General features: G+C 41.2%; 64 protein-coding genes, 1 riboswitch and 1 other annotated feature (2 of these 66 only partly in view). Of the genes, 16 read left to right on the plus strand and 48 right to left on the minus strand.

Translation table 11 applies throughout. The features are described from left to right. Positions 1 to 1726, plus strand: the 3' portion of a protein-coding gene (locus AC20OE_RS10875; RefSeq protein ID WP_487268846.1) for a UvrD-helicase domain-containing protein. Its footprint begins 587 nt before the window's first position; 1726 of the gene's 2313 nt are visible here — the last part of the coding sequence; the start codon falls outside the window, past its left edge; the stop codon is at positions 1724 to 1726. Positions 1727 to 1742: 16 nt separating this feature from the next. Here AC20OE_RS10875 and spoVIF read toward each other — a convergent pair whose 3' ends face one another. From spoVIF to AC20OE_RS10900, 5 genes are all read right to left on the minus strand, one after another. Beyond that, positions 1743 to 2000 carry a sporulation-specific transcription regulator SpoVIF gene (gene spoVIF, locus AC20OE_RS10880; protein ID WP_008348417.1) on the minus strand — a complete coding sequence of 86 codons (258 nt, stop codon included), beginning with the start codon at positions 1998 to 2000 and terminating at the stop codon, positions 1743 to 1745. Between the two features lie 138 nt (positions 2001 to 2138). Then, a complete protein-coding gene (locus AC20OE_RS10885) occupies positions 2139 to 2276 on the minus strand; it encodes a YjcZ family sporulation protein (RefSeq protein ID WP_024426457.1) in 138 nt (45 codons plus the stop codon). A gap of 84 nt (positions 2277 to 2360) precedes the next feature. Beyond that, positions 2361 to 2582, minus strand: coding sequence for a hypothetical protein (locus AC20OE_RS10890; RefSeq protein ID WP_059374960.1), 222 nt, complete (start codon positions 2580 to 2582; stop codon positions 2361 to 2363). Positions 2583 to 2672: 90 nt separating this feature from the next. Beyond that, positions 2673 to 2801, minus strand: a complete 129-nt coding sequence (locus tag AC20OE_RS10895; RefSeq protein ID WP_254967544.1) for a hypothetical protein — start codon at positions 2799 to 2801, stop codon at positions 2673 to 2675. 71 nt (positions 2802 to 2872) lie between these two features. Next, positions 2873 to 3223: a DUF1360 domain-containing protein gene (locus AC20OE_RS10900; protein ID WP_039177852.1), complete on the minus strand. Its 351-nt coding sequence runs from the start codon at positions 3221 to 3223 to the stop codon at positions 2873 to 2875. Positions 3224 to 3390: 167 nt separating this feature from the next. Between AC20OE_RS10900 and AC20OE_RS10905 the strand changes: the two genes are divergently transcribed. From AC20OE_RS10905 to AC20OE_RS10925, 5 genes are all read left to right on the plus strand, one after another. Further along, entirely contained in the window at positions 3391 to 3786 is a 396-nt protein-coding gene (locus AC20OE_RS10905) for a spore coat protein (RefSeq protein WP_228279989.1), read from the plus strand. Between the two features lie 44 nt (positions 3787 to 3830). Further along, positions 3831 to 4166: a hypothetical protein gene (locus tag AC20OE_RS10910; RefSeq protein ID WP_024425013.1), complete on the plus strand. Its 336-nt coding sequence runs from the start codon at positions 3831 to 3833 to the stop codon at positions 4164 to 4166. An 88-nt stretch (positions 4167 to 4254) separates the two neighbouring features. After that, entirely contained in the window at positions 4255 to 4758 is a 504-nt protein-coding gene (locus AC20OE_RS10915; RefSeq protein WP_039177849.1) for a spore coat protein, read from the plus strand. Positions 4759 to 4904: 146 nt separating this feature from the next. Then, positions 4905 to 5396 (plus strand): CotY/CotZ family spore coat protein, encoded by a 492-nt coding sequence (locus tag AC20OE_RS10920; protein ID WP_003211658.1) that lies wholly within the window; start codon positions 4905 to 4907, stop codon positions 5394 to 5396. A 203-nt stretch (positions 5397 to 5599) separates the two neighbouring features. Next, positions 5600 to 6043 (plus strand): CotY/CotZ family spore coat protein, encoded by a 444-nt coding sequence (locus tag AC20OE_RS10925; protein ID WP_047201813.1) that lies wholly within the window; start codon positions 5600 to 5602, stop codon positions 6041 to 6043. A 34-nt stretch (positions 6044 to 6077) separates the two neighbouring features. On the opposite strand, the gene AC20OE_RS10930 is transcribed toward AC20OE_RS10925, so the two are convergent. The 10 genes from AC20OE_RS10930 to AC20OE_RS10975 form a co-directional block, all read right to left on the minus strand. After that, positions 6078 to 6752, minus strand: a complete 675-nt coding sequence (locus AC20OE_RS10930; RefSeq protein ID WP_487268847.1) for a CotO family spore coat protein — start codon at positions 6750 to 6752, stop codon at positions 6078 to 6080. 114 nt (positions 6753 to 6866) lie between these two features. Beyond that, a complete protein-coding gene (fabI, locus tag AC20OE_RS10935) occupies positions 6867 to 7643 on the minus strand; it encodes an enoyl-ACP reductase FabI (protein ID WP_039177844.1) in 777 nt (258 codons plus the stop codon). A gap of 149 nt (positions 7644 to 7792) precedes the next feature. Beyond that, positions 7793 to 8599 carry a bifunctional hydroxymethylpyrimidine kinase/phosphomethylpyrimidine kinase gene (gene thiD, locus AC20OE_RS10940; protein ID WP_487268848.1) on the minus strand — a complete coding sequence of 269 codons (807 nt, stop codon included), beginning with the start codon at positions 8597 to 8599 and terminating at the stop codon, positions 7793 to 7795. A 16-nt stretch (positions 8600 to 8615) separates the two neighbouring features. Further along, positions 8616 to 9629: a thiazole biosynthesis adenylyltransferase ThiF gene (locus AC20OE_RS10945; RefSeq protein ID WP_487268849.1), complete on the minus strand. Its 1014-nt coding sequence runs from the start codon at positions 9627 to 9629 to the stop codon at positions 8616 to 8618. After that, complete coding sequence (locus AC20OE_RS10950) at positions 9626 to 10393, minus strand: thiazole synthase (protein ID WP_487268850.1); 768 nt, start codon at positions 10391 to 10393, stop codon at positions 9626 to 9628. Before AC20OE_RS10950 ends, AC20OE_RS10945 begins: the two co-directional genes overlap by 4 nt. Positions 10394 to 10397: 4 nt before the next feature. Further along, a complete protein-coding gene (thiS, locus tag AC20OE_RS10955; protein ID WP_039177840.1) occupies positions 10398 to 10601 on the minus strand; it encodes a sulfur carrier protein ThiS in 204 nt (67 codons plus the stop codon). Then, the gene (gene thiO / locus AC20OE_RS10960; protein WP_487268851.1) at positions 10598 to 11710 is read right to left on the minus strand and encodes a glycine oxidase ThiO; all 1113 of its coding nucleotides are present in this window, start codon (positions 11708 to 11710) and stop codon (positions 10598 to 10600) included. The genes thiS and thiO overlap by 4 nt, the downstream gene beginning before the upstream one ends. Continuing rightward, positions 11694 to 12311 (minus strand): thiazole tautomerase TenI, encoded by a 618-nt coding sequence (tenI, locus tag AC20OE_RS10965; RefSeq protein ID WP_039183061.1) that lies wholly within the window; start codon positions 12309 to 12311, stop codon positions 11694 to 11696. The genes thiO and tenI overlap by 17 nt, the downstream gene beginning before the upstream one ends. Beyond that, positions 12286 to 12996, minus strand: coding sequence for a thiaminase II (tenA, locus tag AC20OE_RS10970; RefSeq protein WP_039177838.1), 711 nt, complete (start codon positions 12994 to 12996; stop codon positions 12286 to 12288). The genes tenI and tenA overlap by 26 nt, the downstream gene beginning before the upstream one ends. A gap of 78 nt (positions 12997 to 13074) precedes the next feature. Next, a riboswitch (TPP riboswitch) is annotated at positions 13075 to 13184 on the minus strand. A 59-nt stretch (positions 13185 to 13243) separates the two neighbouring features. After that, positions 13244 to 15085: a monovalent cation:proton antiporter family protein gene (locus AC20OE_RS10975; protein WP_039177837.1), complete on the minus strand. Its 1842-nt coding sequence runs from the start codon at positions 15083 to 15085 to the stop codon at positions 13244 to 13246. 162 nt (positions 15086 to 15247) lie between these two features. Between AC20OE_RS10975 and prpE the strand changes: the two genes are divergently transcribed. Next, positions 15248 to 15991, plus strand: a complete 744-nt coding sequence (gene prpE, locus AC20OE_RS10980) for a bis(5'-nucleosyl)-tetraphosphatase PrpE (protein WP_039177836.1) — start codon at positions 15248 to 15250, stop codon at positions 15989 to 15991. A gap of 37 nt (positions 15992 to 16028) precedes the next feature. Here prpE and AC20OE_RS10985 read toward each other — a convergent pair whose 3' ends face one another. From AC20OE_RS10985 to AC20OE_RS11000, 4 genes are all read right to left on the minus strand, one after another. Next, positions 16029 to 16925 (minus strand): RluA family pseudouridine synthase, encoded by an 897-nt coding sequence (locus AC20OE_RS10985; protein WP_186315147.1) that lies wholly within the window; start codon positions 16923 to 16925, stop codon positions 16029 to 16031. Positions 16926 to 16942: 17 nt separating this feature from the next. Further along, entirely contained in the window at positions 16943 to 17743 is an 801-nt protein-coding gene (locus AC20OE_RS10990) for an NAD kinase (protein ID WP_041089854.1), read from the minus strand. 63 nt (positions 17744 to 17806) lie between these two features. Beyond that, positions 17807 to 18436, minus strand: a complete 630-nt coding sequence (gene yjbM, locus AC20OE_RS10995; protein ID WP_039177834.1) for a GTP diphosphokinase — start codon at positions 18434 to 18436, stop codon at positions 17807 to 17809. 33 nt (positions 18437 to 18469) lie between these two features. Further along, positions 18470 to 18835: a UPF0738 family protein gene (locus AC20OE_RS11000; RefSeq protein WP_126682009.1), complete on the minus strand. Its 366-nt coding sequence runs from the start codon at positions 18833 to 18835 to the stop codon at positions 18470 to 18472. Between the two features lie 235 nt (positions 18836 to 19070). On the opposite strand from AC20OE_RS11000, the gene AC20OE_RS11005 reads away from it, so the two are divergent. The 5 genes from AC20OE_RS11005 (at position 19071) to AC20OE_RS11025 (ending at position 22490) form a co-directional block, all read left to right on the plus strand. Beyond that, positions 19071 to 19649, plus strand: a complete 579-nt coding sequence (locus AC20OE_RS11005) for a CYTH domain-containing protein (protein ID WP_144491081.1) — start codon at positions 19071 to 19073, stop codon at positions 19647 to 19649. Positions 19650 to 19670: 21 nt separating this feature from the next. Next, a complete protein-coding gene (locus AC20OE_RS11010) occupies positions 19671 to 20438 on the plus strand; it encodes a lytic transglycosylase domain-containing protein (RefSeq protein ID WP_039177832.1) in 768 nt (255 codons plus the stop codon). A gap of 275 nt (positions 20439 to 20713) precedes the next feature. Next, positions 20714 to 21112, plus strand: a complete 399-nt coding sequence (locus AC20OE_RS11015; protein WP_487268852.1) for a globin domain-containing protein — start codon at positions 20714 to 20716, stop codon at positions 21110 to 21112. Then, complete coding sequence (locus tag AC20OE_RS11020; protein WP_039177830.1) at positions 21109 to 22020, plus strand: ClpXP adapter SpxH family protein; 912 nt, start codon at positions 21109 to 21111, stop codon at positions 22018 to 22020. Before AC20OE_RS11015 ends, AC20OE_RS11020 begins: the two co-directional genes overlap by 4 nt. Positions 22021 to 22316: 296 nt before the next feature. After that, a complete protein-coding gene (locus AC20OE_RS11025) occupies positions 22317 to 22490 on the plus strand; it encodes a hypothetical protein (RefSeq protein ID WP_039177829.1) in 174 nt (57 codons plus the stop codon). Between the two features lie 106 nt (positions 22491 to 22596). Here the strand turns inward: AC20OE_RS11025 and pepF are convergent, their stop codons facing one another. The 4 genes from pepF to mecA form a co-directional block, all read right to left on the minus strand. Then, the gene (gene pepF / locus AC20OE_RS11030) at positions 22597 to 24423 is read right to left on the minus strand and encodes an oligoendopeptidase F (RefSeq protein WP_282960901.1); all 1827 of its coding nucleotides are present in this window, start codon (positions 24421 to 24423) and stop codon (positions 22597 to 22599) included. 214 nt (positions 24424 to 24637) lie between these two features. Further along, entirely contained in the window at positions 24638 to 25798 is a 1161-nt protein-coding gene (locus AC20OE_RS11035) for a competence protein CoiA (protein WP_487268853.1), read from the minus strand. 162 nt (positions 25799 to 25960) lie between these two features. Further along, positions 25961 to 27481, minus strand: a complete 1521-nt coding sequence (cls, locus tag AC20OE_RS11040) for a cardiolipin synthase (RefSeq protein WP_059374949.1) — start codon at positions 27479 to 27481, stop codon at positions 25961 to 25963. Positions 27482 to 27567: 86 nt separating this feature from the next. Further along, complete coding sequence (gene mecA / locus AC20OE_RS11045; protein ID WP_024425038.1) at positions 27568 to 28233, minus strand: adaptor protein MecA; 666 nt, start codon at positions 28231 to 28233, stop codon at positions 27568 to 27570. 264 nt (positions 28234 to 28497) lie between these two features. On the opposite strand from mecA, the gene AC20OE_RS11050 reads away from it, so the two are divergent. Continuing rightward, positions 28498 to 29163, plus strand: a complete 666-nt coding sequence (locus AC20OE_RS11050) for a TerC family protein (protein ID WP_059374948.1) — start codon at positions 28498 to 28500, stop codon at positions 29161 to 29163. Between the two features lie 39 nt (positions 29164 to 29202). On the opposite strand, the gene spxA is transcribed toward AC20OE_RS11050, so the two are convergent. The 8 genes from spxA to AC20OE_RS11090 form a co-directional block, all read right to left on the minus strand. Further along, positions 29203 to 29598: a transcriptional regulator SpxA gene (gene spxA / locus AC20OE_RS11055; protein WP_003211421.1), complete on the minus strand. Its 396-nt coding sequence runs from the start codon at positions 29596 to 29598 to the stop codon at positions 29203 to 29205. Positions 29599 to 29791: 193 nt separating this feature from the next. Beyond that, a complete protein-coding gene (locus tag AC20OE_RS11060; protein WP_024425040.1) occupies positions 29792 to 30370 on the minus strand; it encodes a GNAT family N-acetyltransferase in 579 nt (192 codons plus the stop codon). A gap of 137 nt (positions 30371 to 30507) precedes the next feature. Continuing rightward, positions 30508 to 30795, minus strand: a complete 288-nt coding sequence (locus AC20OE_RS11065; RefSeq protein WP_059374947.1) for a hypothetical protein — start codon at positions 30793 to 30795, stop codon at positions 30508 to 30510. A gap of 101 nt (positions 30796 to 30896) precedes the next feature. Continuing rightward, a complete protein-coding gene (locus tag AC20OE_RS11070; RefSeq protein WP_059374939.1) occupies positions 30897 to 31817 on the minus strand; it encodes an ABC transporter ATP-binding protein in 921 nt (306 codons plus the stop codon). 1 nt (position 31818) lies between these two features. Then, complete coding sequence (locus AC20OE_RS11075) at positions 31819 to 32898, minus strand: ABC transporter ATP-binding protein (RefSeq protein ID WP_064498299.1); 1080 nt, start codon at positions 32896 to 32898, stop codon at positions 31819 to 31821. 12 nt (positions 32899 to 32910) lie between these two features. Next, positions 32911 to 33828: an ABC transporter permease gene (locus AC20OE_RS11080; RefSeq protein ID WP_047201796.1), complete on the minus strand. Its 918-nt coding sequence runs from the start codon at positions 33826 to 33828 to the stop codon at positions 32911 to 32913. Between the two features lie 3 nt (positions 33829 to 33831). Then, positions 33832 to 34776, minus strand: coding sequence for an ABC transporter permease (locus tag AC20OE_RS11085; protein ID WP_047201795.1), 945 nt, complete (start codon positions 34774 to 34776; stop codon positions 33832 to 33834). Between the two features lie 116 nt (positions 34777 to 34892). After that, positions 34893 to 36530: a peptide ABC transporter substrate-binding protein gene (locus AC20OE_RS11090; RefSeq protein WP_048238481.1), complete on the minus strand. Its 1638-nt coding sequence runs from the start codon at positions 36528 to 36530 to the stop codon at positions 34893 to 34895. A 482-nt stretch (positions 36531 to 37012) separates the two neighbouring features. Further along, positions 37013 to 37233 (plus strand) — a binding site (T-box leader). Positions 37234 to 37286: 53 nt separating this feature from the next. On the opposite strand from AC20OE_RS11090, the gene trpS reads away from it, so the two are divergent. Further along, the gene (gene trpS / locus AC20OE_RS11095; RefSeq protein ID WP_024425046.1) at positions 37287 to 38282 is read left to right on the plus strand and encodes a tryptophan--tRNA ligase; all 996 of its coding nucleotides are present in this window, start codon (positions 37287 to 37289) and stop codon (positions 38280 to 38282) included. Positions 38283 to 38317: 35 nt separating this feature from the next. Here trpS and AC20OE_RS11100 read toward each other — a convergent pair whose 3' ends face one another. From AC20OE_RS11100 to AC20OE_RS11140, 9 genes are all read right to left on the minus strand, one after another. After that, positions 38318 to 39070, minus strand: coding sequence for a YjbA family protein (locus tag AC20OE_RS11100; RefSeq protein ID WP_039177811.1), 753 nt, complete (start codon positions 39068 to 39070; stop codon positions 38318 to 38320). A gap of 157 nt (positions 39071 to 39227) precedes the next feature. Further along, entirely contained in the window at positions 39228 to 40127 is a 900-nt protein-coding gene (opp4C, locus tag AC20OE_RS11105; RefSeq protein ID WP_080772319.1) for an oligopeptide ABC transporter permease, read from the minus strand. A gap of 33 nt (positions 40128 to 40160) precedes the next feature. Next, positions 40161 to 41111 (minus strand): ABC transporter permease, encoded by a 951-nt coding sequence (locus AC20OE_RS11110; RefSeq protein WP_034621771.1) that lies wholly within the window; start codon positions 41109 to 41111, stop codon positions 40161 to 40163. A 215-nt stretch (positions 41112 to 41326) separates the two neighbouring features. Continuing rightward, the gene (locus AC20OE_RS11115) at positions 41327 to 42961 is read right to left on the minus strand and encodes a peptide-binding protein (protein WP_039177804.1); all 1635 of its coding nucleotides are present in this window, start codon (positions 42959 to 42961) and stop codon (positions 41327 to 41329) included. An 85-nt stretch (positions 42962 to 43046) separates the two neighbouring features. Continuing rightward, positions 43047 to 44069 (minus strand): ABC transporter ATP-binding protein, encoded by a 1023-nt coding sequence (locus tag AC20OE_RS11120; RefSeq protein ID WP_487268854.1) that lies wholly within the window; start codon positions 44067 to 44069, stop codon positions 43047 to 43049. Then, the gene (locus AC20OE_RS11125; protein ID WP_039177799.1) at positions 44066 to 45046 is read right to left on the minus strand and encodes an ABC transporter ATP-binding protein; all 981 of its coding nucleotides are present in this window, start codon (positions 45044 to 45046) and stop codon (positions 44066 to 44068) included. Before AC20OE_RS11125 ends, AC20OE_RS11120 begins: the two co-directional genes overlap by 4 nt. Before the next feature lie 149 nt (positions 45047 to 45195). Next, on the minus strand, positions 45196 to 45999 hold the full coding sequence (locus AC20OE_RS11130) for a DUF2268 domain-containing putative Zn-dependent protease (RefSeq protein WP_039177797.1): 804 nt from the start codon (positions 45997 to 45999) through the stop codon (positions 45196 to 45198). 79 nt (positions 46000 to 46078) lie between these two features. Further along, positions 46079 to 47320: a beta-ketoacyl-ACP synthase II gene (gene fabF / locus AC20OE_RS11135; protein WP_039177794.1), complete on the minus strand. Its 1242-nt coding sequence runs from the start codon at positions 47318 to 47320 to the stop codon at positions 46079 to 46081. Between the two features lie 21 nt (positions 47321 to 47341). Next, positions 47342 to 48280 (minus strand): beta-ketoacyl-ACP synthase III, encoded by a 939-nt coding sequence (locus AC20OE_RS11140; RefSeq protein WP_024425052.1) that lies wholly within the window; start codon positions 48278 to 48280, stop codon positions 47342 to 47344. Between the two features lie 171 nt (positions 48281 to 48451). Here AC20OE_RS11140 and AC20OE_RS11145 point away from each other — a divergent pair, with 171 nt between their 5' ends. Further along, on the plus strand, positions 48452 to 48685 hold the full coding sequence (locus AC20OE_RS11145) for a hypothetical protein (protein ID WP_058838841.1): 234 nt from the start codon (positions 48452 to 48454) through the stop codon (positions 48683 to 48685). Between the two features lie 10 nt (positions 48686 to 48695). Here the strand turns inward: AC20OE_RS11145 and AC20OE_RS11150 are convergent, their stop codons facing one another. The 4 genes from AC20OE_RS11150 to AC20OE_RS11165 all read right to left on the minus strand — a co-directional run bounded on the left by AC20OE_RS11150 (position 48696) and on the right by AC20OE_RS11165 (position 51350). Next, complete coding sequence (locus tag AC20OE_RS11150; RefSeq protein ID WP_487268855.1) at positions 48696 to 48893, minus strand: ComZ family protein; 198 nt, start codon at positions 48891 to 48893, stop codon at positions 48696 to 48698. A gap of 13 nt (positions 48894 to 48906) precedes the next feature. Then, a complete protein-coding gene (locus AC20OE_RS11155) occupies positions 48907 to 49869 on the minus strand; it encodes a BMP family ABC transporter substrate-binding protein (RefSeq protein ID WP_058838840.1) in 963 nt (320 codons plus the stop codon). A 91-nt stretch (positions 49870 to 49960) separates the two neighbouring features. Continuing rightward, the gene (locus tag AC20OE_RS11160) at positions 49961 to 50536 is read right to left on the minus strand and encodes a nad binding enzyme (RefSeq protein ID WP_487268856.1); all 576 of its coding nucleotides are present in this window, start codon (positions 50534 to 50536) and stop codon (positions 49961 to 49963) included. A gap of 73 nt (positions 50537 to 50609) precedes the next feature. Beyond that, the gene (locus tag AC20OE_RS11165; protein WP_144495199.1) at positions 50610 to 51350 is read right to left on the minus strand and encodes a hypothetical protein; all 741 of its coding nucleotides are present in this window, start codon (positions 51348 to 51350) and stop codon (positions 50610 to 50612) included. A gap of 212 nt (positions 51351 to 51562) precedes the next feature. Between AC20OE_RS11165 and AC20OE_RS11170 the strand changes: the two genes are divergently transcribed. Further along, positions 51563 to 51757: a YjzD family protein gene (locus tag AC20OE_RS11170; protein ID WP_003211779.1), complete on the plus strand. Its 195-nt coding sequence runs from the start codon at positions 51563 to 51565 to the stop codon at positions 51755 to 51757. Between the two features lie 126 nt (positions 51758 to 51883). Here AC20OE_RS11170 and AC20OE_RS11175 read toward each other — a convergent pair whose 3' ends face one another. The 4 genes from AC20OE_RS11175 to carB all read right to left on the minus strand — a co-directional run. Next, positions 51884 to 53149, minus strand: a complete 1266-nt coding sequence (locus AC20OE_RS11175) for an MFS transporter (RefSeq protein ID WP_024426491.1) — start codon at positions 53147 to 53149, stop codon at positions 51884 to 51886. Between the two features lie 163 nt (positions 53150 to 53312). Then, entirely contained in the window at positions 53313 to 53492 is a 180-nt protein-coding gene (locus AC20OE_RS11180; RefSeq protein WP_008348517.1) for a YjzC family protein, read from the minus strand. A 102-nt stretch (positions 53493 to 53594) separates the two neighbouring features. After that, entirely contained in the window at positions 53595 to 54545 is a 951-nt protein-coding gene (gene argF / locus AC20OE_RS11185) for an ornithine carbamoyltransferase (protein WP_144490910.1), read from the minus strand. Further along, positions 54542 to 56727, minus strand: the 3' portion of a protein-coding gene (gene carB, locus AC20OE_RS11190; protein WP_268503016.1) for a carbamoyl-phosphate synthase (glutamine-hydrolyzing) large subunit. It continues 895 nt past the right edge of the window; 2186 of the gene's 3081 nt are visible here — the last part of the coding sequence; the start codon falls outside the window, past its right edge — the gene reads right to left on this strand; the stop codon is at positions 54542 to 54544. The genes argF and carB overlap by 4 nt, the downstream gene beginning before the upstream one ends.

Here is a 56727-nt window from a genome sequence, read left to right on the forward strand (position 1 = left end):
AGCGAGCAGTGAGATGAAAGAAAGACTGCGCAAGCAATACCAGCTTCATCCTTCACAAGCCAGCCAAGTGGTGACAGGCACCTTCCACAGTCTTTTTTATAAAATGCTGCTTCACGATGACGCAAATAAATGGAACGGCCAGCATCTGATAAAGTTTGACTGGCAAAAGGAGCAATACATTCGAAAAGCCATAATGAATGAAGGACTTGATGAGAAAGACTACCCTACTGATCAAGTGCTGCAATCCATCGGCTATTGGAAAAATGCCTTTTTACCAGGTGAACTTCCTGATTTGAAGGATGAAAAGGAAAAACACATGTGGACGATCTATCAATCATATGAACAACAAAAACGAGATCATCAGCAATTTGACTTTGATGATATGGCGATTGCCTGCTTACATATGCTGACAGAACAGCCTGAACTGTTAAAACGGTATCAAGAACGATTCCAGTATATTTTAGTTGATGAATTTCAGGATATTAATCCAGTGCAATATCGCTTGATTCAACTTTTAGCCGGAGAATCAGAGCAGTTATTTTGTGTAGGCGACGATGATCAAGCCATTTACGCATTTAGGGGTAGCAATCCTGCTTTCATCCTTGAGTTCAAACAGGATTATCCTTCGGCTCAGATCGTCCATTTACATGCGAATTACCGCTCTCATCATACAATTGTCGCAAGTGCAGATGCGATTATTAAGAAAAATCAGCATCGTTATGAGAAGACGTTAAAAGCCGTTCGGGCGGAGAAAATTCCGCCGACGCTCTTTTATCCATATGATGAAGAAGAGGAAGCGACGATAATTGTCGCAGATATTCAGGAGAAAATTAAAAACGGCGCAAAGCCGAATGACTTCTGCGTGCTGTTTCGTACGAATACAGGCGGCCGTGCGATTTATGAACGGCTGCATCAATCGGCCATTCCGTATGAAACGGATGCTGGCGTCAAAGCCTTCTACAGCAGACGAATTGTTCGGGTACTCCTCGCCTTTCTTTCCTTAAGTCAGGATGCAGATGATGTGACCGCCATGAAACAGCTGCTGCCGGTTTTCTTTTTAAAGCAGCAAACGCTGAATACACTAAAGGCACTGACCATCACAGAGGATTGTTCAATGGTAGATGCGCTCGGTAAGCTGACAGATATACAGCCGTTTCAACGGAAAAAGCTGCAATCAATCGTTCCTTTGTTCCGAACGTTACGAACATTAAAGCCATCGGACGCGGTGACATTTATTGAACAAAAGATGGGACTCGGTGATTACTTAAAAAAACGGGTGAACGATACGAATGTACTTGAAAAAGGGACAGATGATGTACGTGATGTGAAAACAGCTGCCAAACGCTTTGAAACGATTGAAGCCTTTCTCGCACATGCCGAACATATGAAATCTGCCGAAAAGGAAAAAACAGATGAACCCGGTGTTCAGCTCATGACGATCCACCGTGCAAAGGGACTTGAATTCCAGACAGTATACATCACTTGTGTGGTCGACGGAGCACTGCCTCATGATTTCTCACTGGATGAACTCAGAAACGGTGATGAAGAAGCGCTGGAAGAAGAGCGCCGTTTATTATACGTGGCCATGACAAGAGCTGAACAATCTCTTTATCTGTCTGTTCCTTCATTTAGACGAGGCAAAACGGCTCATCGTTCTCGCTTTTTGTATCCTCTTCTAAAGAAAAACCGTGAATTATTTACGCAAAAACAACAGGCCCCCCTTTAAACGGAGAGCCTGTTGTTTATTTTTTGTTATTCATCATTTTAGCGATTGTATTGAAATCAAGCTTTTCTTTTCCACTTGTAATCGATTGAACGATTTTGTCTTCCATTTCTTTAGGTACACGTTTGTTCGCAAGCTGCGCTACTTTTTTAATGACACCTCGAACGGTATTCTCATCTTTAAAGTTGGCATTTTGCAAAGAACCTGCAAGTTTAAACACATCATTCATATTCACACCGGTTTTGTTTTCTACGCTTTTAAAGAATTTATTATCCATTCATTTGCCTCCTCTTTGTGGAGTAATCACCTTACTATATGAAAATAGGCGGGATATGTGCCTATCCTAAAACCTTGTTTGACCAAAGAGAAAGGAAAGCAAAAGGCTTCCCCCTTGCTTCCCTCACCTTCTTACTTTTTAGTAGTTAAAGAAAGAAGCACCAACGATGATTAGAAGGATGAAAAGCACGACAACAAGAACAAATGTTGATCCATATCCGCCGCCGTAGCCACCACCGTAGCCGCCGCAAGAACCGCCACCGTAACCGTAACTCATATTTAAGCACCTCCTCTTCTCCCTTACAAAGTATGAAAAATGCAAGAAATGGTTTGGACGATCACATAAAAAAGTGCGGAATTTTTATTTCTGCTGTTTAAAGACGTAATCTGCCTCTGTATGACGCATCATGAATGTTTCTGTTTCTTTTGCAAAAGCCTCCATCTTCACGCCAAATGCTTTTAAGTGCTCCTCAAGATCATGCGCTTTATCCGCTAGATCCATTTCAGCCTTTTCGTGCGCTTGTTCTTTCCCATCATGGGGTTTAGTGAACAAGGAACCGATTAATTGTTCGAATGCATCCATTCTGGTCACCCCTTCTCTCTTACATATGCACCACTCAAAAAAAGGGCAACAAAAAAACCGGATAAATCCGGCTTTTGTTTTTCTCTTCTATTATTGAGGTTTCTTTTTGTTTCCACAGCCGCAGCCTGTTTTCTTGATTTTTTTCGTATATACAGATTGTTGATTTGACTGCGCTGGATAACCTTGAAGCATATGTGACGGCGTTTCAGTTGGTTTCATCGCAACCCTTCCTTTCCTATTCCTTGATAGTATATGCATTTATTGAAAGCGTGTCTGATCAGAATGCCTGTTTATTTCACAAGCTTCGAGACGACCGCTTCAATGATGCCTGCTGCTGCGGCAATCGCTAATAGTAAATTAAGCCACATGCTGATGACAGGAAAAAGTATGTATATCAGAAGTAAGGCAGCAGTGCACCACATGCCAGTACACCAATAACAGCTTAACAGTTCTCCAACCCAGGACCGCAGCCCTTCACCTTTAATGATGATATATGTTTCGACTTCACCTTGTTCATTTACCTCTTCCTGTTCTTCATGAAATAGACGGCGGAAAGGGGCAGTAATGGTATCAAACACAATCAGTCTCGTCAGTCTAAAGGATGCGAGGGCAAACACGACAAATGACAAAGCACCGCTCAGAAGCCTCCACCTCCTTCTTTCTTCTTTTTCCGTCCTTTCTTTATATATGCAAGAAAAAAGACTGTCATGATGAATCGAGTGGAAATAAAATTGGGTTGTACTTTTTCACACTTTCCGATTCCAACTTGAGTCGTTGCTGCATTAAATAATGTATAGATAAGAAAGGAGTGAAAGTATTGTCTATTGAAGAAAGTGCTGAAATATTATATACACAACTGTTAAACGAATTAATCAGCAATTATGATGATTTCATTGAGATCAAAGATTCGGAAAATGTCACAATTCATAAAACAGATGTAACAGCTGCACTCTCCCTTCAAGCGACCGTAACGACAATCATTACTCTTTTAATCCAAATTCTTGTACCAGACGATGAAGTGGCTGCTGACATCACAGATCAGCTTTTAGCTGTGCAACAAGTGGAAGTCCAAAAGAAAACTGTGATTCAAATCATCAACTGCTATAACATTACAATTACATTATCAGATGCATCCATTATGAACTCCGTCCAAATTCTCACTCAAACATTGAATGTGCTCTTAGTTGAAGCCGGCATTCTTTGACCCTTTCTTTTTCTAACATGACGTATGAAAGAGGTGAAATCATCGTGGCTGAAGAGAACGAAAAAAAGGAATTTCAAATCAATACGGATATTGATCCATTAACAAGTCTTCTTGTCAGTGATGTGTTAAACAAAAACAATATCACTGATGATCAGAAAGCAAAAATTTCAGATGATCAAAGAAGAATGATTTTGAAATTAGTCGAGGACTTACAAAAGAAAGCAAATGATTTCGTAGAACAGCAGCAGGAGAAAAAAAGGCAGGCTGAGGCAGCAAAACAGCCAGAAGAAGTAGTGCCTGAACCAAAAGTACGTCCAAATCGAAATTCACTTCGAAATCGTATTCAGCAGCGTCGTAATGCTCAGCGTAATAACGATTAAATAAAAATGGGTTGCCTGCTAGGGTAAATGCCCGAGACAAAACAACGCATTCCAGCATTTAATAAAGTAAACGGAAGGAGGAATAGAAATGGATTCTAAACCATATTCTTGGGTCGCTCTAGATCGTAACTGTTCACACCACGGACACCACAGATACCACGAACACCACGACGATTGCAACTATGAAAGAAAAGCACTTTGTGACGATTATTATGATGACGAAGATGTCTTACAAGATTTGGATCAAGTAAGCTTCACAAAGCAGACATCTGAAGAGGTCATTATCGTTAGGGACTCTTGTGACATTAACGTATCTTCTGTCGATGCACAGGTTGCAGCATCTATCCAAGTAGCGATTCAAACAGCGATCATCACGATTACAAACATCTCAATCGCAGACGGTGATTTGGCAGACCGCGTCACACAGGATCTCTTACAAGCTGCTACTCACAAACAAACAAACCGCCAAAAACTTGTCATCGAAAATTCAAGAAACGTTACAGTATCTACAATCGATGCGGACATCTCTATCGCAATCCAAACACTTACACAAACTCTTGTTGCGACAATCGTTGCAATCGGTATCCTCTAATGTCCAAAAGCAGAGCGAAAAGCTCTGCTTTTCCTTTTATAAAAATACAGCAAATATAAATGGTCATTTACCCACACCAACTAGAGGGCGCATACATATGTTGTTAAGGACTAAAGTCAAATACCTTGTTAAAGGAGCTGAAATCCATGAGCTGCGGAAAACACCATGGCCGACATGATGAAAACTGTGTATGCGATGCGGTTGATAAGATTTTAGCAGAGCAGGAAGCTGTAGAAGATAAATGTCCTACGAGCTGCTACAGTAATTTATTAAGCCCAACAGTTTCTGGAAAAGATACGATTCCGTTTTTACTTTTTGATAAAAAGGGCGGGTTGTTCTCTACTTTCGGAAACATTGGAGGATTCGTTGACGATTGCCAATGCTTCGAATCTATTTTCTTCCGGGTTGAAAAATTACACGACTGCTGTGCTACGTTATCTGTATTAAGACCTGTTGATGTACACGGACATACGCTAAGCGTGTGTCACCCTTGTGACCCTGACTTCTTTGGTCTAGAAAAAACGGACTTTTGTATTGAGGTTGATTTAAACTGCTTCTGCGCAATCCAATGCTTAAACCCAGAGCTTGTCGACAGAGTCATGCCATCGAAAGATAAAAAGCATCATCACCACGGCTAAATCAACAGGCCGCTCATCTAACTTGTCATGAGTCAAAGCATCCCCTTCCTTACGAATGACAGCCAATTATGCGGAGCAGTCGGCATAAGTAGCGACCGCTTCCGCATTGGTTAAAAGTAGATGCACGAACCGGCAAAGATAGCTTGTAGATGATAACAGTGCTCAAACACTCAAACAAATTTCCTAGTATAGGAGGGTTGAATATGAGCCGCAAACATTCATGGAACTGTGTAACAGAGGCTGTTGAAAACATTAGCGACTTACAAAATGCTGTCAAAGAAGATTGCCCGACCAGCTGTTACAGCAATCTCCTTTCTCCATCACATTCATTAGGTGACACTGTCCCGTTTGTTCTCTTTACATCCAAATCAAAACCATTCGTCGCATTCGGAAATGTCGGAGAAGTAGATCCAGGCCCTTGCTTCAGCACTGCATTTTTCAGAGTCGAACATATCTGTGATCACTGTGCAACACTCAGCTTGCTTATCGCATTTGACAAAGACCGTCATATTTTAGATTTTACAGATAAAGATTCCTTATGTGATGTGTTCCGATTAGAAAAATCGAAGTATTGCGTTGAAGTAGACCTTGACTGCTTCTGCGCTATCGAGTGCCTAAACCCAAGACTCATCAACCGTAACTGCTAACAAAAAAAGTCCCTATATGGGACTTTTTTCTTTGTTAAAAACCAAGCGGGTGGATGGAAGAAATCTCAGCAATCGCTAATTCGACTGGATTTCCCCCGCCTGCTGTACGAATGATCACAGTATCATCTTTTCGATCCATGATGATTCCTCTATATGTTTTACCATCAGCTTCAATCAGACAAAGAGCTCTTGGCATATTATGAGGCAGCCTTGTGAGAAAATCGACTTTTTCATCAATACTCATCTGACTTAAAGGCTTTTTCACTCGTTTTCTTCTTGGTTCTTCTTTTGTTTCATGAAAGACACCTTCTGGCTGGTTCCCCTCTTCTTGCTTTTGTATGAGCTCTGGTTCCTGTATGATCTCTTGTTCCTGTGTAAGCTCGGTTTCTTGTGTATTCTGTTGTTCCTGTGCATGCTCAGCCTCTTGTGCGATATCTCGTTCTTCTGTAAATTCGGCTTCTTGTTTTATATCTCGATCTTGCTGAAGTGCAGACGGCTCGGCTTCTTGTTTCTGCTCTATTTCTTGAACCGCAGGTCCCTGCTGCGTGCTTTCTTCGATCTCGCCTTTTGCATTGTGATCACTTTCTGGCTGTTTCTCTGATTTCTTTCGCTTTCTCACAATATTTTGCATGGCCGGCTTTGATTCTTGATAGCTCGGCTGAACAATATACATCAGCGGCTTTTGATTCTCATCACCTTTATTTGACATACTAATCCCTCCCGAATGATTCATTCCTTATATATATGAACAGAGGCCTCAAATCAGAAGAAAAATAAAAAAACAGCATACCCTTCATCGGTATGCTGCAAGTCATGTATTCGTTTAGCGGGCAATGATATGGAAGCCAGAATCAACATGCAGATTCTCACCTGTCATGCCGCGAGATAGATCACTGAATAAGAATAGAGCTGTATCGCCAACTTCTTCAGGAGTTGTTGTACGACGAAGCGGTGCACGCTCTTCAATATCCTTCAGAATGGTATTAAAGCCGCTGATGCCTTTTGCAGATAACGTACGAATTGGACCAGCCGAAATACTGTTCACACGGATGCCTTCTGCGCCTAAATCAGCTGCTAAATATTTCACGCTTGCTTCAAGTGATGCTTTCGCTACACCCATTACGTTGTAGTTAGATACAACACGCTCTCCGCCTAGGTATGTAAGCGTCACAATGCTTCCACCCTCTGTCATTAATGGACGTGCTGCTTTTGCTACAGCAGTTAATGAGTATGCACTAATGTTGTGCGCCAAAAGGAAACCTTCACGATTCGTGTTCAAGTATTCGCCAACAAGCTCTTCCTTATTTGCAAATGCAATGGCATGCGCAACGCCATGAATGACTTGTACTTTTTCTTTAATTTCAGCAAAACATTTTTCGATTTCTTCATCACTTGTCACATCACACGGAAGAATAATTGAATCATCACGCTCAAGTGTGCTTGCAAGCTCTTTTACCGATTCAGCAAGGCGATCTCCAACATAAGTAAAAATCAAACGAGCTCCAGCTTCATGAAGTGAGCGGGCAATTCCCCATGCGATGCTTCGTTTATTGGCAACACCCATCACCACGATATTACGGCCTTCTAAAGAAAAGTTCATATGTAATAAAGCCTCCTATTTTTTCAAGACATAGTATTAGTACCTGATCATAATATTATCACAGATCATAAGAGAATGACAATTTCCTCTGAAAGAAAGTTTCATTTTCGCAAAAAAACCGCCCTCACAAGGAAGGCGGTTCGATTCCCTTAACGTTTGATTCTGTTTTGCTGATAAGCAAAATGGTTCGTAGGCCCGTGTCCAGATCCAATTCGTAAAGGGAATTTGATCGCTTCATGGACAAAGCTTTCTGCTGTTTCAAAGGCTTCCTTTATCGAATAACCTTTCGCAATTTCAGCTGTTAATGCTGCTGCAAACGTGCAGCCTGTGCCATGTGTATGTGGTGTATCGATATGTTCATTTGTGATTTCAATAAAGCCTTTTCCATCATACAGCAGGTCGGTAATCATCCCATCAGATGGACCATGGCCGCCTTTGATCACAACATGTTTCGTACCGAGCTCATAAAGGCGCTCTGCTGCCAGATAGCGATCCTCTTTCCTCTGAATACGTATACCTGACAGTACTTCTGCCTCAGGAAGATTCGGCGTTACAGCATAGCTCACAGGCAGCAAGTGTGTTTTCATCGCAGAGACCGCATCTTCATTTAATAAAGAGGCTCCTCCTTTTGCAATCATGACTGGATCTACAATCAGCTTCATATCATATTGAACCGTTTTTTCAGCTACGATCTTGATCATGTCTGCACTCCACAGCATCCCTGTTTTGACGGCATCTGGCAGTATATCTTCTGCCACTGCATTTATTTGACGCTCTAACGCCTCAATTGAAAGCGGATATATCCCATGAACACCTAGTGTGTTTTGCGCAGTTATCGCTGTGATTGCAGACATTCCATACACACCGAGCTCCTGAAAAGTTTTCAAATCTGCCTGAATGCCTGCTCCGCCGCCAGAATCAGAACCCGCGATTGTGAATGCTTTTTTGATCGTCATTTCTTCACACCTCTCATTAGCCAATCCATTGATGATAAATAGTTCTTGCTTTGGCAATATCATTGGTTCCATGAACAAGCGCTCTGCCATCTTTAAATAAGACAAGCTTAAATTCATCCTTTTGACATGAAAGCAAATATGGATTTTCAAGCACATCCATCCCTGCTTTCTTTAACCGAAGAGCCACTTCATGTAAAGGCGGCGGTGTTTCTGCTGCACTGCGGATTTGTACCGTATTGCGGCCGCATAGTACATCTGCCTTCGCTCTCTTGTCATATGAAAGAAATGGATACGTCTTCAGTCCACAGCTTGGACATTGCTTCTTCTTTAAAGATGTAGCCGACCGAATGTCAGATCGTTCATTTTTCCATAAATCGAAGGATTTTAATATTGGCGTCACTTGATGTCCTGTTAAATATTTAAGTGCATCTGCCACTTGATATGCGGCCACCTGCTGCACAACTGGACTAATGATACCTGCTGTATCACAAGTCATACCTTGTGCAGGTAAATGTTCAAGCAGACAGTGTAAACATGGCGTCTCACCAGGAATCACAGTAAATTGAATACCATAACTGGCTACACAGGCCCCATAAAGGAACGGAATTTGATGTTTGACAGCAGCATCATTTGCAATCATTCTTACCTCAAAATTATCCGCTGCATCGACAATGATCGAAGCTCCGCTGACCAGTTCGTCAATATTGTGAGCAGTCACATCAATCACGATTCCTTTGACGTAAACGTCACTGTTTACTTGCTTGAGTCTTTTTTCAGCCGCCACAGCTTTTGGCAGCCGATCCTTCACGTCTTGCTCCGTGTAAAGCTGCTGGCGCTGAAGGTTGCTCCATTCAATATAATCTCGGTCCAAAATGGTGACAGATCCAACGCCGGCACGAACGAGCATTTCTGCACTAGCCGTTCCAAGTGCCCCCGCTCCAATAATGACCGCCTTTGAGTCATTTAGCCGCTTTTGTCCCTCTATTCCAATTGGCTGAAAAAGCTCTTGGCGTGAATAACGAGTGCTCAAAATGAAGGCATTCCTTCCTGTGGACTGCTCGCTGTCCCATAGTTTTTCAGGGGAATACGTCCTGCCTCATAGCCTAGTCTTCCTGATTCAATCGCCAGTTTCATTGCTTTTGCCATTTTCACAGGATCCTTTGCACCAGAGACTGCGGTATTTAGTAATACTGCGTCAGCTCCAAGCTCCATCGCATAAGCTGCATCTTTGGGAGAACCTACGCCAGCATCAATAATGACCGGCACCTTCGCCTGCTCGATAATAAATGAGAGATTCAGAGGGTTTAGTAAGCCTTGGCCTGAACCAATCGGAGAAGCACCTGGCATGATGGCGTGGACACCGAGTTCTTCTAATTTTCTTGCGAGCACCACATCATCAGAAGTATATGGCAGCACAATAAATCCTTCTTCGAGCAGCATTTCAGATGCTTTTAATGTTTCAACTGGATCTGGCAAAAGAGACCTTGAACAGCCAATGACTTCTACCTTGATCATGTCACACAGACCAGAAGCCTTTGCTAAACGGGCAATACGCACTGCCTCTTCTGCTGTACTTGCACCAGCTGTATTCGGAAGCAGTGTATATCTTGATAAATCAAGCTGCTCCAGAAAATTAGGCTGAGATGCTTCGAATATGTTCATTCTTCTGACAGCAAAGGTTAAAATTTCGGCTTCCGATACGTTCACCGCTTCTTTTTGAACCTCAAATGATGGGTACTTCCCTGTTCCGAGTAATAGTCTTGATGTGAATGTTTTTCCGCCAATGTACAGCATTGGATCATCCTCCTCCTACAAAATGAACGATTTCAATCGTGTCATTTGGTTGAATTACTACTTGTTGAAACGCTTCTTTATCAATGATTTCTTGGTTCTTTTCAACGATCACCACACGGTTTTCAAGCTGATAGGCTGATAGAAGATCATAGATCGTTCCATTCTCTTGATCGAAGTCAACGATTCTGCCATTCAATTGAATCTTCATACGAATAGTGCCTCCTTTCGTCCAATACGAAATGCGTGAAGCCATTCTTCTTTGACCGGTTTGTCTAATATGAGATCACGAATGATTTCTCCAGTAATCGGCGCAAGTAAAATGCCATTCCTGTAATGCCCTGCAGCAAAAAGAATACGTTTGTCTTCGGGATGTCTTCCGATATAGGGGTGCCGATCGTTTGTCGCCGGACGAAGGCCTGCCCAGCACTCTTCAATCGGCATCTCTTTAATAGAAGGCATAAGCTGAGACGCCTTTTGAATCACAGCTTCCATGCCACCAAGCGTTGGAACAGCCTGCCACTCGTTTGGCTTCATCGTTGCACCGATAACAAGCTTTCCACTATCTCGCTGAACGATATAACAATGATCATGATAAATGGTGTGTGCGAGCGCCTGACCATTATTCCATACAGACACACATTCTCCTTTTACTGGATAAAGAGAATGCGATAATCCGAGCTCTTCAAAAAAACGGCCAGACCATACACCACTTGCAACTGTCAGGTCATCACATGCGAATGTGCCCTTCGTTGTTCTGACAGTTAACACTTCTTTGTCCCGCTTCACTTCGATCACAGGTGTACACTCTTTCACATCTGCTCCGTACCGGACCGCCGCCTGCCACAAAGCCCTGCATACAGCATAAGGCTCAACATGCACATCCTCTTCAATCAAACCTGCTCCCAGCATGTGATCTGTGACTTGAGGCATGCATTTTTTTACGCTGCTTGCATCAAGCCACTTAAACGTAGACAAATGCTGCATCCGGCAAAGGGCCTGCTTCTCTTCTTCAGTAAAGGCGACCTTCATGATGCCGCCTGCTGAAGTCCGAATATCAATACCTGATTCATGCAAAAGATCGACCTTTAATTTTTCGTATAATGCCTGGCTTGCTCTGCCTGCCTGAAAGAAAATATCCTCATGCCCCTCTCCTTCAGCATGTGCACCGAGCATCCCGGCAGCCGCACTTGTCGTTTGCTTCCCTATCTCATTTGCTTCAAATAAGATCACCTGTTTTCCTGCTTTTGCAAGGTGATAGGCGATTGACATCCCTATGATTCCACCACCAATGATTGCAACGTCATAATGCTTTTTCATAAGGATTCTCCTTTACCTTTTCAGAAAATGCTTGTGCCATCATACGCGGCTGATGATGAGTAAAAATCCCAGACATGACAGCGATTCCTTTCACATGAGCGTGTTTCAATTCTGGAACTCGTTCTGGGGTCATCCCGCCGATGGCCACCACTGGAATTGTTAGTGCAGAAGTCAGTTCTTTCACAAGCTGTACACCTCTTGCCTGAAGTCCTGGTTTACAAGAGGTGTCATATACGTGCCCAAACATGACATACTCTGCTCCATTTTTCTCTGCTGCTTTCGCTTCTTCTATCGAATGGACAGACACCCCTGCATGAAGGTGAGGGAATTTTCTTCGCAGCTCTTTCGGCGAAAAGCTATGGCCCGGAAGATGCACCCTGTGAATATTGGTTAGCAGCGCCACGTCTACTCGGTCATTGATCACGAGCTTTTCTTTCGGTACACCTTCTAAAAGGAGATTCTTCACGAGATCAACAAGCTCACCTGCTGTTTTAGACCGTTCCCGAATATGAATAAAATCCACTTCAGACGCAATGGCTTTTATTTGTTTGATCAGTTCACCCGCAGGAAGCGAATCATTTGTCACTGCGTGGAGTTCCATTTGCACCAACCCCATCTAAGCATGCTGTTTGCCACAATTCTTTTTGATACGCCATCTCCCAAAAGTGATATTCGTAATAGCTTGAAATCACAAAATTTTCTTTCATATTGGCGCGTACATGTTCTGGTGCTTTTTCTGCTAGTTCATCAAAGCGGTTCACCTGTTCGAAAACGAGTTCCTTAAACCAATCGCCTCCATATGTCAAAATCCATTCTTGATAAATTGGATGGTCAGGTGTTGTTTGTTTTAGCTTTTCACCTACCTCATAATAAAGCCAGTAACACGGTAATAACGCGGCTAAAATCTCTTCAAACCGTCCGCTTTTTACAGACCGGTACATATGAGAGGTATACGCATAAGCAGTCGGGGAAGGCTTAAAGTTCTCAATGGCTTCATCAGAAATTTGCAGAAGCTCTGTAAATTTCCTATGCAGCGACAGCTCTGCTTCGTACGTGCCCTGGGCATGATACGCCATTCTGCCCGTCGTATGTAAGTCCTCACTAATCGCCGCTCCATATGCCTGCACCTTTGCAAAATGAGTTAAATAATACGAATCCTGCATCACGTAATAGGTGAAACGATCGAGTGAAAGTGTGCCATCCCCAATCCCTTTGACAAAAGGATGCGTAAAGCTTCCATTCCACCACGTTGCTGCAGCCTCTTTACATTCTGTTGAAAACGTCATGTTCCTCTCCTCCTGTTTTTCCATATAAAAAAGCCACTTTCCGCGTGGAAAGTGGCTTGGAATTTGTAAAAAGCATAGTCAAAAACCGCACCACTTCCCTACGCAGGTATGAACCTGTTCAGGTAATGAGGGTCTAAAAGTCGACACTTTTATCTCAGCCCTTTTAAAGGACTCCCCTAGTGGATCAAATATATGATGTTATACCTCTATCTTAATCAGGAATTGTTCATTGGTCAAGGGTTCATTGTCATTCTAATTGGGCTCTTAGTCCTGCTACATACTCCCGGGAGCCCGATACAAGCACACGGTCGCCGCTTCTAAGTGTCGTATCTCCATGCGGTACTAAGCTGTCTACCCCTCTGAAAATCCGGACAAATACCAAATCACCGGTGAAAGGAAATTCTCTCAGCATGACATTATGATAACGATGATTGTTCATTTGAATTTGATACAAAGAAGAATCCTCATTTGTTAGCAATCGAATCGCATCAGGTGCTTCAATCAAAGCTCTTAGCACCGTTTTAGATGAAAGGAAAGTAGAAAACGTATCAATGCCCGCTTCCTTCAATGTCAGCTCTGCCTCAGCTTTGTTGACACTTGCAATGACTTGTTTTGAACCTTCTTCTTTTGCAAATAAAGCAATTTCCTTATTTTTTGTCTCACTGCCTGTTGCGACGACAAGGACATCCTCTTGGCCGACGCCTGCCTTTCTCAGCGTCTCATCGTCGTATTGTTCAATTGATTCGACTTCAAAGATAGAGTCTGCCAGCAGTGCTTCCTTATTTTCTTGAAACACATGCAAAATCCGAATGTCATATTCATCATGATGCAAATCAAGTGTGACAGGTAAGGTCAGCTGATTTGCACCAATAAAGGTCACACGCTTCTTATGGCTCGCCGCTTGTTCTTTTTTAAAGAGCGCTTTAAACCAAACAGGTGTTAAAATACTCGTTAGCACAGCAACTAAAATCAGCGCTCCAGACATTTTATGATCAATGACACCGAGCCGCTCACCAATCGTCGCAGCTGCAATGACGAGAGATAATGTTGAAGTTAATAAAAAGCCTGAGCCGATGACCTTATTCATGTCATACCATTTTTTCAAATAAAGAATTGGGATAAGCTTACTTATAAGCAACGCAATAAACAGCAGCGGAATCATGATCATAATCGTCGGGTCCTTAAACAGTGCCCATATATTTAGATCCACTCCGACCATCACAAAAAAGATCGGGATTAAAAATCCGTAGCCAAATGAGTCCAGCTGCTGAACGAGCTCTTTATTTGGCGAAAGAAGGGACACAAGCACGCCAGCTAAAAACGCCCCAAGAATATTTTCAGCCCCGAGTGATTCAGATAAGGCAACTAAGACTATAATGAGAGTAAAGATTGCCCTTGTCCCAATTTGCACGGTTCCTTTTGACATCGACTGAAAAATTGACTTTGTCTTAAATACGCGGCCAAATAAATAAAGAAGAATGCCTGCAGCAAATAATAAGAGCAGAAGCCACATGTTCCCTGTTCCATCTCCATAAATTGAGGAAAACACAGCAAGTAAAATCATCGTGACCAAATCAGCAATGACAGCTACAAGCAGAATGATTTGACCGATATTCGTCTGCATCAACTTTTCCTCTTTTAAGGTTGGCACCACTACGCCTAATGAGATGGTAGAGATAATGAGCGTCATTAAAAAGGCGTTTTGGATAAACCCTGCGAGTACAAACGCATAGGACAGGATAAAAGAAATACAAAATACCCCAAGAAAAATAATGGTGGCTGCTTTAAATGTATTTGGTTCTTTTAAACCATTTGGAAGTTCTCGTGCTTTCTTCTTTGACTCAAAAGAAGAAAAATCTATTTCAAGTCCACTTAAAAACATCAGAAAAATAAAACCGAGCATGGATAATGTATCTAACCACGCATCATGTTCGACAACCAGTTGAAGACCGCTTTTCCCAATGATGAGCCCCATAATGATTTCAGCTACAACGACCGGAATGGTCAGCTTAAATCGGTGCAATAAAATAGGGGTGAAAAAGGCGACAATAATAACGACAACGAGTGATGAAACAGATGTATGCTCCATTGGCTAAAGCCTCCTAACATTCATGTTTAATTTTATAAGTCTTACGTTAAAGGATTGATTCTAACAATTGCCTAAATGAAATGAAAGCCATTCGTTATATTTTCTAAAATTCAAACTTCTTTATATCCGACGAATGGATGAAAAAAATCAGGAGGAAACCTTATGAAATTCGATATCATTGGCGATATCCACGGCTGCTACGAAGAGCTGCTTACCCTCATACACAAACTAGGATACGAACTCAAACATGGATTACCCGTCCATCCTGATAAGAGAACGCTGGCCCTTGTTGGCGATTTAACAGATCGAGGGCCTCAGTCAGTAGACGTCATGCGATTTGTCATTCATGCCTATTCACAAGGCGCAATCCGATATGTACCTGGCAACCATTGCTTTAAGCTTTATCGTTATTTAAAAGGAAATCCCGTCAAATTGCTTCATGGCATCGAAACGACAGTGAACGAAATAAAAAAACTGCCAACTCATGAACAAAACAAATTGTCACATGAATTTAAGCAGTTATTTGAGAAGGCTCCGCTTTATGATGTACTCATTCCTGATGAGCTGATCATTGCACACGCAGCGATGAAGGAAAAGGATATTGGAAAAAAGCCGAATAAACAGATGCGGTCCTACTTATTATTTGGTGCCGTCACAGGAGAAACATGGCCAGATGGACGGCCTGTTCGCAAGGACTGGGCAAAGGAATATCACGGAAAACCGTGGATTGTGTACGGCCATACACCTGTGAAAGAACCTCGATTCGTTGGCAGAACCGTCAATATTGATACAGGCTGTGTATTTGGCAACAAACTGTCTGCCCTCACATACCCTGAGCTTAAAACGGTCTCCGTTCCCTCATCTATGCCTTATGACGATTCAAGATTTCAGCATTTCACATTATAAAAAAACCCGGCCCTGCGATGCAGGTGACTGGGTTTCTCTAATTAAAAAGCAAGGATTTCATATCATCAGGAAGCGGAGCTGAAAATGTCATTTGCTCACCTGTCATCGGATGAGGAAACACAAGGGTTTCACTATGCAGTGCCTGCCTGTCTATCCGCTCGGCCCTTCCGCCATACAGCGTATCTCCGATGAGCGGATGCCCAAGAAATTGCATATGCACACGAATTTGATGTGTTCTCCCGGTTTCAAGCGAGAGAGACACATCCGACATATTTAACTCAGCGATTACTGCTCGCACGGTATAATGCGTCACTGCCTCCTGCCCAGTATCATCAACCATCCGCTCGATGATACTATCCCCTTTTCGGGCAATTTTTGCAGCGATGGTTCCATGTTTTTCTGTGATCATGCCATGTGTAAACGCTCTGTATGTTCGCTTAACCGCTCCACTCTTTTGTGCCTTAGCTAAAAGGCTATGGGCAAAACGATGCTTCGCCACAAGCATAACGCCAGATGTATCACGATCAAGACGGTTCACTAAATGAACCGTATGCCGAACAGACTGCTTGGCATAATGGTGCAGTAATCCATTCGCAATACTGTGCTCGGGGTGCTCCCGAGAAGGGATCGAAGGAATATACGGCCTTTTATTCAGCACAAGGACATGCTCGTCCTCAAATATAATATCAAGCGGAATCGGTGCAGGCTTCAGCCCTTCACTCACTTTTTCCTCGGGAAATAAAATGGTGAGCCTGTCCCCTTCATGCAGCTCATATCTCACGGTAACATGCTCTCCATTAATGAGGAGGTCACCGCCATCAAACTTAATATCCGTCAGCATTCTTTTCGAAATACCAAGATCAATTAAATATTCCTTTAAAAACAGCCCTTCTTCTTTGGCTGTCATGGTTTTGTTTAACGTAAAGTATTCCAGCGAGAACAACCTCTTTCTTATTCTCCTTTTCCGATAAAGGAATCTTGCACCCTTTTCCAAAACGGAAACGGTCTAAATCTAGCAAAACGGACATTCTCATCTGCCACCCGGCATTGAATGGATTTGACGTCTTTATGAAGCAGCGTCAAATGATCAATCGTCACCTGAAAATCGACATCATTCCTCGGCTTAATCACACAAGTATGGTGGTCAGGCAAAATAAGCGGTGAACCGACCGTCCGAAACACTCTGTTGTTGATTGAAGCCATTTCTGCCAGCTGAATGGCTCTAATGGAAGGATGAATAATGGCGCCTCCAAGTGCCTTATTATAGGCCGTACTGCCTGATGGAGTAGACAAACAAAGGCCGTCACCTCTGAATGTTTCAAACAGCTGTCCTCTGATTTCAACATCTGCCACAAGCGTCCCTTCCATGCTTTTAATCGTACATTCATTCATTGCTAAATATTTCTCTTCTCTGCCGCCGTCGTTGTATCTGACAATGACCTCTAAGATCGGATATTCCACAATATGATAAGGCGTTTTCGCAATGGCTAAGACGAGTTTTTCAATCTCACTCGGCACCCAGTCAGCATAGAAGCCAAGATGACCTGTATGAACACCGACAAAGGCTGTTTCATTCAGACGGCTGCTGTAGCGGTGAAAGGCATAAAGAAGGGTGCCGTCTCCACCAACCGTAATGACAAGATCCGGTTCCTCTTCATTTAGTTCCATACCAAAATCCAATAAGTAGGTCTGAATTTTACTTTTGAGCGTGTCAGATACAGAATTCCCTTTTGAAGAAACTGCAAATTTCATGAATTCTTCTCCTTTTTCACCTTGCTGCTATGAGAGGGCAGCATCATATTTGATCAAACTGGCTCAGCTGTCGTTTTTCTTTTTCCGGGAAAATGCCACTTGTGCTTCTTGAATTTCCCCTCTAATTTCGGACATCTCTTCATCGAGACGAGATGCTGCCTCAGATGCTCTTTGAAGGCGCAGCTTAACCTTCTCCGGGATATTCCCGCTATATTTATAATTCAGAGAATGCTCAATGGTCGCCCAAAAGTTCATCGCAAGCGTACGAATTTGGATTTCGACAAGGAGCTGCTTCTCTCCGTTGATCGTTTGCAGCGGATATAACACAACAAGGTGGTAAGAGCGGTATCCGCTTTCTTTATGTTCTGCAATATAGTCGCGTTTATCTACAACCACAAAATCTTTACGTGACTGGAGCATTTTTTTCACGACTTGTATATCTTCTACAAACTGGCACATAATGCGAAGCCCAGCAATATCCTGCATCGTTTCAATCTCATGCATCGGGATGTTTTTACGCTTTGCCTTTTCTAATATGCTGGCAACGGGTTTCACTCGGCCTGTGACAAATTCTACTGGTGAATGGTCATCCTCGAATTCATACAGCTTTCGAATGCCTTTTAGTTTCACTTTTAATTCTTCGACTGCTTGTTTATACGGTGCGAGGAATTGATCCCATTGTTTTTTGTCCATGAAACTTCCCCCAATTCCATATACCTAATTATTTCAGAGGAATGTGCTTTTCACTTTCTCTTCCATATCTCCGTAATTGGCATTGTCTTTAATATTGTCGATTAAATAATGTAATTCCTGTTGAAGCTGAATGAGTTCCAGCGAATATTCATCCGATGCCAAATAGACAGGGATGTCACGATTCATTGCTTCTTTTAATGGAGCCCATGTATGTTCCCCTAAAATAAGATACGAAAAGGACTCCTCGGTTTCAAGTATGTAAACGAACGCAAAGTGATCAGAATCAACAAGCATTTGTCCTGATGCTTTTGCTTTTTTGATTTGCTCTTCTGACTGGATTGTCAAAATCAGCCTGTCTTCTTTTAAAGTTGCTTCTGTGATTTCAATTCTGTTTTGCATCATGATCTCCTTTACAACAAAGTACAGCTTTATTTTATCATATCAAGTTCAATATTGATAAACCGAACTTTTGGAGAAAATCCTGTTTTTCTCTTTTAAATGATTCTTTCCCACGATTCTTCATTCAATTTGGTCCACGTCTAAAGAAAATAAAGAGAAAAAACAGTCTTTTACATGGTGAACACACTTCATGTACAATAATCATATTTCTTCTAAATGAAAGGTTGATGTCAAAATGGCACAGGAAATTGAAATAGAACTAAAACAATTATTAATGAAAGAAGAATTTGATCAGCTGAAACAGCATTTTCAATTGAAGGATGCGGATTTCCACACACAAACCAACTATTATTTTGATACACCTCAATTTGATATAAAATCTCAATTGGCTGCATTAAGAATGAGAGAAAAAAACGGTCAATGGGTGCTCACATTAAAGGAACCGCACGAGATAGGCTTGCTTGAAACCCACCAAACGATTGCTCCCCCATCACAACTTAACGATTTTGAGCTGCCAGAAGGTGAAGTTGCGGACAGATTAGCCCACCTGAACATTCAAAAGGATCAAATTGTGTACTTTGGTTCACTTGAAACGTCAAGAGCAGAAAAAATGATCCAAGAAGGCTTAATTGTTTTGGATCACAGCCGATATTTAACAGTAGAGGACTATGAACTTGAATTTGAAGTGAGCGACCTGGAAATCGGACAAGCCGCTTTCTCCGCATTGCTCCGCAAATTTCATATCCCAGTACGAAACACGAAAAACAAAGTCGTTCGTTTTTATGAAGAAAAAATGAAAACACAGAATAGATGAATTCCTTGAAGGAGGAACATGATGAACGTTAATCAACTTCAATCCTTTATGCAGCTTCAAGCGCTTAAAACGTTACAAACAGATCCAGCACAAACGCAAATGTCTGCGGGTCAAGAATCGAATGCCCAAGCTTCATTTCAGTCGCTGCTGCAAGATTTTTTAGGCGGATCAGAATTATCACGTCTCCCGCTTTCCATCTCTGCTTTTATGGGCACGGATCCATCAACGGCTCCGAACACGCAATATGCGCGTACAAACCCATATTTATCTGCGATTGCCGGCAGTGATCAGCTTGAGGCTCAATCTTTATATGCAAATGACAATCAATTAAATACAGCGAATGGCATTGGAAATGTCTTAAACAACAGCTACACACCGCCGCTTCAAAAGGCTGTCTCCAGTGGCTCATCATCAAAAGAGATTAATCAAATCGTGTCACAAATGGCTCAAAAGCATGGCGTTCCTGAAAAGCTCATTCACGCAGTCATCAAGCAGGAATCCGGCTATCGCACGAATGCTGTCAGCCATGCAGGTGCGCTTGGTCTCATGCAGCTCATGCCATCTACGGCTAAGTCACTTGGCGTCAACAATGCCTTTGATGCTGCCCAAAACATTGAAGGCGGAACGAAGTATATAAAACAAATGCTTCAGAAATATAACGGAAATATCTCACTCGCCTTAGCTGCCTATAATGCAGGTTCAGGAAATGTAGATAAATACGGGGGCATCCCTCCATTTAAAGAAACACAAAATTATGTAAAGAAAATCACAGCTCAATATTTCGCTTAAACCGAAGAGAATAACCTCTTCGGTTTTTTGTATGTCGCTTTTCCCCCTTTTTTGACTGAATGTGTTATGATATGGTCAATTGATCACGGAACCCGCCCCACTCTTTATTTCGAGCAGACCAAAGCTGTTTGTTTGTGGAATTGAGATGAGGTTGTTAAAATAAGTACAAGAATAGAAACAATAAAATAGAACAAACTGAATATCACTTTTGAAATAAATGAAATGCGCAATAGGGTGAGTCATCCTATTAACTACGAGTAAAAGGAGTAGTCAACATGGTACAATCGTTTAACGCACCTTACGAAGCGGTTGGAGAGGAACTTCTATCGCAACTTGTTGATACTTTTTATGAAAATGTAAAGTGTCATCCTTTGCTTCATCCTATTTTCCCGGATGACTTAAAAGAAACAGCAAGAAAACAAAAACAGTTTTTAACGCAATATTTAGGCGGACCACCGCTTTATAGAGAGGAGCATGGCCACCCAATGCTGCGGGCGAGACATCTCCCTTTTCCGATTACTGAGGAGCGGGCGGACGCATGGCTTGAATGCATGGAGGATGCAATGGATCAAGTAGGACTAACCGGCGATATTCGTGACTTTTTATTTGAACGGCTTTCTCTGACGGCTCGTCATATGGTCAACCAAACACCTGAAAAGGATGGACGATCTTGAGCTGCAATTCGCACGATCAATATTTCTCACACTGTCACGGACATCCTCAAAAGCCGATTGAAATCTATGTATTCATTGATCCTCTAAGCCCAGACTGCTGGTTATTAGAGCCATCCATTAAAAAATTGAAAATGAAATATGGCCGTTTTTTCACTTTACGAACAGTAACAAGTTCTAGTATTAATGCATTGAATCGGAAAAGAAAGAAACATTTACTGACTGAAGCATGGGGGAAATTTGCCACTAAAACGCAGACCAAAAAAGAACAAATGCTGTCTGAACAAATTGTGACATCACCCTACCTCGCCTCACTCGCATTAAAAGCAGCGGAGCTTCAAGGAAGAAAATGCGGAATGAAATTTTTGCGTCTCATTCAAGAATCGCTTTTTTGCCATCAGCAAGATGTCACAAGTGAGCAGGTGCTGATAGAAAATGCAAAAAGTGCTGGTCTGGACATCGAGGAATTCCAGCGCGACATTCATTCTCAAAGTGCGGTGAAAGCACTACAATGTGATATGAAAATTGCAGCTGAAATGGACGTATCTGAGCTTCCGACCTTCGCCTTTTTTAATACCGTAAATGGAGATGAAGGATTAAAAATTTCAGGTGCCTACTCTTATGATATATACGAGGAAATTCTTTTTGAAATGATTGGTGAAAAACCAACACCATCTGAACGGCCTCCAATTGAATGGTTTATTGCATACTTTCAATTTGCATCCGCAAAAGAGATAGCCGTTGTTTATGACCTGACGCTTGAAGAAGTTGAACGAGAAATGAAGAAGCTAGCTTTCGCTCAAAAGGTAGAACGTGTACAAGTGCAGCAAGAAATGTTTTGGCGCTATAAAGAGAATGACAACCATACAGATCTTGATGTATATCGCTGTGAAAATGAACATGGGTGCTGACCCATGTTTTTTCTTTACTTCAAAAAGGAACATTTGTTCTATTTATAGACACGAAGAAACCGCGCCGGGATAAGCGCGGTTTCACTATGTCTTAACGACAACAAAGGGGATGGGAGAAATTTTTCACGGTCAAACAAAGGGGTAATGTTTGTATGTGATTAATTTCACATCTGTAGTATATCAAATTTTGTCGACTTATGACAACAGATATACTATATGTTCATATTTTTGTCACAAAACATAAGAGGGTTGTCACTTTCATATAGTAAAAGTAACAAAAAAATGGGGGGATCTGCATGCGCAGCACAACTATTGGACTTGTTGCCATTGGCTTATGTTTCTTTTTAAATATATTAGGCTTAATGAAAATGCTTCCTCTTTATTTGACGTCTCCACTCTTATTTGCTGCGATTCTTTTTACGCTTTATCGAATGAATCACCGTAAGACCTTTAGAGGTTTTAAAGGTTGATCATTAAAAAGGATTGGCCTCTACATCTGAAGAGGTCTTTTTTATGAGAAAAAAACTCCTGTCAAAAGATGAGCTGGCACTCACACGTCTGACAGAAGTCTTTTCATTACTCACCTGTTTTGGAGATGAGCTCTTCCATTTCTTTTAGTTTTTCTTCAAACAATTGGCATGCTGCTTCAATTGGTTCTTTAGAAGCCATATCAACACCAGCTTTTTTCAGCACATTGATTGGATAATCAGAGCTTCCTGCTTTAAGGAAATCTGTATAGCGCTCTACCGCTGGTTTTCCTTCTTGTAAGATTTGCTTGCTTAATGCCTGCGCCGCACTATAGCCTGTCGCGTATTGATACACATAATAGTTGTAATAGAAATGAGGAATTCTCGTCCACTCTAATCCAATTTCCTTATCAACCACCATGCCGTCACCAAAATACTTCTTGTTCAGGTCATAATAAAGGTTCGTCATAAATTCTGGCGTTAAAGCCTCTCCTTCTTGTGCTTTCACATGAATAAGATGCTCAAACTCAGCAAACATCGTTTGTCTGAATACTGTTCCTCTAAATCCTTCTAACAAGTGGTTTAATACATACAAGCGCTGTTTTTTATCGTCTAAATGATTAAGCAGGTATTCGCCTAGTAACGCTTCATTTGTAGTGGAAGCCACTTCAGCTACAAAGATACTATAGTTTCCATACGGATATGGCTGGTGTTTTCTCGTGTAGTAGCTGTGTACAGAGTGCCCAAATTCATGAGCCAGCGTAAACAAATTATCAATGTTATTCTGCCAGTTCATGAGGATATATGGATTTGTACCATAGCTTCCTGATGAATAAGCACCGCTTCGTTTCCCTTTATTCTCATAAACGTCTACCCAGCGATTTTCGAGTCCTTCTTTTAACACGGACACATATTCTTCTCCTAATGGCGCTAACCCTTTCAGCATATAATCCTTTGCTTCATCGTAGGTGAGCTTCATGCCAGCATCTTTCACAAGTGGTGTATACAAGTCGTAATTGTGCACTTCATCAAGCTTTAATACCTTTTTGCGTAATTCAATATAGCGGTGTAACAACGGTAAATATTGATGAACTGTATCAATTAGATTGTCATACACTTCTTCTGGAATGCTGTTTCGTGATAGTGCTGCTTCTCTTGCCGATTTGTAATTTCGTACTTTTGCATAAAAATTATCCTTTTTAATTGAACCGCTTAGTGTAGAAGCAAGTGTGTTCTTATACTGATCATACGTTTTATACACAGCTTTAAAGGCATTCTTTCTCACTTCACGATCATCACTATTTAAAAATGTAATAAAGTTGCCGTGGGTAATTTTCTTTTCCTCTCCATTCTCATCCTTTACAGAAGGGAACGAAATATCGGCGTTGTTAAACATACTAAAAGTAGTAGATGCAGATGAAAGTGGTTCAGAGGCCTCAGCTAATAAAGCTTCTTGTTCCTCACTTAAAATATGTGGACGCTCTTTATTAATTTCTTCGAGAGCATGAGAATACAGTTTTAATTCTTCTTTTTCCAAAATAAATTGCTGCAATTTATCTTCTTGAATTGATAAAATCTCTGGAACAATATAAGCAGATGTACTAGACAGCTGTGTAAATAGATTCGAGGCTTTATCATTTAACGCCTGAAAGGATGAGTTCGTTGTATCTTCATCGTATTTCATGTGCGCATATGTATAAAGCTTGCCAAGCTTTTCAGAAAGTTGATCCTGAAAGGTTAGGGCTTCATACAGGACATCAGCAGAATGGGCCAGCTTGCCTTTAAATTGTGCCAGCTTCGGAATTTCTTTTTTGACCGCTTCGAATTCCTTGTTCCATGCATCGACGCTTTCAAAAATATCTTCAAGGCGCCATTTGTTTTCTTCTTTTACTTCGCTTCTGTCTGGTAGATGATTGTTTTTGTTTTGTGAAGTCATATGAATCCCCCTTGCATGAGTTGTGTTGAACCAACCTTTCGGAAAGTGAAAGAAATTGGTGTTGTATTTATCTTCTTTGTTTTGAACTATATTTGTCAAATCATATGCAGAAATAAATACCAAACAGACTAAAAAAATGAGAAAAAAGCGTTTCTTTCGATTCAATAGCAGCACCACCTTTTTCTTATCATGATCAAAGTGGTCATGAAACATGCTAATGAAATAAGAAAGCATCTCGTTTTAGCACTTCATCAAGTGTTTGTATTGGCATTTGATTCGACGATACTTCATAATTACCCTCTTTCGTCATATGTAAATACCCTTGTCTTACAAGCGCCTTTACATATGCAGTGACCACCCCTTTTATTTCTTCTCTTGACACATCACTATATCGGAGTTTCACTTCTTTCATCTGCACACACCGGTTGATTTCTTTCATGAGCTGTTGAATCGTTACTCGCCTGCTTCCCTTTTTCCTCATCATCCAATCATAGAGGCAACCTTGCCAAACATATACGGGACTTGTAAAGATATACGCTTCTTGCACCGGGATAAATAATGCAGTCGGCAAAAAAGGGAATGCCGTTTGATGATGCTCATAAAAAATATCTCTCAAACGTTTGCTTTCATTTGATAAAATGCGAGGAGTACGCTGCCTAAATTGCTGTATACATTTAAACCATTGTTGGTTTACTTGACACTTGCTTGAGGGCGGAGATAGGAGTGCAGGAATTTTGCTGTATGCGGAAGGTGATCTGACAGTCATTGCCGCACATATTTTCGTTGGTTGAAACACGAGAAATTGATCAAGATGGATGAACTTATTTTGAAGCGGGCAGAAAAAAATCAACCGCCTTTTCTCTGATTCCCTTAAAATTCCCCAATGAATGGAGGAGAAAGAAAAAAGCTGGGCAGATTTTCGTTTCAAACGATTTGCCCCTATCATCCATATTGGAAAGAGACCTGCTTCACGGAGACCTGCTGTTCTTCTGCGCAGCTCCTGCCGGGAAATATTAGCACATTGAAATTCGATTGCATAGGTTTCATTTCCTATAGTGACGGTCACATCAGGACGCTGATGAACCTTTGACATATATTTTTCCAGCGCAGGTTTATGTCCAAGCCGCTTCAGCCAATTCATAATGGCTTCCTTTCCCGCCTGATGATAAGCCGTTTCGCCTGAGGCTAACGAACATGCTGTCAGCTGTTTATGCGCAAAATGATAGACACGATGCTCCCCTAGCTTTAATTGCACCTCCTCCCTACATTCAGGACAATAAAATTTGCACGTCGTTCTTACATGCTCCAGCCGGCTTTTCGATAGATGATGTGTAATTCGGATAAGCTTACCGTTATCCATCATTGCTGCATTCATTCAGTTCGCCCCTCGCTCTTTGATGCCCGTATTATAGCTTGTTCGTCTATAAGAAAGCGAATAGGGAAAATGAATTTTTACCGTGTCAAAAAATGATTTTACTGATCATAACTTCCGTAAAATAAAAAATCCCCCTTATAGAAAAGAGGGAAAATACAATCTTTATAAAAGTGGTGATAATAATCTTGCAGTTGATTCAAACAGTCTGACCCTCAAAGGTCTCTTTGCGAACTCTTCAGACACAATTTCATGTGACTGCTCTAAATCACCTAAGAAATCGTTGACAAGCTTCTCTGTGCTTTTCGTTTTATAGAGGAAGGCATTCACTTCAAAGTTCAAATGAAAGCTTCTCATATCCATGTTTGCTGTTCCAATTGAAGCCAGTTCATTATCCACAATAATAAATTTACTATGCATAAAGCCTTGATCATACTCGTACACCTTCGCCCCTGCATCAAGAAGCTCTGGGAAGTATGAACGAGAAGCATGGAACACAATCCGTTTATCTGGATTCTTTGGAGCAATAATCCGGACATCTACTCCGCTCAATGCGGCAATTTTCAATGCGGACAAAATATCATCATCCGGGACAAAATACGGTGAAGCGATCCAGATGGACTTTTTAGCGGAGATGATCATAGAGAAAAAGAGATTTTTAATGACCTCCCACTGCTTGTCAGGCCCACCAGCAATCATTTGTACGCCTTCTGTTGTACTCTCAAGGTGGCTGAAATCTTTGAAATAGTCCACACCTGAGCATCTTTCATTCGTCATATAGTACCAATCCTGCATGAAAATCTGCTGGAGGTCACGAACAGCTTCGCCCTTAATCATCAGATGTGTATCACGCCAGAATCCATATTGTCTGCTTCTGCCCATATATTCGTCACCGATATTAAGCCCGCCGACAAACCCCACTTCTCCATCAATAACAACAATTTTTCTATGATTTCGGAAGTTAATTTTATTATTTAAAAGAGGGAGCCTTACTGGTAAAAATGGAACGATCTGAACGCCAGCCTTTTCTAGGTCAGCAATATATTGACGAGAAAGCTTTAAGCTCCCTACATCGTCATATAAAAAGCGGACAATTACGCCATTTTTCGCTTTTTCAATTAGAATGTCCTTTAATTCTTGGCCAAGGTCATCGTGGCGGAGAATGTAATATTCTAAATGAATGTGATGTGTTGCTTTTTTGATCTCTTCAAAAATATGAGAGAATGTCTCTTCACCATTGGTTAAGACTTTAGAGGACGTGCGATATGTAATAGGAGTATGTCCAAGTCTGTGGGCCAGCTTAAATAAGAGCTGCTGATGATCACCCATATGCGTCATTTTTTCAATTGCTTCTCTATGAATACGTTCATCTTCCTGGATTAACTGCTCATCCAATACCGCTTTCTTTTCAAACAGCCGGCGCTTTTTGATATTGCGTCCAAAGAAAATGTAGAACAAAAAGCCGAATAACGGAAAGCTGCCCAGCAGGACAAGCCATGTAATCGTGTGAGACGGATTCCGGTTCTCCAAGAAAATAACAAATCCGATGAAAATAATCGATAAAGTAAATAGAACACTGACTGAACTTAATACACTTACCGCTAAATCACCGGCAATCAATTGGACGATTAAATAAGCACCTAACGTAATGATTAGAAAAAATAGAACTTTGACTAAATTTCTCATTTCATTTTCTCCTTGCCGATCTCTTTATTTACCTATTCATTCAGATAAAAAAGCCGATTCCTCTATAGAAATCGACTTTTTGTTAGTTACGAGAAGTGCTGTTGAATCGTTTCAAGGGCATTCCCTTCGATAATCAGCTGACCGTATTCTTTCAGTCTGTAGATGCTGACAACTGATTCATGAGCATATTCAAGCAAAATGCTGAGCTTATTCTCCACTTGCTCATCTGACAAATCCTCGTGGAAGTCAACATATAGATAATAACGGTTTTCAAACGAATATAAACTTGTGGTAAAATCCTGCATATTTAATTGAGAAAGTGCAATCAAATCTTCAAAATCATCCATTTTCAACACGAATTGAAGTTGAAGTTTTTTGTCCTTCTCATTATGGTCTTCTTGATCTTGCTCTTCTTTATGAAAATCATCAAGCAGTGCGTCTAAGCTTTCTTCATCTGTTTGATCTTTTTTATCTTCTGGAATCGGCAATTCGAGCTTTTGTCCATCTTTAGAAAGTTGGGCTTTTGTCACGACAATTTCAAGACCTTTGTCAAGTGCCTGTACTTGAATCCAAAGCGGTCCCTCTACTGCAAATTCTTCTTCTTCGTGCACTTCGTCCATTACTTCCCAAAACAGCTCTTCACTGCGCTCACGATTATACCAAATCTCTTCACGGTCAAATCCGCGATCTTCAATATCACCGTAGGAAATATAAAATTTGACTGTATGTTCATTTATTCTTTCGATTTCCATTTTGCCAACCTTCCCTTCTATATAAGATGTTGAAGGGACATACAAGCTCCCAATTAATAGTACTTTACTACACTTTACCCGTTCCGTCTACATGTTAACCGTTTAAAGAATTGAGGTATTGCTTCGTACTGTCTATTTTATGATAAAACATGAATAAAAGAAATAAAAACGCATTTTTTGCAGAGAAAACTTGCAGAAACATATATTTGAATTGTCTTCATATATTGGTTGTACGAGCTCTATTTGGGACATGAGGTGAATTGGATGGAAACAGAGTGGATCGTATCCTTACTGATGATTATTGGCATAGACCTGATTTTAGGCGGAGATAATGCGCTCATCATTGCAATGGCCAGTCGAAATTTATCACATGATAAACGCAATAAAGCCATTTGGATCGGCACACTTTTAGCCGTGCTGATGAGAATTACAATGACTGGTGCCGCCGTTTATTTATTGACTATCCCTTATTTGCAGTTTGTTGGCGGTCTTTTTCTCCTTTATATAGGATACAATCTGTTAATTGAACAAAAGAAGGAATCGATTCGGATTAAGAGCAGCGGCTCCCTTTGGCGTGCGGTGCAAACCATTGTGATTGCCGACCTCTTTATGTCACTTGATAATGTCATCGCAGTTGCAGGTGCGGCAAAAGGCAACATGCTTCTGACCGCTTTTGGCCTCATGATTTCTGTACCGATTATTATTTGGGGAAGCAAGCTGATTCATGCAGCTTTGACCAAATTTCCGTTTCTTTTATACGGAGGAAGTGCGCTATTGGCCTTTACTGGCGGAGAAATGATTGTGCGTGATGTAAAATTGACTGAATTTATGTCACAGCATGCCACGCTTGAATTGTTGCTTCCGTTCTTAACCGTCATAGTGGTCATATTAGCCAGCCTCTTTTACGAACAAACGGCTGAAACCAAATAAAAAAAGCTGCCAAATGATCGGCAGCTTTTCGTGTTTATATTAGTTAGCAAGTCGCTGAGCTTCTCTAAGTTGGAATGTACGAACCGTTCTTGGCAAGAAACGTCTAATTTCATCTTCATTGTACCCAACTTGTAATCTTTTTTCATCCAAGATAATTGGACGACGTAAAAGACCTGGATGCTCATTGATTAGTTTATACAATTGTTGAAGCGGCATTGTCTCAACATTGACATTTAGTTTTTGGAATACTTTTGAACGTGTTGAGATAATTTCGTCTGTACCGTCTTCTGTCATTCGAAGAATTTCTTTGATTTCATCGATTGAAAGAGGCTCAGAAAAAATGTTTCTCTCTTGATATGGGATATTGTGCTCTTCTAACCACGCTCTTGCTTTTCTACATGATGTACAGCTTGGTGATGTGTATAATGTTACCATAAATCTTCACTCCTCAATTTGTAGAATGAATATTGATCTGTATTCTTAAATTAAAATTGTTCTAAATAAGTAATCTTTATAGTGATTATACTATAAAAAAGTAAGTGTGAACAGATTTTCTTGCAATTTTTGTGACAAAAACTAGACAATTTCATTCATTTTGTGGTGCTGCTTGATGTCAGAACATTCTCATTTAGTCGAGATGATCGAAAATATTTTTTTGCTTTCTATTTTCAATGATCTTCAATACATCATCAACATCCTCATACGATTGTCCATACCATTCTTCATCTTTATACGTATGAATTCGTTCATAGGTCTTCCTCATGGCTTCCATGATCTCTTCCTCATGATTTGTAAGAGGCGACCAATAAAGAATTTCCATGCGGTTCACTTCATTTGTTGCAAGTGACCTGCGTTTATAACCGATTGATTCTGCATGCTTGAAGTGCTCTCTTTGGTAAAACTTTAGGCGTTTTGCAGTATCTGCATCATCTTCATCTACAGGCTCGACTTCAAGCAAGATCGGTTTCTTTTTTTCCTTCAGCTTATGGATCAGCTTTGATCCGAGGCCTTCACCTCTTGCATCTTTGGAAACAAATAAATAATCAATAAAGATGAAAGAATCAAATTCGGCGTACATCATCACATGATGAGGTCCTTCCTCCTTATGATAAATATCACTTCTTTCCTTTAATAAAGCTTCCATATGCTCTTTTGACTTCATTTCTTCTATCGGGAAGTATTCACTGAGCTTTTCATACCAATTCATGGATCTGCTCCTTATGCTATAGTTAAGAACCACTTCCTTAGATATTCCCGATTTCCTGCTATTTAAACGCCTGTACTAGTAAGACGCAGCAAAGTCTTCAGTAGTTTCACTTTTTTTCAATTAACGTAAAAAAAGTTTTATAACGAACGATTCATGACGAGTTGAATACAGTCAAACAAGATCAGTGTCATCGTGATTTGCAACATGATGAAATAAAGATATTTTACACGCCGTGCTTCTTGCTTCTGCCCCCTTGTCTTTCGGTTAAGCATATATTCCACTGAAAAAGACACAATCCCAATGAGCACCATAAACAAGAGCATCCACTTTCCTCCGTTTGGTTTCCTGAAAAAAGACGTTGAAAATAGTATGAATACAATGAGAACATGAAGCAATGAATAACGATAGGTTTTCCAATTGGACATTTGATTTCCTCCGGTATCTGCTTGTACTTAACTAAAAATTACCATCATCTTGTTTTTTTGTAAAATAAAAAAAGCACTGCATTAGCAGTGCTTCTCTCTTCTTATGATTGTTTCGCCTGAAGCTCTTTGAATTCTTCCTCTGTGCAGCTCACAAAGTGACCTGGCTTCACTTCACGGAACTCGGTGTTAGTTCCTTTGTGAACAGATGGATCATACTTGATTCGTTTACGGTTACGCTCATAATCAGGATCTGGAAGCGGAATCGCAGACAATAATGATTTTGTGTATGGGTGAAGCGGGTTTTCGTATAATTCATTCGCTGGTGCCAGCTCAACCAATTTTCCGAAATACATCACGCCGATACGATCGCTGATGTATTTTACCATGGACAGGTCATGCGCAATGAATAAATACGTTAAGCCTTTTTCCTCTTGAAGCTCTTTCAATAAGTTGACGACCTGCGCTTGGATCGACACGTCTAATGCAGAGATTGGTTCATCGGCGATGATGAAATCTGGCTCTACTGCTAATGCACGTGCAATTCCGATACGCTGCCTTTGACCACCTGAGAATTCATGCGGATATCTGTTCGCATGCTCTTTGTTCAAGCCAACCGTTTCAAGTAATTGGATCACACGCTCTTTACGCGCCTTTTTTGTTTTCGCAAGACCATGAATATCGATGCCCTCTGCAATGATATCAAGCACTGTCATTCTAGGGTTGAGTGAAGCATATGGATCTTGGAAGATCATCTGCATTTGACGGTTGAATTCAAGCATTTTTTGTCTTGATTTCTTCCCGTGTACATTTTCCCCTTTATAAAGAACTTCACCATCTGTCGCATCATAAAGTCTAATAATCGAACGGCCCGTAGTGGATTTACCACAACCAGACTCACCTACAAGACCAAGCGTTTCACCTTTGTAAATATCAAATGAAACCCCATCTACTGCTTTCACAGTTCCTCTTGCTGTATGGAAATGCTGCTTCAAATTTTTGATTTCTAACAGTTTTTCTGCCATGCTATTCACCCTCTTTTACTAATACAGGTTTTTCGTAGCTACCTTCTAGTTCACGCATTCTCGCCTTTACAGAAGCAGGCGGTTCAACTTTAGGTGCATTCGGATGAAGTAGCCATGATTTCACATAATGCGTATCTGATACTTTGAACATTGGCGGTTCTTGTTCGAAGTCAATTTTCATTGCATAATCGCTGCGGAGTGCAAATGCATCTCCTTTCGGCGGGTTTGTCAGATCTGGTGGTGTTCCTGGAATGGCAGTCAGCTTTCCTTCTTCTCCACCATCAGTGTCAAGACTCGGCATTGATGCTAAAAGTCCCCATGTATACGGATGCTTTGGATTGTAGAAAATTTCATCAACAGTCCCTGTCTCCACAATCTGTCCTGCATACATAACAGCTACACGATCAGCGACGTTGGCCACAACACCTAGATCATGCGTAATAAAGATAATCGAAGTGTCAACCTTTTTCTGAATTTCTTTCATTAATTCTAAAATTTGTGCTTGAATTGTTACATCAAGTGCAGTCGTCGGCTCATCAGCAATCAACAGCTTTGGATCTGCTGCAAGCGCCATGGCGATGACAACCCTTTGTCTCATCCCGCCACTAAATTCGTGCGGATATTGTTTGATTCTTTTTTCAGGCATTGGAATTCCTACAAGCTCCAATAGTTCAATGGCTCTTTTTTCAGCCGCTTCTTTTGAAATTTGTTCATGCTTGAACAGCACTTCTGTAATTTGCTTCCCGACTTTCATCGTTGGATTCAAAGACGTCATCGGATCTTGGAAGATCATTGAGATATCTTTTCCTCGAATGGTTTGCATTTGTTTCTCGGTTTTCTTGACAATATCTTGGCCATCAAACAGGATCTGTCCGCGCTTGAAATAACCCGGCGGCATCGGAATTAGTCTCATGATCGCTTGTGATGTCACACTTTTACCAGAGCCAGATTCACCTACAATAGCCAGTGTCTCGCCTTTATTTAAGTGGAAGTTCACACCACGAATGGCTTGAACTTCTCCACCATATGTTTTAAATGAGATTGCAAGGTCTTTCACCTCTAGAATACGTTCACGTTCCATCCTAATCACTCCTTATTTACGCAACTTCGGATCTAAAGCGTCTCTTAGTCCGTCTCCAACCACGTTAAAACCAAACATTGTAATACAGATAAATGCGGCTGGGAACCATAATCTCCAAGGGTAGTACGTCATGGCTGGAATGCCGTCAGACGCCATTGTTCCCCAGCTTGCTAATGGCTGAGGTACACCAAGCCCTAAATAGCTTAGGAATGCCTCTGTGAAGATAGCAGAAGGAATCGTTAATGTCATCGTCACAAGAATTGGTCCCATTGAGTTTGGAATTAAGTGTTTAAATAAAAGTCTAGATGTTTTCGCACCTAATGTTTGTGCTGCAAGAACGTATTCTTGACTCTTTAATTGTAAAACCTGTCCCCGAACAATCCGTGCCATGTTAATCCAGCCTACGACTGTCATGGCGAGGATAATCGTTAATAATCCTTTTGGCAGAACAACCATCATTAAGATAACCATTAATAGTGTTGGAATTGCCCATAAAACGTCTGCAATACGCATCATCACTTCATCTGTACGGCCGCCTTTGAACGCAGCAATACTTCCCCAGATAATACCGATGATTACGTCAAGGAGCGCTGCAGCAAGACCGATGAAGATCGAAATTCTTGCCCCGACCCATGTACGGACAAACATGTCACGTCCTAAATCATCTGTACCGAACCAGTGCTCTTTTGAAGGCGGCTGGTCAGCATTCAATAAATCGGTCGTAGAGTAATCATATTTAGAAAAAATCGGAACAAAGATGGCCAGCATCACAATAATAAAAATGATTGTGAGTCCAACCATTGCAAGTTTATTGGCACGGAAGCGAAGCATAGCATCCTTCCATAAAGATAGACTAGGTTTAGAAATTTTTTCAGATTCTGCTGCGTCAGCTGTCGCAGGCACAAATAAATCTTTTCTCATCTCTTCCATGTGTTAGACCCCTTTCTTCGCCTTCGTCAGTTTAATTCTAGGATCGATAATACCGTAGAGAACGTCAACGACTAGAATACTGACTAATAGAATAATACTGTAGAAGACTGTTACACCCATGATGACAGTGTAATCACGGTTTGTAATGCTTGTGACAAAGTGAGAGCCTAATCCAGGAATACCAAATATCTTCTCAACGACAAAACTACCTGTTAAAACTGAAGCAGCCATTGGTCCCATGTATGTGATAACAGGCAACAATGCGTTTCGGATGGCGTGTTTGATCGTCACAGCTGATTTTGTTAATCCTTTCGCTCTAGCCGTTCTAATGTAGTCACTATTTAGTACTTCAAGCATACTTGACCGTGCAAGTCTAGCGATAAATGCCATTGGCATGAAGGAAAGTGCAATAGAAGGTAGTACGGTGCTGGCCCAAGACTCCCATCCTGCAACTGGGAAGATCGCTATAATGCTTGCCTCAGATGCAAATACATATTGTAGTAGCGCCGCTAAAATGAAACTTGGAACTGAGATTCCAAAGATCGTTAAAATGGCAATCGTATAGTCTTGCCACTTGTTATGATAGAGCGCTGCAAGGACCCCAAACAATACACCAAATGCTAATGCGAGGAGAATTGCCTCAATTCCGAGGGTAAAGGAAACGGGGAATCCAGAACTGATTAAGTCATTTACGGTTTGTCCTTTATATTTAAATGAGGGACCAAAATCTAATTTTGCAACTGAACCTAAGTAGCTTACATATTGAACAAATAAGGGCTTGTCCAATCCGTAGTGCTCGTTTAGGTTTGCTTCAATTTCAGCAGGAAGTTTCTTCTCTCCAGAGAATGGACCACCAGGTGCTGCCTGCATGAGAAAGAAAGTTGCAGTTACAATAACAAACAGTGTGATTAAAATATATATTAATCGCTTACCGATATATTTAAGCAACGGAATTGCACCTCCATGATTTTACAACAATTTCTCTAATCAGCAAGAAAGGTATATGGAGAGACATCCTCCATATACCTTAAGATCCTTGCCGTAGATCTCTTACACTATGACTCTTACTTTTCGAAATGTGCCCATTTGTATTGAACATCACCTAGTCCAGATACAACTACACCTTTAAGTTTTGGATCTTGTACCCAAAGCTGAGTGTAGAAGTAAATTGGTGCTACAGGCATATCGTTGATGATGATTTCTTCTGCTTTTTTCAGCATTTCTTCACGCTTTGTTTTATCTGTTTCTTTTGCAGAATCATTCAACAATTGTTTGTACTCTTTGCTTTCCCATCCAGTGTCGTTGTTTCCACCGTCTTTATCTTTGTAAAGCTCAAGGAAGTTCACTGGATCGTTGAAGTCACCTAACCAGCCCATACGTCCAATTTGGTAGTCTCCACTGTGGATTTTGTCGATGTATACGTTCCACTCAGAGTTATCAAGTTCAACTTTCACACCTAAATCTTTTTTCCACATTTCTTGAATTGCTTGTGCAATCTTTTGGTGGCCTTCATCTGTGTTGTAAGAAAGTTTCAATGTTGGAAGATCAGAAACAGACTTATAACCTAATTCTTTCGCACCTTTTTCAAGAAGTTTTTTAGCTGTATCTACATCATGATCTTTGAAGTAGCCAGTTTTGTTGCCTTCGAAACCATTCATTGTTGGTGGAACGATTGCCATAGCTGGAACTTGTTCACCTTGCGTAATTTTGTCAACGATCGCTTGACGGTTGATTGAGTATGCAAGGGCCTTACGGATGTTTGCATTGTTTAAAGGTTTTACTTCTGTGTTGAATTTGTAGTTATAGATACCAGCGATCGTTTGGATTTTCAGACCGCCTTCTTTTTTCAATGTTTTTAAAGACTCAGTTGGAAGGCTTCCAGTTGGAGAACCAGCCCAGTCAAGCTCGCCTTTTTTGAACATGCTAAGCTCAGTGTTTGTATCTTTGATCATAGACATGTTGATTTTTTTCAATTTCACAGTATCTTTATCCCAGTATTCATTGTTCTTTTCAAGCGTGATAGAACCGCCATGTTTCCATTTAGAAAGAACGAATGGTCCGTTAGATACGTAGTTTTCACCAGCATTTGTGTACCAGTTTTTATTCTTTTCAGCCACTTTTTTGTTGACTGGCATATACGTATAGAATGCAGTTAGTTCAGTAAAGAACGGTGTTGGGTTCTCTAGCTCAACTACAAGCGTTTTGTCGTCTTTAGCTTTAATGCCAACATCAGCAACTTTCGCTTTCCCTTTGTTTGCTGCTTCAGCACCTTTAATATAGTAAAGCTGGTAAGCATATTGAGATTCATTTTTAGGATCTAATGCCCATTTCCAAGCATATTCGAAATCTTTAGCTGTAACAGGGTCACCATTAGACCATTTTGCATCACGAAGTGTGAATGTGTATGTTTTACCATCAGCACTTGTTTTGATATCAGAAGCCATTGCATTTTCTGGCTTTCCTTCAGCGTTAATTCTTGTTAATCCTTCAAAAGTCTGACGGATGACACTACCTGAAGTTGAATCATTTGCCAATCCCGGATGTAGAGAAAAAGGCTCAGTGGAGATATTCACATTTAATGTTGTTTTAGCCTCTCCAGAACTGCTCGTGCTGTCGCCTGATTTGTTTCCGCTGAAACCACAAGCGCTTAATACAAGTGTGAAAATAAGCATTAAAGTAACAACAGACCAACGCTTTTTCAACTGTATTCCCCCTTATAATATGTTTTTAGTTCAAAGGTCTCGATAGAAGATGAGATTCAGATTTAAGAAATAGCGTAAAAAAGTCCCTAAACAGCTTACTTTCTATTTCTTTTGTTTTTTCTGAATTTTCACTATGTAAAGAGCCTAGCACAAACGTGTGAACAAATTCATTATAATGAATAGAATAATTTATTGCAATATCAATTTCATATATTTTTTAAAAACGTAAATGGGGATAAAGAGGGATTTTTATAAACTAAAGTCTCAATCACTTCAACAAATTAAAGCGTAAATTGATTAAAATAATTTAACAAATTGAGCAGGAATAATGTTTTATACATATAATTAATCATCCTTTTTTAAAAAATTCTGACAGATATTTGTTATTTTATCTAAAATTTTAAGTGTCAATAGGCATGATGAGAAGGTCACATAATGGCTTCGTGACTTTTTCATGGGCATCCTTTATAATAGATAGACATATTGTTGCGATGAAAAAGAAGAGTACATATATTCACCATTTACAGAGAGTCTGCGGCCGGTGTGAGCAGATAATGGCATGTATGGAATGGGCTTTGGAGCAGCTAACCGAACACTTCTAAAAAAGTGAGTAGGCTTAGACGGAGCAGTCTCCGTTATCAACGTCTTGAGTGATTTCTATGTGAAATAACAAGGGTGGTACCACGGTTCATTCGTCCCTTTTCTGTTGAAAAGTGATGGGTGGGCCTTTTTATATTGAAGAAAAGAGGTTTTAGTATGACAAAGAAGACAATTTTTTCAGGCATTCAGCCGAGCGGTTCTGTCACATTAGGGAACTATATTGGAGCAATGAAGCAATTTGTCGATTTGCAGCATGACTATAATGGCTATTTTTGTGTCGTAGATCAGCATGCGATTACAGTGAGTCAGGACCGATTAGCTCTCCGCCAAAATATTAGAAGCTTAGCAGCTCTTTATTTAGCCGTTGGACTTGATCCAGAGAAGGCAACATTGTTTATCCAATCAGAGGTACCTGCTCACGCCCAGGCAGGATGGATGCTGCAATGTGTTGCTTATATTGGAGAATTAGAAAGAATGACCCAATTTAAGGACAAATCCGCTGGTAAGGAAGCCGTTGTTTCAGGCCTATTAACGTATCCCCCATTAATGGCAGGCGATATCTTATTATATGGTACTGATTTAGTCCCTGTTGGAGAAGACCAAAAGCAGCATCTTGAATTGACTAGAACGCTTGCTGAACGCTTTAACCGAAAATACAATGACATCTTCACTGTGCCTGAAGTGAAAATTCCAAAAGAAGGCGCTCGGATAATGTCTTTAACAGATCCAACGAAAAAAATGAGCAAATCCGATCCGAACCAAAAATCCTTCATTACCTTATTAGATGAACCAAAGCAGCTTGAAAAGAAAATCAAAAGTGCTGTGACGGATTCAGAAGGCATCGTCAAGTATGACAAAGAGAACAAGCCTGGAATTGCCAACTTGCTGACGATTTATTCTGTATTAGGCAACATATCGATTGCAGAGCTGGAGCAAAAGTACGAAGGCAAAGGATATGGTGAGTTTAAAGGAGATCTTGCGAACGTTGTCGTTGATGCTTTAAAACCAATTCAAGATCGTTACTATGAACTGATTGAATCAGACGAGCTTGACCGTATTCTAGACGAAGGTGCTGAAAAAGCAAACCGCGCAGCAAACAAAATGCTGAAAAAAATGGAGAATGCGATGGGTCTTGGCAGAAAACGCAAATAAAAAAAGCTTGCAGCACTACCCGCTGCAAGCTTTTTCTAATTTACTTTTGATTCGTTTTCCATTTCCCAAAGCTTTTCGAAAAATGGCTGTCCTTTAATCATTTTTTCACAGAAGGCTAAATGATTCTCTGACCACCCATCAATCGTTTCATTGTAAAGCATGTTCCAAATCTCTTCGAATGACATTCGTTTGATTTGGTTGTACATGCGCGGGTTCCATTCCGTATACCAATACGCAATCTCCGCCCTGTTTTGGAGCCCCTTTAATTGATCGAGCGCCATAAACATCAGCTGCTTCAGCTGTCTTTCTTTTCTCGTTAATCCGCTGATATGCTGCGGCGGCAGTGATAGAATGTGGTACTCCTTCGTCGATTCAAGACTGTCCTTAGAGAATTCATATTCTTCTGCTTTCACATCTTTCACCATTTCATAGACCAATTGCTCCTGCCTTGGGATCAAGCGGCTTTTTCTCACAGGAATGGAATACCCAATCGTATCCACGGCAATGATTCGTATGCCATCTGTGACTACAAAGCAATACTCTAATTTACGGCGCTCATGATTTTTTCGAATATATGATTTCTCAAATACAGACTCTAGCAGCGTCTTTGGCAGCTCTGAAAGATCATTCTCTATGTAATCAAACAAAGGACTCTGCACCTTAAGTAAAGGCACTTGATCTAACAGCTCAACGCTGTCCTCCTTACGCCACTCATGAAAATGACACACATTGTAGCCATTTTCTTCCCCTTCAAACCAATTCACCCATACGTCATGAAGAAATAACATAACCAATCCCTCACTTTATAAAAACTGTTGTCCACAGTATGGGCAAGGGATAGAGAAATTATTCCAACTTTATCAAAACTTCAAGCTGGATGAATGACGGCTTCGTGTCTTTATTTCATTCAGGAAACGGAGAGCGCACGCAGAGCCCCTTTAAACCTTACTTCAGCTTTTTAGGATCAAGCGCATCTCTCAGCCCATCTCCTAAAAAATTAAAGCATAAAACAGTCAGCAAAATGAGTAAGCCTGGGAAAAGCGGGTACCACCACGCTTGCACCATAATCGAGAAATTTTGTGCATCTTGCAGCATGTTGCCCCAGCTTGCCGTTGGTGGCTGAATACCAAAGCCAAGGTAGCTGAGCGTTGATTCAGCTAAAATGACAGAGCCTACTTTTAATGTAGCTGACACAATAATAGGACCGATACAGTTCGGTAAAATATGCGAAAAGATGATGACATGATTTTTCGTTCCAATGGTTCTTGCCGCGAGTACGAATTCTCTTGTTCGAAGTGATAAGAATTCACTGCGAATGAGCCTGGCGGTTGTTGTCCAGCCAGTCAGAGCAAAGATTAAAATCAATTTATCAATGCCCGGTTTGAAAATGGTGACGAGCGTGATCAATAGAAAAATATCTGGAATCGACAACACGACATCCACAAACCTCATTAACAAGGAATCAACAAACCCTTTGAAATACCCCGCGACCGCGCCAACGACAGTTCCAATAGTGATTGCACCAACCACCGAGACGAAACCGACCAATAAAGAAACGCGCGCGCCATATAGCACCCTTGAGAAAATATCGCGGCCAAACTTGTCTGTCCCCATAAAATGCTCAGCACTTGGCGGCTGGAGCCGCTTCAATAAATCTTGATGCTCTGGTGCATATGGAGCGATCACTGGAGCAAAAATGGCAGAAAAAATAATGACCAATAAGATCACGGAGCCGGCAACTGCCAATTTATTTTTGAAAAATTTCTCGCAAAATAAACGCAGCATTGTCTCTGGCTTTGGCGGAAGGCCCTCCTTTAATTTGATATCAACAGGAGGTGTTCCCATATTAGGCTGTGCCAATTGTCCTTCAGCTCCCTTCTAATATTCAATACGCGGATCAACGATCGCATATAAAATATCCGCTATTAAATTCCCCACCACCACGAGCACTGCGGAAATAACGGTCATCGCCATAATGACCGGATAATCTCTCGAAAAGGCAGAATCAATGAACAGCTTTCCAAGTCCAGGCCAGGTGAAGATTTGTTCCACCACGACTGCGCCGCCAATAAAGGATGGTATCATCAATCCGAAAATCGTTATGACAGGCATAAGACCGTTCCGTAAACCATGTTTAAAAATAACTTTGTTTTCTCTAAAGCCTTTCGCTCTTGCGGTGCGAATGTAATCCTGTCTCATGACATCAAGCATACTCGACCTTGTGTACCGGGTCAGCCCTGCCATATCAGCCGTTGCTAAAACAAAGGCAGGTAAAATAATGTGATGGAGCCGATCAAACACATTAAAATCAGCATTCAAGGTAGAGACTCCGCCAGTCGGGAACCACCCTAGGTTCACGGATAAAACCATAATGAGGATGAGACCAAACCAAAAGTTTGGAATAGCCAGTCCGATAAAAGATGTAACCGTAATCCCATAGTCAAGCTTTGTATACGGACGTTTTGCTGAAAGAACACCAAATGGGATGGCGATCAGCAGGGCAACTAATGTAGAAAAAATCATGAGGATGAGGGTATTTGGCAGCCGGGCAAAAATCAAATCAGCCACGGGCGTTCCCTTTTTGACAATGGATGTGCCAAAGTCACCTTGAAGCATATTGCCAAGCCATTTCATATATTGCACATATTCCGGATCATTCAAGCCGTACTTATCAATAAATGCTTCCCGGTCTGCCGCACTAATGGTAGGGTCCATCATGAGTGACATCGGATCGCCTGGTGCTGCTTTCATAATGGCAAAGGACAAAATGGTAATCCCTAATAAAATAGGAATAGAGAGCAATGTCCTTCTAATGATATATGTAACCATATACACAACTCCTTTTTCATCGGATCGCCATTCTGTGAAAAAAAGGCTAAAATGAAGTTATTTTAGCCCTTTGTCTTCTTTTCAGCGTGATATAACCCCCTTGAATTCTCGTGCTGATGCAGAGCGCGATTAGCACCACGCAAAGACCGGACACCAAATGCAAGGAATTGTTCTCACGGTGAAAGGGGAGAATCCTCCCCCTCTTCACTATCAGCCTACTGTTCAAGCCACCATTTTTCGATTTTGTAATACTCATCTTTCGGGTGGTAAGAATAGCCTTGAAGATTAGATGGCATAGCGCGATGTGAGTTAGCATAGTAAAGGAACGTATATGGCTGATCCTCTGCGATCAGTTTATAAATTTTTTCATATGCCTTTGAATAATCTTTTCGATCGCTTAATTTTTTAGCATCGACTAACAGCTTATCGACCTCTTTATTTTTATACCAGATGTTATTTAAGCCTTTTTCTGACTGGCTTGAGTGGAAAATGCTAAATTGATCAGGGAATGTCGCAAGGCTCCAGCCGAGCAGCAGCGCATCATAATCCCATTTAGGCGGTGTCGTCTGCTCAATGAGTGCACTGAATTCCACAATTTGCGGCTTCGCTTCCACACCAATTTCTTTGAGCTGCTGCTGGACAACGACAGCGATATCTTCACGAACTTTATTTCCTTGGTTGGTCTTTATGACAAAGGAGAATTTCTTGCCATCCTTATCAAGATAGCCATCTCCATCTGTATCCTCCCAGCCCTCTTCTTTCAGCATCTTTTTCGCTTTTTCTTGATCAAATTCAAATACTGGAACACTTTCATCCTTTGGATAGTTCCAGGACAGCGGACTTTCTGGAATGTTAGCTACTTTGCCGTCTCCATCTAACACTTGGTCAACAATCGTTTGACGATCAATGGCATGTGTCAGCGCTTGGCGAACCTTTTTACTCTTAAAAAGTTCATTTTTCTGGTTCCAGCCAATGTATGAATAATTCAGGCCTAGGTCAGATTCAATTTTAATGTTGCTGACTTTTTCAGCTGTTTGCAGCTCTGCTCCTGGTACAGCAAAGAAATCAATATCGCCTGCTGACAGCTGAGCAATGGCTGCATTTTGGTCAGGAATCGTTTTAATCGTGACGGTATCAAGGTATGGGCGTCCATCCCAATAATCGTCAAAGGCTTCTAGTTTGACGTAGTCTCCTTCTTTCCACTCTGCAAATTTAAATGGACCAGAACCGATTGGTTTTTTTCGGTTAAATTCGTTTTCACCGAGATCCTTTATAGGCACATCACCTAAAATATGCTTAGGTAAAATGCCGTAGCTTCCTAATGTAACATTATAAAAATAAGGATCTTTTTTATTGAGCTTGAATTCGATCGAGTAGTCCCCTGTCTTTTTAACAGACTCTAATACTTCAAAGCCTGATCCGCGCTCCCCATTGTAGTCCTTATTGATTGGAATGCTGTATGTAAACACAACATCATCAGCAGTCAGTTCTTCACCATCATGAAACTTCACACCTTTTTTAATGGTGACATCAAACTGCTTGCCGTCATCCGATTCTTTAATATCCTCTGCCAGCGATAGCTGAGGGTTCAGCTTTCCGTCTGTTTGAAGTAAGAAGCTGTAGATTCTTTCTTCAATATCAGAGCTTGCCACATCTGTAGAATACAGAGAGTTAAATAATGTTGGCTCTGCAATTGAACCGATGACAAGATCTCCGCCTTGTACCGGTTTACCAGTGGATTTCTTTTCACTGTCTCCAGATGTTTTATTTCCACCAGAACAAGCAGCTAGGATTAATGTAAAAATCAGCAGTAAACTGACCAAAATGGACTTTCTATTTCTAACTTTCATAGACAATTCCCCCTATTCTTTTTTAAAAATCATGACAGAATCCTGTTTCATCCCCCCTCTCAAAGATGAGATCATACAAGCTTGATCAAGCGTTGTAGAGGTGGCAGGCAACAAAGTGGTTCGTTTTTAACTCCTGAAATGCTGGTACTTTTTCTTTACAGATTTCTTTCGCATGCGGGCATCTTGTGTGAAATACGCAGCCTTTTGGCGGATTTGCAGGACTCGGCAGGTCGCCTTGCAGCATAATGCGTTCTCTTTTCACCTGCCCTTTTTTACGGGTGACAGGAACGGAAGAAAGCAGAGCCTGTGTATATGGATGGAGCGGTTCATCGTACAGACTATGTTTATCGGCAAGCTCCATCATTTTGCCGAGATACATGACGCCGACTCTATCGCTAATATGCCTGACCACACTTAAATCGTGAGAGATAAATAGATAGGTAAGGTCAAATTCCTCCTGAAGCTCCTCCATTAGATTAATGACCTGCGCCTGAATGGATACATCAAGTGCTGATATAGGCTCATCTGCGATGATCATGTCGGGATTCATGGCAAGCGCACGAGCGATGCCGATTCGCTGCCTCTGCCCGCCTGAAAATTCATGGGGATAGCGGTTCGCAAAGCTTGGATGAAGGCCTACCTTTGATAAAAGCTGTTCTACTTTTTCATTTCTTTCTTTTAAGGAATATAAGTGATGTGTTTTGTAGGGTTCTTTGATGATGCTTCGAAGTGTTTTTCTAGGGTTGAGTGATGCAAAGGGATCTTGAAAAACCATTTGGATGTTTTTTCGTGTAGATTGTCTTAGCTTTGATTCTGATACGCGCGTGATGTCTTGCCCTTTAAAAAAGATTTGACCGTCAGTTGGTTCATATAGACGAATCATCGTCCGTCCTAATGTGGATTTACCGCATCCTGACTCCCCGACAATACCTAACGTTTCACCTTTATAAATCTTCAAGTCTATGCCGTCAACAGCTTTTACTGCACCGACTTTTTTCTGAAAGACACCCGCTTTAATCGGAAAATGTTTTCGAATCTGATTCAGTTCAAGAATCGTTTCTTTCTCTGGTAATTCCGTTATTTGTGTTTGATTTTGAGCAAGGGTCATGTTTGATCTGCCTCCTCATATAAGAAACATCTGACGCTTCTGCCATCTTCAAATGTTCTCAGCTTAGGCAGTTCACCCAGGCAGCGTTCCTTCACTTGCGGACATCTAGGAGCAAAGCGGCAGCCGGCTGGAAGCTGATCTGGCGCAGGAACATTTCCTTTGATAGCTGTTAACGGCTGGATGTCTCCGTCAATGACAGGAATTGATTCAAGCAGCCCTTCTGTGTAAGGATGAAGCGGCTGTTCAAACAACTCTTCCACGGTTCCATTTTCAACAACCTGTCCGCAGTACATGACAATCACTCGATCTGCTACTTCAGACACGACACCTAAATCATGTGTGATAAGAAGAATAGAAGTACCAAAGGTAGAGCATAAATCTTTCATTAATGTGAGGACCTGTGCTTGAATGGTCACATCCAGGGCTGTTGTCGGTTCATCTGCAATGAGAAGCTTCGGATCACAGCTGAGCGCTATGGCAATCATTACTCTTTGCCGCATGCCGCCTGATAATCGATGCGGATAATCTTTCATGATTTGCTCCGGACGGGAAAAACCAACAAGCTTCAGCAGATCAACCGCTTTTTTGACCGCTTCTTTTTTTGAAAATTTTTTGTGATAGATGAGGATTTCTGTTATTTGTTCTCCGATGGTTAAGACGGGATTAAGTGAGGTCATGGGTTCCTGAAAGATCATAGATACTTCATTACCACGGATGCTGCATAATTCCTTTTCACTATATGTAACAAGGTCCTTTCCATCAAGTTTGATAGAACCGTCCATAATTTTCCCACCAGTTCCATGAATCAGACCCATAATGGATAAGGACGTAATGCTTTTGCCAGATCCAGACTCACCGACTAATGCGACAGTTTCTCCTCTGTTGATGCTGAAATCAACGCCATCAACAGCAGGTATCGGTTCCTTTTTTCGAAAAAAATATGTTTTTAAGTTTTGCACTTCAAGCAGCGTGCTCATTCATTCGCCCCTTTCTCCATAGATCAATAGAATCGAACCTGAATATTCCGTCTTTTTAAAATAAAAAGAATTATTTGTATATTATTACATCGCTATGACGAAATCAAGAAGTATTTAGTAAATTTGTAATATGTCTCTTTTTATGTGAATTACTCACTTTTTGATTCTATCGCTTTTAAAAAAGTTTCTGACGGCTCTGCAATCATAGACTCCTCGCTGATTCGGTGCTCATTAAAATATTTTTTCACGATATAAAACCCGGTGGCGTAACCAAGCATTTTAGGGTAGTTCCCTTTTCCATAAAGAAGATTCTGTATCAGCCTTTCGTCGTCCTGGACTTTTTGATCAAGATGACTGGATACCCATTTCTTGTACATGCGCTGAAGCTGGGATTCGCTATAGAAGGTGGTCCATTTCGCTGTATAGCTTTCACCATATCTATGATACACAGCATATTCAGCGAGCCCCTCCATCATGATTGTATCGAGGAATGTAAAGTCTTTTTCTTCTTTTGAGAGAAAATGCAGCCTGCATACATGGTGATACTCGTGAGTCAGCAATGTACCGATTCGCTCCTTCGGGGTATTTGGAGACAAAAAAAGAAAGACCTTGTCATCAAATGCCATGCCGGATTGATAATAAAATTGCTCTCTGATTTCTCTGCTGCTCTCGTTGACAGGTAAAATAAACACAGGGATGTCAGGACCTTCCCACTCTTTTTGAAGCGTTTGGTATTCTTTCATGACAAGCTTGAAGTACCCTTTTTCTTTGAGCTTGTCGATCATGTTTTTACACGAGCTCCAAGACCGAACCATCCCGTGATGCTGCAGGTGAGCGAGGATAGACGACCATTCTTTTTCCTCTGCCCCTTTAAAATAAGGAATAAAGCGCGCCGCAAGCTCCTGAAATGATGATGATTGATGAATGAGATATTGTGTATTGATCAGACCCATACCGCTGAACACCTCCATTTTCATCATATGCAAAAAAGCGGCGATCTGTTTATCGACCGCCGCGCTTTCTCAGGAAGTATTACGCTTCGTATTTTTTGAAAATAATTGTCGCATTATGCCCGCCAAAACCAAGTGAGTTACTTAAAGCAACTTGTACTTCTTTTGAACGTGCTTCATTTGCTACATAATCAAGATCACATTCTTCATCCGGTGTTTCAAGATTAATGGTCGGAGGAATGACGCTGTCTTTAATCGCAAGAACAGAGAAAATAGCTTCTACTCCGCCTGCTGCGCCAAGTAAGTGACCTGTCATTGATTTTGTTGAACTGATTGCAAGCTGGTTCGCATGCTCTCCGAACACTTCTTTAATCGCCATTGTTTCAAATTTATCATTGTAAGGTGTGCTTGTGCCATGGGCATTGATATAATCAATGTCTTCCACAGACAAACCTGCATCTCGAATCGCTTCTTGCATTGCACGGACGCCGCCTTCACCGTTTGGAGCTGGCGCCGTAATATGGTAGGCATCTCCAGTTGAACCATAACCAACGATTTCAGCATAAATGGTCGCACCACGTTTTAACGCATGCTCAAGTTCTTCAAGAACAATAATCCCTGCACCTTCACCCATGACAAATCCGTCACGGTTTTTGTCGAACGGACGGCTTGCTGTCTTTGGATCAGGATTTGTCGAAAGGGCTTTGTTCGCACAGAAACCTGCAAACGACATTTTTGTTAACGGCGCTTCTGTTCCGCCTGTGATCATTGCATCTGCATCTCCGCGCTGAATGACTTTAAATGCATCACCAATTGAGTTTGTACCTGTTGCACATGCTGTCACTGTACAAGAGTTAACTCCTTTTGCGCCAAGTGCAATAGAGATTTGGCCTGTCGCCATATCAGGAATCATCATTGGGACGAAGAATGGACTGACGCGTCTTGCCCCTTTATTTGAATACACTTCGAACTGCTCTTCAAATGTTTCAAGTCCGCCAATACCAGACCCAACCCATACACCAACACGCGGTGCGATTTCATCTGTGATTTCAAGACGTGAATCTTCGAGCGCCTTTTGAGCAGCAACGACTGCATATTGCGTAAAGCGTGCCATTTTTCGCGCCTCTTTTTTCTCCATGTAATCTTCAATGTTAAAATCTTTTAGTTCTGCTGCTACTTTTGCGGTATATTCACTTGAATCGACACGTGTAATCGGTCCAACCCCTGATACACCCGCTAAAGCATTTTTCCATGTTGACTCTACATCGTTGCCAAGTGGTGTCAAAGCACCTAATCCTGTAACAACTACTCGTTTCTTATCCATTAATTTGTGCACCCCACTCTTTTATCGGCCCCATCGCATAGCGATTGCGCCCCAAGTTAATCCGCCGCCAAAACCAACCATTACAATCACATCGCCGTCATGAATTTTTCCGGCTTCGATTTCTTCACATAGTGAAATTGGAATAGAAGCTGCTGATGTGTTTCCATATTTATGGACAGTCTTCGACATTTTTTCAACTGGCAGCTCTAAGCGTTCGCGTGCTGCTTCCATAATGCGAATATTTGCTTGATGCGGGATCAAGAAGTCAACGTCTTCTTTTGATAGTCCAGCTTTTTCAATGACGTTTACACTTGACTCGCCCATTTGTCTTACAGCAAATTTAAATACTTCTCGTCCATTCATGATTGTATGATCTTTTTCATCTAAGTACAAGTGCTTCCCGCCGCTTCCATCTGCTCCGAGTTCAAATGATAGAATTCCTTTGCCTTCGCTGACTTCTCCCAGCACAGCAGCGCCAGCTCCATCTCCAAACAAAACAGCTGTATTGCGGTCATCCCAGTCGGTAATGCGAGAAAGTTTTTCAACACCGACGACAAGCACGTGTTTGTAAGTTCCTGATTCGATAAATTGTTTTCCAGTAACAAGCCCATACATAAAGCCAGCACACGCAGCGCTAATATCCATTGCACATGCTTTATGTGCACCGAGCTGCTCTTGAATCATACAAGCGACTGTCGGAAATGCTTGATCTGGCGTGACTGTTGCCACAAGAATCATATCGATATCTTCTGCAGCCACATCTGCGTCAGCTAATGCTTTTTTTGCAGCAGCAAGCGCCATATGAGATGTATTGACATCATCAGATGCAATTCTTCTTTCTTCTATACCTGTTCTAGTACGAATCCACTCGTCAGAAGTTTCAACCATTTTTTCTAAATCATGATTTGTTAATACTTTTTCAGGTATATAGCGGCCAAGGCCAATAATTCCAGCATTCATTGAATAAGACTCCTTTTACTCATACGAGCATGTGATATTGTGATCTTATATTAGTATCTGGTACTAATTTTACCTTATTTTTTTCTTCTTGGCAATACAAACGTCTAACCTTTCCTCTCACTTTTTTCATAGATTAATGATATATACCAATAGTAGAAAGGAACATGTGATATGGCGCAAAAAGATATTTTCTCAGCAATGATGTTTGGACAGCCGATTGAAAAGGAGAAAACCAAGTCAGAGGCAAAGGAGGAACGTGCGGAGACATCTTCAAGTGATGACTCAATTGACTACATGCATGTCATGAATCAAATTGGGAACATTATGAACTCCATCGATGAGCTGAAGCCTGTGTTTAAAGATGTTGGTCCTATGATTAGTGCCTTCAAGAAAAAATTATCATAAAAAAAAGCCACTATTCTGTGGCTTTTTCTGATTCTGCATCTGCTTTTCCAAGCTCGTATGCTTCCTGCATGACAGATGTAAATAATGTTAGCAGCGGCTGAAGCGCTTCAGGCTCAAGCTGAATCCCTACTTTATCTAATTCTTCCTTTGCCTGCGGAAAATACTTCATGGCAATTTGTAAAAATTCCATCGATTTTTCGTGCTGCATGATCGTCGTCTCCTCACTTTTCATTTGGCAGTTTGCCAGTTTTTTTGTAAGACGCAATATCACTTTCAATGTCTTTCACAAAAGCGTCGTCAATGGTGGTGCTAAATTTCCCCATCTCGATCACTCCTTCTTTAAAATCAAAGGAGTACTCACCTTGTTCATTTAGCTTGCCTTCATTAAATTTCTTTGCAATGATGCTGTACGCTTTATCAACATGCTGGACAGTGCTCGTTAAAACCGTATGACTTCCGAGGTTGGATTGATCGGTCACGTACCCGATCGCTGATAAATTATCGGCTTTGATTTGTTCAATGACAGGGATATTATAACCATCACCTGCGGGATACACAACATCTACGCCCTGCTTTTTTAATTTTTGATAGAGCTCCACCGCTTTGTCAGCATCATCCCAGTTTTCGACAAACTCTGCTAACACTTGTACATGTTCATCTTGATATTTTGCCCCTTTGATAAAGCCGTCTACCTCACTTTGCCAATCATATGTAGCAAGAATACCAATCTTTTTTGTTTTAGACATATGTGCAGCTGTCATGCCTCCGAAAAAGCCCATCGCTTCACCTTTAAATGTCACGTTTGTGACATTGTCCGCCTGAGGCTTGTTTCCATTGACCGTAATAAATTGTATGTTTGGATAATCTTCACTGATCAAGTTGAAAATTTCACTGTATTCATTGCCATGGCCAATAATCAAATTGACTCCTTTTTTATGGAATTCTTCAATGGCATCAACGATTTTCTCCTTGTCGACCATTCCTTCCTTATAATAAACATCTACACCAAATGTTGATTGGATACTTAATAAGCCTTTATAACCTTTCGTTCCCCAAACTTGATCATTGATCGTATCGGGGACGAGTAAACCCACCTTCTCAATTTTTCCTTTTAAAGGCGCCTGCGAGCAGGCAGATAATAGAAGAAGGAACGAAAAGATCATGACAAGCCGCTGGTACTTCATGCCATGTTCAACTCCCTTTTGCAACATGCAGTGATGAACCTGTATGTTAAATATAGGTTTATTTTATACTGAAAAAAGATAAGATGGAAGATCATTCTTGCTTTTTGTCGAAAAATGTTGAGTTTTGTCTTTTCCATTCAGCTATCATATCTTCTGCTTTTTTGTCATCTGTTTCGCTTTCTACCTTCAATTCATACGTCATGTCCTGTCTTTGACCTGTGTCTGATACCCATTGTAACAAGTTCTTCGCCACATCTTCTACAAAAAATGAATCTGCACGCTTTGTTTGATCTTCATTGAGTGTCCATGGTCCGAACATGTTAGGAAGAATCACTGCCGGCACATTCTGTTTTGCTGCTTCGTTTTCAGGGTTATCAAAAAGAAGCCGGTACATGCCATGCTTTGCTTTGATGTCTTCCTGACTGTTATGCGGATCCTCTGATTGAATAAAAATGAGATCATACGTGTCTTTGCTATCCTGAAGGTCAATGACACGAACGAGATCATTTCTGCCCAGCCACATCATCCGCTCTTCTAACAGTCCTTTTTGTTCTTCTTTAAGATCATGAGGACGCGTGATATCCACTTGAATGCCCTCTTTCATCATATATTCACAAAGTGTCAGGCCAAAAAACTCATCTGCCCCTATGATCAGTCCTGTTTCCATGTTCATGTCCCCTTTTTTAATATCGAATAAAAAGAAGAGCCCTTTCTATGAAGGGCTGTTATCATCCTATTCATCACAATTCTCTTTCATGCGATTTATAAAACTTGTGAATGGATTGAAAGATTCTTCTCGGATGATCAAACATATGCAGTGTGAGGTCGATCTGACAATGTTCTGGATTTTTCATATGCTGATCAATAAAAGGTTTTGCGTGAAGTTCATATGCATAAGGTGCACCGTTTAGTCTTTGCCATATATGAATCGGCACATGAGCAGAATGAACAGGGCAAGAAGGCAGTGGATACGTTTCAGCTTCCTTTTCAGAACAGCCATAGCTCTCTGCTAACTCTTTGATCAGCTGCTTGTAAAAGAATTTGTGTTCCTTTTCTCTTTCTCGTTGTGCATCCAGATTCAGACATGGATTCATCATCGCAATGGACCTTAACACTTCAGGCATCTCCTTAGCAAGGCTCATGGCAACAAGTGCGCCCATTCCCTCTGCGAGCACATGAATTTCCCGGTTTAATATTTCTTGTTTTAATGTGTGATGCACGAGCTGCTTGGCACTAAAAACAGCATCTTCGCATCCCCAGTGATTCCCATGAAGTTGACTATTAAACAATGTATATCCTTCATCCTTTAAGGCAGTTAAAAGCTGGTTTCTTCCATAATGCTGAAGCCAGAATGATGTATTTTCCTGCACAAAGTGATTTCGGTCACCGAGGATTAGAATGCCAAAGCCATTTGGTTTTTGAGGAAGGTGAATGATGTTCCACTGGGAACCAAGCTGGAAAAAACGTTCGCTTACACCCATATGGCCAGCCTCCTTTCAGTGATTCTGCTTTCTATGATATGAACAACAACTCTTGTAGGAATAAGGAAATCCCCTAAAGACAGAAGAATTCTTTTTATTTTTATAGCAGAAGGTCTAAAAATGGTCACATAAAGGCGGAAAACAGTCTTTTCCCTTCACTTGCATCTATGGTATGATAATCAATAGATTGTTACATAAAGGACGGTGGGATTATGCATTATATTATCACCCTCATTTGGACTTTTCTGCTGACACATATGGCTGGTTACATCGTTGCCTCTATGAATGGAGCTGCTTATGATTTTACGCTCACTTCCATTCTTGCAGTTGTGTTTACGGTTATTTTATTCATCTTTGCTGAAGTAAGTCCAATGAAAGAAACGGAAAGTTCAACAAAACACTCTTAATATGCAAGAAAACGATTTGTGAAAAAGAGCTAAAATGATGTTTAGCTCTTTTTTCTTTTTTTCTGCGTGATTGAAAAGCGGCATGCTAAAACCCCCTGTCTATAACATACAGGGGGTTTTTATTGTTCACACCTCGACAGTTTCGGACTTTTGTTTGTCCGCTGTCAAATGGCTTTTCGCAAGCCCTGTAAACAGGAAGATCGCGATACCTGATAAAATTTCAAGGATTCCTCCGCCAGCAATGACAGGTCCCGCTCCAAATCTTTCTGCCAGAACGCCTGATACGACAGCTGCAAGCGGGAGAAAGACATTTGATGACGCATTGATCACAGCATATACTTGCGGCTGATCCTCTTGATCAACAGACGTTTGAATAATGACCATTTCCGGTACATTGATCGCACTGACAGCAGCTCCAAAAATAAAGGAAGCAAGCAGAACGACCGGCAGCCATGTACTCATCCCTGTAATAAAGAACGCAGCCCCTTCAATCATGCCAGCGACAATAAAGAACAAACCAAATCTCTTAATTTTGACCTTCGCTAGAGCAAAGCCCATCATAAACGCGCCAACTGCAGCAACGCCTCTTAAAATGGAATACACCATGGAGTCGCTTTGCAGCGCTTCTGCTACGTATACTGCTGAGAGCGCCTGCCACGGAGCTGCTGCGACATTCATTAAGATACAATACAGTGTGAGTGCAAATAAAATGTGATGGTTTTTGACAACGAGAAACCCTCTTTTTAAGTTATACAAATATGTATTCTTCGCTTGTTTAATGCCTGCTGCTTTTTCTTCATCGGTTTTCTTCAGCTTAACCCCGATAATAAACAGACCAGAAATAACAAATAAAGCAGTGGTGATCAGCAGGGTATCAGCAGGTCCAATTAATTTAACCAAAAGACCAGCCACCATGACTGCTGCAAGTGCAACAATCTCAAAAGAAGATTGCAGGATCGCATTTGCTTTTTGAATGAGATGCTTTGGAACAATCTGCGGTAAGATGGCCACCGAAGCTGGATTATATGCTGCACCTGTTGCCGATTGAATAACCATTAATGAGATCAATAACCATAGAGGCAATAGATGCGAAAAGTGCAGAAGTGGAATAATGAGTACAATTGTTGCTCGAACAACATCTGAAGCGAACATCCATTTAGACAAATGATGCTTTTTCATAAGAGGTCCTAATATTGGGGCTAACAAAGATGAAGGGAGAACAGTTACTGCTAGAAGAAGTCCTGTACCGAGCGCTCCATCCCCTCTTAAAATCAATAGCCAAAGGACGGATGTAAAAGCAAAACTTTCCCCTGTGTTTTTAATGAGTCTTGATATGAATAATGAGGTGAAGCGTTTATTCCAAACACTTTCACTGAGATTCATCTTTTCCATCACACAAATCCTTTCAACAATATATTACATATTTTACCTTAAGTTCTCTTTTTTTCATACTATTTATTTGAAAATTGGAACTTAATTGTTTTTTATTATAAAGAAAAAAGAGGCATGACACATGCCTCTAAAGACTTATTCCTTATGACTCTTAGTCAATTGCTTACGGCTTTCTTTGGTAAGTCCAAACACGATTATGGTTCGAGTTATCAGGAAAGACATCGCCTGCTTTAAGCTTAATCTTTAAAGGATCTTTCACCATACTGCCAGTTTCACCGATCTCGATATATACACCATTATTCGGTGCCTTATTCCCTGATTTAAATTGATGCTGCTGACCCATTTTCATCCTCCTTTCTCGATTGATGTTATTATGTCCCGTCCCTTGCCACTCCAATCCTTTATGCAAAAAGTCCCTGCTCATACGAGTCAGGGACACTTTGATTTATTTGGATGGTTGATACATAAGTTCTTTCATTAACGCTTTTTGCACATGCAGGCGGTTTTCTGCCTGCTGAAATACTTTTGAGTGCGGCCCGTCAATAATATCTGCCGTCACTTCTTCGCCGCGATGTGCCGGGAGACAATGAAGGAAAATATAGTCCTTTGCCGCATGACTCATCAGTTCGTCATTGATTTGATATTCTTTAAATTCAGCAAGACGTTTCTCTGTTTCTGCTTCCTGTCCCATGCTTGTAAACACATCTGAATAAATAACATCTGCATCTTTTACAGCTGCGACAGGATCTGTCGTCACGGTCACTTCTGCACCTGATTGTTTCGCAAACTCACGGGCAGTGTCTGTTACTTCTTGAAGTGGTTCATAGCCTTTTGGTGATGCAACCGCAATGTCACAGCCTAGCTGCGCACAGCCGACCATCAAGGAGTGCGCCACGTTATTTCCGTCACCGATATAGGCGACTTTGATTCCTTTTAACGTGCCTTTTGTTTCTTTAATCGTTAATAAATCAGCAAGTGCCTGACATGGATGTGAGTAGTCCGTTAATCCATTAATGACTGGAATAGACGCGTATTGTGCAAGCTCTTCAACCTTCTCATGCTCAAAGGTTCGAATCATAATACCGTTGACATAGCCAGACAGCACCTGCGCTGTATCACTGATGGTTTCCCCTCTGCCAATTTGCAAATCATTTGAGCTGAGGAAGAGCGCATGTCCTCCTAGCTGCGTCATCCCCGCTTCAAACGAGACACGGGTTCTAGTCGAAGATTTTTCAAAAATCATTGCTAACGTTTTCCCTTTGAATAAATCTTGATATGGGTTTTGTTTCATTTCTTCCGCTTTTTCAATTAAATAAGCAATCTCATGGATTGAGAAATCTTTTAACGATAAAAAGTCTTTTCCGTATAATGCCGGTTGCACGTCGATTTGACTCATGCCGTCACTTCCTTTTTATATAATTCATGGAGTGATACTGGTGATACATCTCCATTTTTCCCTTGCAGGAATGCTTGAACTGTTTCATATTCAGTTAGAACTTGAACGCCGTGTGTGAGTGCTTTTACACGCTGCTCTTTTGCCTCTTCATCTTCTCCTAAATGAATATGAAGGGATTTATCTTCATTCTGCAGCCAGGATTCAAAGCTGCCAGTCCAGACGTCAAAGCCTGCATGTTTCGCTTCATCGATCAATTGCTCACTGCCTTGTATAAAGAGGCTTCCTTTTTTCTTCCAGATCGGTGCAAACACTTTTTTCAAGGCGCTTTCGGCGTTCTTGCCTACACACATTCCTTCTCCTGTCGCTTTCATTTCAGGTGTCAGCTTGAGGTCGATATCTTGAATGGCATGGGATGAGAACACTGGGAATTTGACCGCTGTCCCCCCTTTGTTTTTCGTTGCAGGGTTTAGCTCTTCAAGCGCCGCACCAGCTAATAATTGAGTGGCCATTGGGATCATATCAATGCCCATTACCTTACTGACGACTGGAACAGTCCGGCTTGCCCGCGGATTCACCTCTAATACAAGCGCCTGATCACCTTTGATGACAAATTGGATATTCATAATGCCCTTGAACGCTAATTTCTTCGCTATTTGTTCAGACGCAGTATGCACCTGCTGTTTGATATCTTCACTGATTGAGATGCTTGGTAAAATGGCAAAGCTGTCACCTGAGTGCACGCCCGCTTTCTCAATATGTTCTACGATCGTTGGAATGAAGGCTGTTTTTCCGTCAGAAATAAGATCCACTTCAACTTCTTTTCCAGTGACGTACTCATCAATTAAGATTGGGTATGGCAAATGATCTGGCTGATCGAGCAGTGATGCCAAATGTGCTTCTGACTGAACAACGATCATTCCCATTCCGCCAATGACATACGATGGGCGAATTAATACAGGGTAACCGATGCTTTTCGCATGTACGAGTGCTTCTTCTTTTGAATGAGCTGTATCTCCTTTTGCGTGAGGAAGGTTCAGTTCATCAAGAAGCTGATAGAATAAATCACGGTCTTCAAGTGCATCCAGCGTAGCAAAGGATGTACCTAACAACGTGACACCGGCTTTTTCTAAGCCTTCTGCGACGTTGATCGCAGTCTGTCCGCCAAATTGGACAATGACAAAATCAATTTGTTCTGCTTCCACAACGTTTAGGATGTGCTCTAATGTAATCGGCTCAAAATATAAACGATCTGCAATCTCATAATCAGTACTGACTGTTTCTGGATTGTTGTTCATCATGATGGTTTCAAATCCAAGCTTTTGCAAGGTAAGAACGCCATGAACGGCACTATAATCAAATTCGACCCCCTGCCCGATTCGAATCGGACCTGAGCCAATGATAAGAGCACGCTGCTTTGTTTTTTCTTGATGCTCACCATCACTTTTTCCAAAGTAGGTGGAATAGAAGTAATTCGTTTTTGCATCAAATTCCGCCGCACATGTGTCGACAATTTTAAATGAAGCAGCAATCCCGTACTCTTGACGGAGCTGCCTGATTGACTCTTCCGTTTGACCCGTAAGAAGAGCAATCGTTTCATCAAGGAATCCTTTTTCTTTTACCTTTTTCAAGGTATCTTTTGATAGCGTCCCCTTATGATCGTTCAATTCTTGCTCGAGCGTAATCATATTCTGGAACACATGTAAGAAGAATCGATCGATTTTCGTCGTTTGATGAATCGTTTCAACCGTTTCTTGTCTTGAAAGAAGCTCCATAACTGCGAAAAATCGGCGATCGTCTGGTGTTTTGATGAGTTCAAATAATTGTTCTGTCGATTGCTCTTTCAGTTCTGGCAGGTGGAAGCCCTTCGTTTTAATTTCAAGGGATGCAACTGCTTTTTGGATGGCTGATTCTAAATTCCGATCAATCGCCATGACTTCGCCAGTAGCCTTCATTTTTGTGCCTAATTGACGGTCTGCCTGTTTAAATTTATCAAACGGCCAGCGCGGGAATTTCACGACAACATAATCGAGTGCCGGCTCAAAACTAGCATAGGTTGTGCCTGTGAGCGGGTTTTTCAATTCGTCAAGCGTATACCCCACCGCAAGCTTAGCTGCCATTTTCGCAATCGGATAGCCCGTTGCTTTTGATGCAAGAGCAGATGAACGGCTGACCCGAGGATTCA

Source organism: Bacillus sp. SRI_025 (genome assembly GCF_057592095.1).

Coding starts and splice junctions, on each gene's coding strand:
- spoVIF (WP_008348417.1), bottom strand. CDS start 2,000: ATGGATAATAAATTCTTTAAAAGCGTAGAAAACAAAACCGGTGTGAAT.
- AC20OE_RS10885 (WP_024426457.1), bottom strand. CDS start 2,276: ATGAGTTACGGTTACGGTGGCGGTTCTTGCGGCGGCTACGGTGGTGGC.
- AC20OE_RS10890 (WP_059374960.1), bottom strand. CDS start 2,582: ATGGATGCATTCGAACAATTAATCGGTTCCTTGTTCACTAAACCCCAT.
- AC20OE_RS10895 (WP_254967544.1), bottom strand. CDS start 2,801: ATGAAACCAACTGAAACGCCGTCACATATGCTTCAAGGTTATCCAGCG.
- AC20OE_RS10915 (WP_039177849.1), top strand. CDS start 4,255: ATGGATTCTAAACCATATTCTTGGGTCGCTCTAGATCGTAACTGTTCA.
- AC20OE_RS10920 (WP_003211658.1), top strand. CDS start 4,905: ATGAGCTGCGGAAAACACCATGGCCGACATGATGAAAACTGTGTATGC.
- AC20OE_RS10925 (WP_047201813.1), top strand. CDS start 5,600: ATGAGCCGCAAACATTCATGGAACTGTGTAACAGAGGCTGTTGAAAAC.
- AC20OE_RS10930 (WP_487268847.1), bottom strand. CDS start 6,752: ATGTCAAATAAAGGTGATGAGAATCAAAAGCCGCTGATGTATATTGTT.
- fabI (WP_039177844.1), bottom strand. CDS start 7,643: ATGAACTTTTCTTTAGAAGGCCGTAATATCGTGGTGATGGGTGTTGCC.
- thiD (WP_487268848.1), bottom strand. CDS start 8,599: ATGACGATCAAAAAAGCATTCACAATCGCGGGTTCTGATTCTGGCGGC.
- AC20OE_RS10950 (WP_487268850.1), bottom strand. CDS start 10,393: ATGCTGTACATTGGCGGAAAAACATTCACATCAAGACTATTACTCGGA.
- thiS (WP_039177840.1), bottom strand. CDS start 10,601: ATGAAGATTCAATTGAATGGCAGAATCGTTGACTTCGATCAAGAGAAT.
- thiO (WP_487268851.1), bottom strand. CDS start 11,710: ATGAAAAAGCATTATGACGTTGCAATCATTGGTGGTGGAATCATAGGG.
- tenI (WP_039183061.1), bottom strand. CDS start 12,311: ATGGAACTCCACGCAGTGACAAATGATTCGCTTCCTGCGGGTGAACTG.
- tenA (WP_039177838.1), bottom strand. CDS start 12,996: ATGACGTTTTCAACAGAATGTAAAGAGGCTGCAGCAACGTGGTGGAAT.
- AC20OE_RS10975 (WP_039177837.1), bottom strand. CDS start 15,085: ATGGAGCATACATCTGTTTCATCACTCGTTGTCGTTATTATTGTCGCC.
- prpE (WP_039177836.1), top strand. CDS start 15,248: ATGAAATTCGATATCATTGGCGATATCCACGGCTGCTACGAAGAGCTG.
- AC20OE_RS10990 (WP_041089854.1), bottom strand. CDS start 17,743: ATGAAATTTGCAGTTTCTTCAAAAGGGAATTCTGTATCTGACACGCTC.
- yjbM (WP_039177834.1), bottom strand. CDS start 18,436: ATGGACAAAAAACAATGGGATCAATTCCTCGCACCGTATAAACAAGCA.
- AC20OE_RS11000 (WP_126682009.1), bottom strand. CDS start 18,835: ATGCAAAACAGAATTGAAATCACAGAAGCAACTTTAAAAGAAGACAGG.
- AC20OE_RS11005 (WP_144491081.1), top strand. CDS start 19,071: ATGGCACAGGAAATTGAAATAGAACTAAAACAATTATTAATGAAAGAA.
- AC20OE_RS11010 (WP_039177832.1), top strand. CDS start 19,671: ATGAACGTTAATCAACTTCAATCCTTTATGCAGCTTCAAGCGCTTAAA.
- AC20OE_RS11015 (WP_487268852.1), top strand. CDS start 20,714: ATGGTACAATCGTTTAACGCACCTTACGAAGCGGTTGGAGAGGAACTT.
- AC20OE_RS11025 (WP_039177829.1), top strand. CDS start 22,317: ATGCGCAGCACAACTATTGGACTTGTTGCCATTGGCTTATGTTTCTTT.
- pepF (WP_282960901.1), bottom strand. CDS start 24,423: ATGACTTCACAAAACAAAAACAATCATCTACCAGACAGAAGCGAAGTA.
- AC20OE_RS11035 (WP_487268853.1), bottom strand. CDS start 25,798: ATGAATGCAGCAATGATGGATAACGGTAAGCTTATCCGAATTACACAT.
- cls (WP_059374949.1), bottom strand. CDS start 27,481: ATGAGAAATTTAGTCAAAGTTCTATTTTTTCTAATCATTACGTTAGGT.
- mecA (WP_024425038.1), bottom strand. CDS start 28,233: ATGGAAATCGAAAGAATAAATGAACATACAGTCAAATTTTATATTTCC.
- AC20OE_RS11050 (WP_059374948.1), top strand. CDS start 28,498: ATGGAAACAGAGTGGATCGTATCCTTACTGATGATTATTGGCATAGAC.
- spxA (WP_003211421.1), bottom strand. CDS start 29,598: ATGGTAACATTATACACATCACCAAGCTGTACATCATGTAGAAAAGCA.
- AC20OE_RS11060 (WP_024425040.1), bottom strand. CDS start 30,370: ATGAATTGGTATGAAAAGCTCAGTGAATACTTCCCGATAGAAGAAATG.
- AC20OE_RS11065 (WP_059374947.1), bottom strand. CDS start 30,795: ATGTCCAATTGGAAAACCTATCGTTATTCATTGCTTCATGTTCTCATT.
- AC20OE_RS11070 (WP_059374939.1), bottom strand. CDS start 31,817: ATGGCAGAAAAACTGTTAGAAATCAAAAATTTGAAGCAGCATTTCCAT.
- AC20OE_RS11075 (WP_064498299.1), bottom strand. CDS start 32,898: ATGGAACGTGAACGTATTCTAGAGGTGAAAGACCTTGCAATCTCATTT.
- AC20OE_RS11080 (WP_047201796.1), bottom strand. CDS start 33,828: ATGGAAGAGATGAGAAAAGATTTATTTGTGCCTGCGACAGCTGACGCA.
- trpS (WP_024425046.1), top strand. CDS start 37,287: ATGACAAAGAAGACAATTTTTTCAGGCATTCAGCCGAGCGGTTCTGTC.
- AC20OE_RS11100 (WP_039177811.1), bottom strand. CDS start 39,070: ATGTTATTTCTTCATGACGTATGGGTGAATTGGTTTGAAGGGGAAGAA.
- opp4C (WP_080772319.1), bottom strand. CDS start 40,127: ATGGGAACACCTCCTGTTGATATCAAATTAAAGGAGGGCCTTCCGCCA.
- AC20OE_RS11110 (WP_034621771.1), bottom strand. CDS start 41,111: ATGGTTACATATATCATTAGAAGGACATTGCTCTCTATTCCTATTTTA.
- AC20OE_RS11115 (WP_039177804.1), bottom strand. CDS start 42,961: ATGAAAGTTAGAAATAGAAAGTCCATTTTGGTCAGTTTACTGCTGATT.
- AC20OE_RS11120 (WP_487268854.1), bottom strand. CDS start 44,069: ATGACCCTTGCTCAAAATCAAACACAAATAACGGAATTACCAGAGAAA.
- AC20OE_RS11125 (WP_039177799.1), bottom strand. CDS start 45,046: ATGAGCACGCTGCTTGAAGTGCAAAACTTAAAAACATATTTTTTTCGA.
- AC20OE_RS11130 (WP_039177797.1), bottom strand. CDS start 45,999: ATGGGTCTGATCAATACACAATATCTCATTCATCAATCATCATCATTT.
- fabF (WP_039177794.1), bottom strand. CDS start 47,320: ATGGATAAGAAACGAGTAGTTGTTACAGGATTAGGTGCTTTGACACCA.
- AC20OE_RS11140 (WP_024425052.1), bottom strand. CDS start 48,280: ATGAATGCTGGAATTATTGGCCTTGGCCGCTATATACCTGAAAAAGTA.
- AC20OE_RS11145 (WP_058838841.1), top strand. CDS start 48,452: ATGGCGCAAAAAGATATTTTCTCAGCAATGATGTTTGGACAGCCGATT.
- AC20OE_RS11150 (WP_487268855.1), bottom strand. CDS start 48,893: ATGCAGCACGAAAAATCGATGGAATTTTTACAAATTGCCATGAAGTAT.
- AC20OE_RS11155 (WP_058838840.1), bottom strand. CDS start 49,869: ATGAAGTACCAGCGGCTTGTCATGATCTTTTCGTTCCTTCTTCTATTA.
- AC20OE_RS11160 (WP_487268856.1), bottom strand. CDS start 50,536: ATGGAAACAGGACTGATCATAGGGGCAGATGAGTTTTTTGGCCTGACA.
- AC20OE_RS11165 (WP_144495199.1), bottom strand. CDS start 51,350: ATGGGTGTAAGCGAACGTTTTTTCCAGCTTGGTTCCCAGTGGAACATC.
- AC20OE_RS11170 (WP_003211779.1), top strand. CDS start 51,563: ATGCATTATATTATCACCCTCATTTGGACTTTTCTGCTGACACATATG.
- AC20OE_RS11175 (WP_024426491.1), bottom strand. CDS start 53,149: ATGGAAAAGATGAATCTCAGTGAAAGTGTTTGGAATAAACGCTTCACC.
- AC20OE_RS11180 (WP_008348517.1), bottom strand. CDS start 53,492: ATGGGTCAGCAGCATCAATTTAAATCAGGGAATAAGGCACCGAATAAT.
- argF (WP_144490910.1), bottom strand. CDS start 54,545: ATGAGTCAAATCGACGTGCAACCGGCATTATACGGAAAAGACTTTTTA.